The sequence below is a fragment of the Streptomyces sp. HNM0645 genome (assembly GCF_030056615.1).
In the GTDB taxonomy this organism is placed as follows: domain Bacteria; phylum Actinomycetota; class Actinomycetes; order Streptomycetales; family Streptomycetaceae; genus Streptomyces; species Streptomyces marianii.
Map to the genome: position 1 here is coordinate 1 of NZ_JASHLT010000050.1, position 56012 is coordinate 56012.

The window sequence follows — 56012 nt, forward strand, 5'->3', positions numbered from 1 at the left end:
CTCCCCCCGCGCGTCCACATCGATCTTCCGGGTGAGGTCGCCCTGGGCGACGGCCGTGGTGACCTGGGCGATGTTGCGCACCTGGTTGGTCAGGTTGTTCGCCATGGAGTTGACGTTGTCGGTGAGGTCCTTCCACGTGCCGGCGACGTTCGGCACCCGGGCCTGACCGCCGAGCCGGCCCTCGGTGCCCACCTCGCGGGCCACGCGCGTGACCTCGTCCGCGAACGCGGAGAGCGTGTCCACCATGGTGTTGATCACTTCGGCCAGGGCGGCGACCTCGCCCTTGGCCTCGACCGTGATCTTCCGGGACAGGTCGCCGCGGGCCACGGCGGTGGCCACCTGGGCGATGGAACGGACCTGCCCGGTCAGGTTGGAGGCCATGACGTTGACGTTGTCGGTGAGGTCCTTCCAGGTGCCGGAGGCGCCGCGGACCGTCGCCTGGCCGCCGAGGTTGCCCTCGGTGCCCACCTCGCGGGCGACGCGCGTCACTTCGGCGGCGAAGGAGGAGAGCTGGTCGACCATCGTGTTGATGGTCTCCTTCAGCTCCAGGATCTCCCCCCGCGCGTCCACATCGATCTTCTGCGACAGATCACCGCGCGCCACCGCCGTCGCCACCTGGGCGATCGAACGCACCTGGGCCGTGAGGTTGCCGGCCATGAAGTTCACGGAGTCGGTCAGGTCCCGCCAGGTGCCGGAGACGCCCTTGACGTCGGCCTGGCCCCCGAGGATCCCCTCGGTGCCCACCTCACGGGCGACGCGCGTGACCTCGTCCGCGAAGGAGGAGAGCTGGTCGACCATCGTGTTGATGGTCTCCTTCAGCTCCAGGATCTCCCCCCGCGCGTCCACATCGATCTTCTGCGACAGATCACCGCGCGCCACCGCCGTCGCCACCTGGGCGATCGAACGCACCTGGGCCGTGAGGTTGCCGGCCATGAAGTTCACGGAGTCGGTCAGGTCCCGCCAGGTGCCGGAGACGCCCTTGACGTCGGCCTGGCCCCCGAGGATCCCCTCGGTGCCCACCTCACGGGCGACGCGCGTGACCTCGTCCGCGAAGGAGGAGAGCTGGTCGACCATCGTGTTGATGGTCTCCTTCAGCTCCAGGATCTCCCCCCGCGCGTCCACATCGATCTTCTGCGACAGATCACCGCGCGCCACCGCCGTCGCCACCTGGGCGATGGCCCGCACCTGCGTGGTGAGGTTGCCCGCCATCGCGTTCACCGAATCGGTCAGGTCGGCCCACGTTCCCGAGACGCCGGGGACCTCGGCCTGGCCCCCGAGTGTCCCCTCGGTGCCCACCTCGCGGGCGACCCGGGTCACCTCGGAGGTGAACAGCGAGAGTTGGTCGACCATGCCGTTGAACACACCGGCGATCTCGCCGAGGAGACCGTCGGCCTCGTCCGGCAGCCGGGTGCCGAAGTCCCCGTCCCGTACTGCCGTGAGCCCGGCCAGCAGCTGCCGCAGCTCGGGCTCCCTCACGGCGCCCCCGTCGTGCGAACCCGTGCGCTGCACCGGACGCGTCTTACCCACCGTCGCCTCAGCCATGACCACCCTCGTTAGCCTGACCCGCCTCCGCCCGCCGACGACGGGTGGAGCGCTGCGGCCCTCCGGCGGAGGGCGCACCCCCGTACCCCGCCGCACGACCGGTCCGGAAACCGTTGTCGTGCGACAAAATACGAGGCAGCGTACCGTGCCGTGGTCTCTCGTGTGCACCGCGCCCGGCTTGTCGGACGGGGGCCGAGCGGTGGCGGACCGGGGCTCGGGGGGCCGGGGACGTCCTTCCGCCCCGCGGATGACCGGGGCTCGGGGTGGGACGGGAACGTCCTCCCGCCCCCCGGCAACCCGCACGGGCGGGAGGGGCCGCGGTCAGTCCAGCCGCCGTCAGGCGTCCGCGCGGTGGACAGCCGTATACGCCCCCGCGGCTGTCGGTTCGACTCCGGTGGAGGAACGGGAACGGAACGGGCCGCACCGAACGGGCTGGACCGGGTGGCTCCCGGTCGAGACCGACGGAGGGGCGACGACCGATGTGCTCCCCCGTCCGTCTCACGACGGGGACTGCGTGTGGGCGTGCCCGGCTGTGTGACGGTTGCCGTGCCATTCGCAGATCAGGACGGTGGCGTCGTCCTTGAGCTTGCCGTGGTGGTGGTCGAGGACCGCGTGAATGAGCCGCCGCAGGGTTTCCGGCACGGGCAGTCCGTCCGCCTGACGCCTGATGACGAAGTCGACGAAACGGCCGAGTCCGAACTCCTCGCCGTCGGCATCGCGGGCTTCGGTGATGCCGTCCGTGTACAGCACGATCCGGTCACCGGGCTGCAACTGCTCATGGCACACCGTGAGCGGCATTCCCAGTTCGGTGCCCAGCGGATGGCACGGCGGGCACTCCAGATGCGTGACCCAGCGGCCGTCGCGGATGAGTACCGGTGGCAGATGACCGCAGGTGACCCACGCCAGGCGGCCGGTGACCAGATCGAGGTCGGCCAGGAGGGCCGTGGTGTAGCAGGCATGGTCGAACTGCTGGACCAGCAACTGCTCGACCGCCTGGCACACGTCCTCCAGAGAGGCGCCGTGACGCCGCTGGTTGCGGCACACGGCCATCGCCAGGTTCGCGGTCAGGCCTGCCGTCGTGTCGTGCCCCATGGCGTCGAAGACGGCGAGGTGGGCCACATCGGCGGCCAGGGCGTAGTCGAACGCGTCCCCGGCGGTCTCGTACGCCGGTTCCATCTGCGCGGCGATGGTGACCGTGCCGTTGGCGAAGGTCCGGGGCGGCATCAGGGTCCACTGCATCTCGGCCGAGACCGTCATGGGACGCACCCGGGTCAGCCGGGCGAAGGAATCACTGTTGGCACGTTTGGACACCAGCAGCAGACCCACCACCGACGCCAGCGCCTCCATCGTCTCCGCGGCGTCGCCGCCCCCGTCCGGCCGGGCATCGGCGCGCAGCACCCCGAGGCGCTCGGTGCCGTCCAGAACCGGCAGCCAGTGCTGCTCCCGGTCCGCGGTCACGGTGGACAGCGTGTGGGCGGTCATGAACGCCCTGCCCGCCATGGTGGCGTCGATGCGCAGCTCCTGGCCGCCCAGGCCGGCGTCGATGCCACGCCCGGTGACCTCTCTCAGGAAGTCCTGTTGCAGATCGGCGACGAAGACACGGACGTCGCCCAGGCCGGCGCGCCGGGCACCCTCGGACACCAGGGCCGGCAGCTGCTCGAAGGTGGCCAGGTGGGAGGCCTTGAGCAACCCGCTCAGCATGCGGCTGGAGTCGTGCGTCGCCATGACGGACCCATCGGGAGGGGAAGGCTCGCGTCCGCCCGTCGGCCTCGACGTACGAGAGGGCCACAGTCCTGCTGCGCGGCAGACGACGGCGGAGAGCGCGCCTGCGTCTTCAGCCTACGCCGCCCCACGGGGCGGGGACCGGCCTGCCGTCCGGGGGTTCGGCAACGGGCCCGGGGCTCTCCGCGATCGCGCGGCGGCGGCCGTGCCGGGCCCGGAGCTCCTGCCGCGCATCGCCGGCGTCTCTGCCCGGCACTCGGACCGCGAGGTCAGCGCGCCTCGGTGTCCGGGCCGACCGCGCGGTCGGCCTCGTCCGCGACGAGCAGGGAGAGCAGTGCCGCCACCGTGAGCCCGGCCTCGGCCGGATGCCGCAGCACCTTCGCCTGCTCGATGCGGTAGTTGTTCGTGCGCCCCTCACGCGTGTGGGACAGATACCCCGCCTGCTCCAGGTCGGCGATGATCTTCTGAACGGCGCGCTCCGTGAGCCGGCAGTGCGCCGCGATGTCCCGGATGCGCACGCTCGAGTTGTCGGCGATGGCGGCGAGCACACGGGCGTGATTGGTGATGAACGTCCACCCGTTGTGCGGTTCTGGCACTGCACCCATGGCTTGATCCTATGGCCGATGAGGACGCAAGAGAAGACACGAACTGGGTTTCGTGTAACTCTTGACGGGTCACATGCTCGGGAGTGACTTTGGAGGGGGAGGACCGGTGGACTTGGGAGAGGCCGCCATGGCAGAGCACGAGTACGTACACGGATCCGGATCGTGGGGTGCGGCGGCAGCGGCTGCCGCAGCCCCGGCGTCCCCGGCGGCCCCGCCGCCCTTCACGACGGACACCTACCCCGGGAGCGACGGGCGCCTGGTGGTGGTGCTCCGAGGCGAGCTGGACTTCGACACGGCTCCGGCGCTGAGGTTCGCCCTGCGGGAGGCACTGGGACGGTCGCGCACCGGTCTGGAGCTGGACCTTCAGGGTGTTCCCTTCCTGGACTGCTCGGGACTCAACGTGCTCCTGGCGATGCGGGATGACGCACGGGACCGAGGGAGATCCATGACCCTCGGCGCCCGAAGCCCCGCCGTGGCACGGCTCCTCGATCTGAGCGGTACCGCCTCCCTCTTCCCCCCTCCGCGGTAGGGATGGCCCCGAGCCACCGAGGCGTCCCGACGAACGCGCACGGGCGGGCGCGAGCCATGACCGCCGGCGCGGACAGCCCCGGCGGCGAGCCGGAACGTACGCACGGCACGGGGCCCGGACCCGCCGGACGGGCGCCCCGCTCGGCCTCCACGGGCGGCCCCACCGGCGGGGTGGCCGTACTCGCCGCGGCACCGGCACCCCGCGGTCCGCGGCCGGACCAGGCCGCGCCGGACCGCGGCAGGGTCTCCGACGGCGGTGCGCGGCCCGGCAAATGGCCGACCGGATGCTAACCCCCGCCCACCCGAGGGCATACGAACGTGATGACGCGAGACCCCATGGACTCACCGGACGCCGCCCACCGGCGCCCCGAGCACATGAGCGACGAGACCGTGCAAGCGCTTGGATCACTGTCCAAGGCGCTGGAGACCACGGAGCGGGCGCGAGGGCATCTCTACGCCTTCCACCAGTTGACCGGCAGCGCCGACCTGGAGCTGGACAACGCCGTCCGCCTGCTCCGCGAAGCCGGTCATTCCGACCATGCCGACGTGGTCGAGCGGGAGATCCTGGGCCGCAACGTGATTCCGGGGCACTGGACGTTCCAGATCATCGAGGCCTACAACAGGACCTACTACCGGCCCTTCGCCGACGTGGAACGCGACGTGGTGCGCGATCTCGCCGACGGCCGTGACCATCTGTACGAAGCCGAGATGAAGGAAGCCCGCCGGTCCCGCGACCACCCCGACCACACCGCGCGGCCACCGACCACGGGGTGACGGTCCTCGCGCCACCGGCACGGGAATGTCATGAGCAATGGCACGGTTGTGCCTGTCGACTCCGACGGAGACGTTCGGACCGCCGGTCCGAATCGCCAGCCCCGCCGCCGGAGCCCCCGGATCTCCCGCGAGAGGGGAAAGAGATGGCCCGCAACGACAGGCGCCCCGTCGTGACACTCCGGTCGTCGGCCGGCACCGGTCACACCTATGTGACGCGCAAGAGCCGGCTGAACGACCCCGACCGGCTCGTACTGCGCAAGTACGACCCCGCGGCCGGCCGGCACGTGCAGTACCGCGAAGTGCGCTGACGCCGCGCCCCCATGCGAAAGAAGGAAGAGCGATGAAGGTACACGGGTCGCTGCGCGCGCTGAAGGCCAGGCCCGGCGCCCAGGTCGTCAGGCGCCGAGGGACGACGTTCGTCCTCAACAAGAAGGAGCCGCGCTTCAAGGTCCGGCAGGGCTGACAGCGCCTCCGGCACCCGGCCGCCGCGGACGTCGCGGCGGCCGTTCCCGTTGTGTTCCGGAAGGCTCCCCCGTGGGCCACCGGCTCGGGTGACCTCCGCCGGGGAGCCTCCTGGTCAGGCGCCGTCGGGAGTGAGGAGGAGGACGACCTCGACGGTCTTGCCGCCGAGGGCGGGGGTGACCGTGACGCTGCGGCTGAGGCGCTGGACAAGGGGCCAGCCGAAGCCGCCCGGGGTGGTGACGCGGCGGCGCGCCGCGGTGCTGGGCGGCGTGGGCGAGCGGTCGGTCACCCTGATGCGGACGGTGCCGCCGTCGAGCTCCGCGTGGAAGGCCGCGATGCCGCCCCCGTGCCGCAGCGCGTTGGTGACGAGTTCCGAGGTGACCAGCAGGATGTCGCCGACCACCCGCGGCGCCAGAGGCGCCCCGGCGTGTCCGTCGAGGAGCCCGCGTACCCGCTCACGAGCGGCGGCGGCCGTACCGGGGCCCTGCTCGTGCGCGACCGACACGGGCGGGGTGCGGTGTCCGTGGGTGCCGGGCCCCGGTGGGGAAGGGGCTGCACGTGTGCCCCTCGGCGTGCCGGACGGCTGCTCATGGCCGGTGGCGGCCTCGTTCGTCGTGCTTCCCCCTCGCTGCGTCGCCACGTCCGCCGCCTTCTGCTCGCGATGCACCGTGCGCCGCTCCGGTACGCCGTTCACCGGACGTGGTGGCCGTTGCTGCGTGCTCTCCGGATCTCGTCCAGAGCGGCGGTCGTCGTGGGGGCGATGGTGAAGAAGCGGGCCGTGTCGGTCAGGTCCAGCAGCCGCTGGACCGTCGGGTGGGGCTGGGCGAGCACGAACGGGACGCCGGCCGCCGTGTGACACCGGTGCGCCTCGATGAGCGTGTGGAGGAACGCGGAGTCGGCGAAGGTGACCCGGGACAGGTCGGCGACGACGCCGAGGGCGGTGCCGTCGAAGGGTGTGGCGAGCGCCTCAGCCAGCGTCCCGGCCTCGTCCGCGTCGAACTCACCGCCGGCCTGTACGACGCGTGCGCCGTCGACCGAGGTCGCGGTCACTTCAAGGTCTTCGCTCACCAGGGCATTGTCCCAGTTCACGAGCAGCGCGCGCAGAGTGGGGGTGCTTCCCCGGGCCCTCCCGCCGTCTACGTCCCGCCCATGCGGGGCGGGACGGGCGGTGCCGTACCGGCCGTCGCCCTGTGCGTCCGGTTCCCCGGGCGCCAGGGCGACGGCCGCAGTACCGTCGGCTCCGGTGACGTGGTCGACGGTGCCGGTCAGCTCCAGCAGCCGTTCGAGCGCCTCGGGCCGGTGGTCCAGGCGCAGAGGCGTCCCGGCGGCCGCCGCGAGCCGGTGGACCATGAGCAGGGCGGCCGGCCCCATGGAGTCGCACTGGGCCACCTTCCCGCAGTCCAGACGCAGCAGCCCGGAGGACGGTCCGCTTCCGGACGGAGGCGTGCGGCCTCGGTGAGGTCGTCGGACGAATCCCAGTCGAGGTCGCCGTCGATGCGGAGGCACACCTCTCCGATGTCGTCGGCGGTGACCTCGAGTTCGAACGTGCGGCCGGGAAACGCGGTCATGCTTCGGTGCCGGTGCCGGTGATCGTGGGACGCGGGTCCCGTCCGTGGAGAACGGCCGCCCCCTGCATGCAAAGTCCGTCGCGGGCACGGGACAGCAGTGCGGGACGGGCCTGCTCGCCCGCCGCCACGGCGGCGGGGCCGGTTCGACCGACTGCCAGGGCTTCGACAGCTTCAACGGCGCTCCCGGCGGCGACGGTCCGGCCGCCCCCGGCCGTGAGGGCGGCTTCCGCGGTAAGGGCGGCTTCCGCGGTGAGGGCGGCCTTCGCGGCCCCGCCGGCGCGGAGCCGCGCCCCCAATACGGCCGTGCGGCTGGGTTGTTGACGGTGTGCCGGTTGGGAGACTGGGCACATGCGGGGGAGGCACCGTGACCCGGGTCTCGTGGAGCAGGCCGGGTCGTGGTCGCGCGAAGGGGGGTGGTCATGACCGCGGACGACCATACGCGGCCGGCTCAGCCGGATGTCACGGCGGCGGCCGCTCGCGACCATGTGCGGCGCCTGCTGTCATGGGCGCCCGGCAGCGATGCCACGCGCCCGAGTACACAAGCGCACGCATGTGCGGACACGGAACCGGATGCGCCTGCGGGCGCGAGCACGGTTCTGGCGGACGCACTCCTGGTCGCGTCCGAGCTCGTGGCGAACGCCCTGCGGCACGGCGGTGGCGTCGCCTCCTTCACCGCGTCCCTGAGCGGTGACACCCTACGGATCAGCGTCGCCGACCGCACCGTCGAGGCACCCCGCTGCAAACGCTCCGCGGACGAGGTCCTGCCGGGCGGGCACGGGTGGCCGCTCGTCCAGCGGCTCTGCCGCTCCGTCGAGATCACCCCCTCCCCCGGCGGCAAGACCATCCACGCCAGCCTGGGCGTCGTCTGAGACGGGCACGCTGCCGCCACCGAACCCGTGGTTCCGACCAGGTGGTCCCGGGTCGGAGGCCGTCACTCCCGGCGACGGCACCGAGGACCCGTCGTACCGGCGGTGCGCCGCCGTGCCGTCATCGCCCAGCCCGCGCCCCGCGGATCCGCGTGCAGAGCCCGGCCGTGCCGGTCCCTCGCCGGCAGCACCAGGGCCCGGCGGCGCCGAGCCCCGTACGGGCGCCCCGGCCTCAACTCGTCACGGCCGGCTTCGAGGCCCCCTCGTCCCGGTGCAGACATCCGCCAGGTCGCCGGTCGCCGCTTTTACCCAGCCCTTCGGATTGCGTCAAGTCCCGATTGTTCGGAACGAGACCGGGCTCCCTTCGCTCCTGCCTACTTGTGGTGCGGGCCTCACCGGACGGGGAGGCCCAGCACACCGCAGCGGAAACGAAACACGCCGGGATTCCCGGCGATCCTCCGCTCCGGAATTCCTCCCGGACCGACCGGGGAGGCCACTCGTTCTCGGCACAAGAAGGAGTACTTCGATGACCCGTATCGTTCACAACCACAACGAGGAACGTCCCAGGCGACGAGGTTTCCGCCTGGCGGTGATTTTCGCCTCGGCTGCCGCGATTTCCGGTGCCGTGGCCCTCCCCGCGTCCGCCGCGACCCCGGCGACGGCCCATCCCGTGGCGCCCGCGGCGCTGGTCACCGACGGTGGTGCGGGCGGCTCCGGCGGTGCCGGTGGCGACAGCGTCTTCGGCGGCGGAGGTTCCGGCGGCTCCGGCGGTGCCGGCGGTGGCAGCGTCTTCGGTGACGGCGGCGAAGGGGGCACCGGCGGTGACGGTGGTGACAGCGTCTTCGGCGGCGGAGGCGGCGGAGGCGGAGGCGGGGGTGGAGGAGAGAGCGTCTTCGGCGAGGGCGGCGAAGGCGGTGGAGGAGGCGACGGCGGAGACAGCGTCTTCGGTGACGGCGGCGAAGGGGGCGGCGGCGGTGGCGGCGGAGACAGCGTCTTCGGCCCGGCCGGTGACGGCGGTGCGGGCGGCGACGGCGGCATCAGCATCTTCTGATCGCCCTCACCACCCATGGCGACCCGTGGCCGCCGTGCGGGGTGGAGGCCGGCCCGGCCTCCACCCCGGGTGTGACCCGTTGCGCGGAACGGGGGCGGCACCGCTTCTCCTGTTCTGAAATCCCCCACCCTCCCCCGTCTTCACCTGTCTTGGAACGGAGCATCCCCCAATGTCCAGGAAACTCTGGAAACGTTCGATCGTTCTGGCGGTGGCCTCGATGGCTGTCGCGACCGGGACCGCGTGCGCCGCTCAGGCGCCGCAGAGTCCCGTACGGGGCACCAGCCTCTCCGTCGATGCCGCGGCCCTCGGCAGCCGGTCCGCCGAGGACTGCGGCGAGGGCGGGGAGGGCGGCAAGGGAGGCGAGCCCGGCAAGCCTGGTGAGCCGGGCAAGCCCGGCCGGCCCGGCTGTGCGGATCCCGAGGACCTCAAGGACCTCAAGGACCTCAAGGACCTGGAGGATCTCAAGGGCCTGGAAGGCCTCGAGGGCCTGAAGGACCTCAAGGACCTCAAGGACTTCGAGGACTTCGGCGAGCTGCCCGACAAGCCGAAGGACGGGCTTTCGGTGGTGGACAAGGTGCGGATCGTGGTTGCTCTGCTGGTCGACGAGGCTACGACCGCCGAGGTCGCCGAGAAGTACGGCGTCTCGAAGAAGGAGGTCGAATCCTGGAAGGAACAGGTCCTCGACGGTGACTGGGCAGCCCTGATGAAGTAGGCGGCCGTCCTCCGCCCCCTACCGCAGGGCGAGCGGTACCCGGTTCGGGGACCGGAGAGGACGAGCGCGCAAGGCAGGGACGGTTCGGCGCCGCCGGCCCGCCCGGGTCAAGTGGCCCGGGCGGGCCGGCCGTTGTCGTGGAGCCGCACGCACCCCGGTCCTGACCGGACCGGGGCATCCGCGTGCCCGCAAGGGCCGCGCACTCCCGCGCACGCCGGCGATTCGCTTCGACGCCCTGGCACGGCCGCCCCTACCGCCGGTCGAGAAAAGCGTCAAGTTCCGAATTCTCGCGGAGTGACGGCACCGGGCACGGCACGGCCTACTTGATGCACACAACACAGCCGGCCCTTCCGATTCCCTTCGGTTTTCCCTCGCTTCACTCGACGGGGAAAGACCGCGGCACGGAACCGTGTGCGGGATCGAGGGACGGCGCTTCTCCGGAGAAAGGGGATACTCATGCGATTCGAAAGTGTGGGTTCTTGGGCCGGTCGGCTCGGTCTGGTGGTGGCGGCCGGGCTGCTCGGTGCCGGTGTGGTGGCCCCCGCCGCGATGGCTGCACCGGCGGCCCCGCAGTCCGGGGTGCCGACGGCACAACAGGCTGCCGCACGTCTGCCCGCGGGCGACGGTGGCGGTCCCTTCGACATCGAACTGGGCGACGACGGCAATGTCCAGGTCGGCGACCGGGCGTGCGTGGGCAACTGCAACGACCGCGCCAACGGCCCGGAGGGCGAGGACGGTGGGTTCTGCGCGGGTCTGTGCAACGGCAGCGCCAACGGCGGCAACGGCACCACCGGCGACTCCGGCCAGGACGGTGGCGACGGTGGCGACGGTGGCGACGGCGGAATCTGCGCGGGCATCTGCCACGGCAGCGTCACCGGTGGCGACGGCGGGGGCGGAGGCGACGCGGCCGGTGAGGGCGACGGCGGCTCCGGCGGGACGGGGGGCGACGGCGGACTCTGTATCGGCATCGGCTGCGAGGCCAGCGGCGCGGGCGGCCGCGGCGGCGACGGCGGTGAGGGTTGACGTCACGGGCGGGACGTCAACCCGATGCCGCATACGCCCCGCGGAGTCGCGCGGCCTCTCCCCGAGACCGGCCCCGGCCCCGGCCGACGGGCGCTCGGGGCCCCGGAGCCGTCGTGGAGGCGCGCGGACGGCCTTGGCCTGGGCCGTGGCCCTTGGCGGTGTCCTCGGGCCTCCGACTCGGTGGAGGTGCAGGAGCATGACCCCGCCCACCGCTGGAGCGGCGGGCTCCCTGCGTCGGTGGCTGAGCACCGTCGCAGAGGACCAGCCCGGCCCTGGTGAGCACGTTGAGCGCGCCTACGTGGCCAGCGTTCGCGATGAAGCCGCACGCGGTGCACTCGAACTTTGATCGGACGGGCGAGGCACCGGTGCGCCGGTCCCCGTCGGCCCCGGTGGACCGGCGCACCCCGACGGCCGGGACTCTACGGGCGGCGCCTGTGCAGGTAGTAGCCTCCGGCCACGCCGGCGAGCACCAGGGCTGCGACCGCTCCCGCGACCGTGGCGGGGAGTCCGCCGGGGGTCTCGGCGACCGGGGCCGTCCCGGGCGCCGCCGCGCTCCCCGAGGGCGATGAGGCGGCGACCGCCGGCGACTTCTCGTCCGTCGTCCCAGTGCCGGCGCCCGGTGTCGCCCGCCGGTCCTGGGGGGCCGGGGCGCCCGAGGCGCCGGACCCCGTGTCGTCGTCCCGTGCGTCTCCGCCGCCGCCGGAATCGCCGCCGGAATCGCCGCCGGAACGGGCTCCGGTACCGGTGCCGGTCAGGAGCACGTCGGAGCAGGAGTAGTACGTGTCGGGGGTGTCGGAGTTCCGCCAGATCGTATAGAGCACGTGCCGGCCGGTCCGGGTGGCGGGAAGCGAGCCCTCGATACGGTAGGCCCCGTCCCGGAGCACCGGGTCGGTGGCCGTGAGGAACGGTTCGCGCTCCAGGTCGTCCCAGGTCAGCGCCGTACGCGGGTCATAACCCTCCTTGGTGAGGTACACGCTGAAGGTGCCGCGGTGCGGGATCGTGGACGCGTAGGTGAGGGCGAACCGGTCCCCTGTTTCCACACGGGTGACGGGCCAGTCGGCGCGTGAGGCGTCGAGACCCCGGTAGGCCCCGATGCCCGCGCTGCACAGCTTCCCGTCGGGGATCACCCGGCGGTCGTCGCCCGCCACGTCGGCCACGCGGATGTTGTCCCATTCCTCGAGCACCGCGCGCCCGCCCGCGTCCACCGCGGCGGCGCAGGCGGCCGACTCCGTACGGCCGTCCCCGGGGCCGCAGACGACCGCCCGACTGACGGGATCCGTGGGAGCGCCGTGGGCGGCGGCGGGGGCGGCGGCGACCGCGACGAGGACGAGCGGCGCGCCGACGAGAAGCGCGACGGCGGCCGCGGGTGTGCGGTGGATGAAAGGCATCGCTGGGCGGACCTCCCGGGGATCGTGCCCGGGAATACGGTCCCGACGGGCTCGGCGTTCATCTCGGTCCGCGGCGGCGGCCGGCACGCTGTGAGCCGCCGGCGCGCCGTCGAGGTCGGCGGTGCGGCGAGCGCGGGGCTACGCGTCGTCGTCGGCGACGGCCGAGTCCGCGGTGTAGCGCGTGCGGGCCCAGAACGGAAGGACGAACCAGCACAGCAGGTACCAGGCGAGCACGCCGGCCACCAGGTAGGGCACGAAGCCGTCGTGCGTCGCCGTGCGCAGGACCAGGAACAGCGCGGCGATCAGGGTGGCGAGCAGCAGCACGATCCCGGTGAAGGTGAGGCGTGAGGCCCATGTGACGGTCTGCGGCTTGATCCGCCGCCCGGCGACGATGCGGTGGAAGGCGACGGGGGCGACGAGGGCCCCGGTGGCCAGGGATCCGAGGATGACCGTCACGATGTAGATGGTCTTGTCGGTCTGCTCCAGCCGCTGGAAGATCGGGGTGAACACCACGGTCAACAGGAAGCCGAACAGGATCTGGACGCCCGTCTGCACGACGCGTATCTCCTGCACGAGCTCCTGCCACCGGCGGTCAGCCCGTTCGTCCTCCGTCTCCTCCCGGCTGTCGGGCCGCCTGCCCGCATCCGGAACGCGTTCACCGCTCATGGGCCGTCCTCCTCGACGAGGGTGTGACGGATATGTACCCCCGACGGCGGATTCCGCTCGTCGGGGCCTCCACGTCCTCGTGGTGGTGCCTCGCGGTTCCCGGGTCGGTGCCCTGCGGTTCTCGGGCCCTCAGAAACTCAGATCGGTTGACTCGTCAACCGATCTCCCCCGCCGACCCTCCTCAGACGTTCGGCGAGCACGAACGTGACACTGATCAGCAGCGCCCAGGCGCCGAACTTGGTCAGTGCCACCGGCTCCCAGCCGCCGAGCTGGTGCGGGTAGCTCCAGGCGCCCGCGTAGGTCGCGGCGTTCTCGGCGACCCAGAGGAAGAAACCGATCAGGACGAAGGACACGGCGAGGGGCATGCGGTACCGCCGGGGGCCGACGGTGAAACCGACCCAGGTTCCGGCGGTGACGGCGACCATCGCCGTCGCGAGTGGCCAGCGGAAGTCCGGCAGCCAGTGGTGGGAGAAGAAGTTGACGTAGACGGCCGCCGCGACCAGCGCGGTGGCCGTGGCGCGGTAGCCGGTGAAGCGCAGATCGAACAGGCGCCAGGCACGGCAGAGGTAGCTCGCGACGGCCGCGTACATGAACCCGCCGTACAGCGGCACCCCGGCGATCTTGGTGACCGCCGCCTCGGGGTAGCTCCACGAACCCATGCGCACTTTCACCAGTTCGAAGAGCAGACCCACCACATGGCAGGCGACGATCACGAGGGTGTCCCGTCTGCTCTCCCAGCCCAGGCGCCTGGCCACGAAGGTCAGCAGCAGGCCGTAGCCCAGAACCAGGTCGTACCGGGCGACGGGCAGCTCCGGCAGCAACCGGGATGCCGCGATGCCGCCGAGGAGTGCCACGGCGAACGCGCAGCACCTCGCCTGCAGCATCCCGAACCTGAGCAGCTGGTGCATTCCGCCGAAGATCGTGTGCATACCCGCAAGGACGCCGACGGACGGCCTGCGGTTTGCTCCGAGCGGCCGCGAACACGCGGGCACGGCCTGGACTCCCTCCCCTGCCCCGCTCTCACTCACGCTCCGCGTCCGCGGTGTCGCCGTGCGCTCCTGGACCGATCGGCGAGTGCGCGGAGCACGACCGCCGGTGGTGTCAAGCCCCGAATTCCCGTTTCGGGACAGCAGCCGTCCGTTCGGTCTTACTGGAATCAGAGGCGCTCGCACCGGACGACGCGGCGGCCACCGCCTCTGCCTCCGACTCCCCGGACCGCGATGACTGCAGGTGAACGGCTCATGTACACGTCGATGAACTTCCGCACAGAGGTTCGCGTCGGCGGCCCCGGCGTCCCGCGACGGCCCGCCGCGGCCGCCGCGCCGTCGCCCGGAGAGCGCGCAGAGCGCGGACAGCCCGGAAAGCACGGAAAGCCCGCCGCCACGATCGGTGCCCGTGACTCCGCCCGGAACCGCAACTGGCCGTACGCGCTGGGCGGTGCCCTCCTGGTGCTGATGTTCTCCGCCATGTGTGTGCTCGGCGCCCTGATGGCGACGAGCTGCTACGAGCTCATCCGCGAGGGCACGGGCCTGTACGAGCTCTATCTGCAGTCGGCCCTGTTCGCGGGCACGGGCTTCATCGGTCTGTGCCTCCTGCCCGTCATCGCCGAACGCAACTGCGTCGGCCGCTTCATCGCCCGCCGCATCCCGGTGTGAGGCGTCTGCCAGAATCACCATGTGCCGAAGACCCAACTGACGATCAGGGACCTCATCATCGACTGCGCGGACCCCGAACGGCTGGCGGTGTTCTGGGGCGAGCTCCTGGGGAGGCCGGTCGCGGCGAGGACGGGACCTTATGTGTGGCTCGAGCGGGGCGCCGGGCCGGGAGTGGGACTCCAGAGGGTCCCCGAGGCGAAGGCCGTCAAGAACCGCCTCCACTTCGATGTGACGTCACCGGACCCGGCCGCCGAGCAGGCGCGCGTCGAAGCGTTGGGCGGTCGGCTGCTCGAACGGTACGCGTCGGGCGGCTTCCTGGTGATGGCCGATCCGGAGGGGAACGAGTTCTGCATCATTCCGCCCGGCCCGTTCGACGTCGACGACGACGGGCGCGCGGACTACCTCGTCAATCACGGCGCTTCGTGACCGCGGCGCAGGTGCCCGACCCGCACGCGCGCCGGGCACCGTCCGCTCCCAACGAGCGTGCCGCCCCCTCCCGCCGGGCCGGGCGTCGAAGGGCCCGGCGCAGGCGGGACCGGGGCGGCGACGGTCCGGGGCAAGAACAGCCCGTCGGACGGAGGCGACTCACCGGTGAGAGGCGCTCACCGGCGATCGGCGCTCACCGGCCACCAGGACTCAGGACTGCCCCCATATCTCGTCCACCCACTCGGGGTGGTCTATGAACGGGTTCCGATTGTGCTGGAACTCGTCGAACACGGTCTGGTTGCGGTTCTTCTCGAAGTCGTCCGGCGGGTCCTGCTCGTTCCACTGCTTCAGCACCGACAGCCGGCCGATGTGGGGCGCGGAACCGTTGTCGACACTGTCGTTGGGTTCGAGGTCGGGGTCGCCGTCGCCCCCGTCGTAGCGGACGGCCATGTAGAGGATCATGCGGGCGACATCGCCCTTGACCTCGTCGCGCGGTTCGAACGAGTCGCTGTCGACACGGTTGCCGGGGGCCTCCTCGACCTCCTCACCACCGGTGTCGAAGTCCTTGTTGCCGCGGGTGCTGTTGACGGTGACGTCGGTGGGGCGCAGATGGTGGATGTCGGTGCCGGGACCGACGTCCGTGCCGAAGTCGCCGTGGGACTTGGCCCATACGTGCTCCCGGTTCCAGTCGTCGGTTCCGGCTCCGTTGGTGTCCTTGCTCTGCGACCGGCCGCTGTAGAGCAGGATCACGTTCGACGGGTTCTCCGGATCCTCGTCCGTGGCCTTCAGCGCGTCCCAGACCTGGTCGTAGGTGAGCCGGGTCTGGTCGCTGACGATGGCGTGGAGGGCCTCCTTCAGCTCCGGACCGGACTTGCCCAACGCGTCCTTGTAGTACGTGTCGTCGTACGCGCCCACCGCTCCGGCGGTCCGGGCGGGAGTGGAGGCGGGGGGCGGCTGGGTGGCCATCGCGGCCGCGGGAGCGGCGATGGCGGTGGCTGCCGCGGCGACGACGGCAAGCTGCCACGGTTTCCGGCGCTTGAGGCGGTGGGTGGACATGTGGGGGGGGTGTCCTCTCCCTGTTCGGGCGACCGGCGGATCACTCTCGTACACGCCGGCGCAAAGCAACAGTTGTTCGAACACGGAGCTTTCCACGGGATGGCCGTCACCGCGTGGACAGACTGCGTCCATCGTGTGCCGACACCGTGAACACCACGGGGGAGCGCGCCGGCCTGCTGGACACCGGCGGGGTCGACACCTGCCAGGGCGGCTCGGGCGGTCCCATGTTCCGCAAGGACGAGGCCGGGGTCTGGACCCAGGTCGGCATCGTCAGCTGGGGAGAGGGTTGCGCCCGCCCGGGCAAGCCCGGTGTCCACACCGAGGTCAGCACGTTCGCGGCGGACATCGAGACGGCCGCGGAGGGTCTGGGCGGCTGACCCGGCGGGCGGGGCGAGGTGGTCCGCCGGGCTCGCGCGTCTCGCCGCGGACCGGGAGGACGCCTTCGGCGCGCGCCGAAGGAGCGGACCGGCCGCCGCGCGGCCGGCTTCGCGGCCCGTCTGGCCACGCACCCGTGGGTCCCGCGCCGAGCGCCTTCCACTCGGCGCGGGACCCACCGCCACCGGGGTGCTCCACACCGGGTCCCGGAGACGGCCGCGGCGCGGCCGTCTCCGGGACCCGGTGTGTCAACCTCCCCGCAGAAGCGGCGCGTCCGTCCAGCCCAACGGGTACATCGCGCTGTCCGCGGCCGGTGCGCACGGTTCGTGTCCCGCCTCGTTGAAGGCGGTGAGCGCGTCGATCAGGGCGGCGCGCCGGGCAGGGGCCATGCGCGTCACGATCGTCTCGATCTCCCGCCGTCGGCGACCGGTGACGTCCTCGACGAGGACCCGGCCGTCGTCCGTCAGCCGCAGCACCGTCTCGCGCCGGTTCGCCGGGTTCGTACGGCGGTCCGCGAGGCCGGCCGCGATCAGCCGGTCGATCATGCGCATCGCCGTCGAGGGATTGACTCCGAGACGCTCGGCGAGCACGACGAGCTTGGCCGGCCCGTGCATGGACAACACCACCAGCAGTCGGAACTGGGGCAGCGTCACCCGCTCCTCGACCGCCGCCAGGGACTGGGCGGAGACGGCGACGAGCAGCCTGGACGCGGTCAGTACGGCGCGTGTCACCGCCTCGACGTCGTCGAAGCGCTCCGCGGACTCCCCCTTGTCGGCCATACCCCCTTTTCTACCCTGCCCCGTCGGCCCGCCGTACCTCGCCCCGACCGTGACCGTGCGCCGCCCCGGCCACCGCGGTCACGCGCCCGGGCCGCCGGGCCGTGCCCGGTGTGTCGGGCCTCGGGAACTCCCCTCCACTGCAGCGTCCGGCGGAAACCGCGGCGAACGACTGAACGGAACGGAGCCCGTGTCCGTACTGCCGGCTGCGTGCCGTGCCAGCCACCACAAGAGCTCCCGGCGACGTGAACGAGAACGAACACCATGCCGATCCGGAAGGCATCATGAGTCCGAGCCGACGTGCGGCCGAGTCCGGGATCCCCCTGCGGACCGTCGGTGTCGTCGTCGCGGTGTGCGCCGTCATCGCCGCCGTCCTGATCGTGACCCGCGGAGGCGAGGGCGACACGCCGGCCGCGCCGTCCCCCGCCGGGGTCGCGCCTCCGGGCGGATACGGCCAGAACACGGGGGCGGGATACGGGCATTCGTCCGGCGTCGGTGATGCGACCGGCACCTGATCCGCCGCCTTGCACGGCAGGCGAACCAGACGGTCCTGCACCACATGGAGGTCCAGGAGGACACCGGCCTGGTGGACGGAGCCACGCTCGCGGAGGTCGAGAAGTCCGTCGCCCCGCGCCGGTGAGGGCGGCACCCGGGCGGAACAATGCCCTCCAATCGGTTCGCACGGCTCTGGCATTGCGGTTTGTCCTATGCAATGATTCGAGCGAGGAGGGCCCGGCGACGGGCCGGTCCAAGCCTGGGAGCTGGGGCGCTGGCACGGTGCGCAGCTGACCACGGCATCCGGCGCTTCGGCGGAAGCCCTCCTCGCCAGATCTACCGGTGTTCGGGGTTCGGGGAGTCGAAGCGACACCCCGCGTCCCACTCCGTGCGCTGATTGCCGTGCGCGGGAATGCCGCCCGCACGTTTGAGCAGCGCGGCCAGGTGCAGCAGATTCCACGTCATGAACGTGGTGTTGCGATGGGTGAACTCGTTCTCGGGTCCGCCCGAACCGGGGTCGAGATACGAGGGCCCCGGCCCGGCCTCGCCGATCCAGCCCGCGTCGGCCTGCGGCGGGATGGTGTAGCCGAGGTGCTGGAGGCTGTAGAGCACGTTCATGGCGCAGTGCTTGACCCCGTCCTCGTTGCCGGTGATCAGGCAGCCGCCGACCCGTCCGTAATAGGCGTACTGCCCCTTGTCGTTGAGCAGGCTGGAGCAGGCGTACAGCCGCTCGATCACCTGTTTCATGACGGAGCTGTTGTCGCCGAGCCAGATGGGACCGGCCAGGACGAGGATGTCGGACGCCATCACCTGCTCGTAGAGCGCGGGCCAGGCGTCCGTCTCCCAGCCGTGTTCGGTCATGTCCGGCCACACCCCGGTGGCGATGTCGTGGTCGACGGCGCGTACGACGTCGACGCGGACGCCCTGGCGTTCCATCAGGGTGCGGCTTCTCTCGACCAGACCTTGGGTGTTGCTGGTCTCGGGCGAGCGTTTCAGGGTGCAGTTGACGAAGAGGGCGCGCAGGTCGTCGTAGCGAGCGGACGGCGCTTCGGAGCCGGACGGCTGAGTGGTCACGAGGTCCTCCTGTGGGTACTCCGCTGTGGCGTTGACCGGGGTGCGGAGCGTCCATCGTGCTCGCGGGGCCCATCGCCGGGCCGCTGCGGCGCCGCGGTCCGTCCACGATCACTCCGACGGCCGACGACACGTTTCGTCTCCGGCCGGGCCACGGCCGGGGACCTGCCGGTACGAGGCGGCGGGCCGTGTTCCTCGGCGGGCCTCCACACCCGGTGGCGGCGCGAGCCGTACCGGGCCTGCGGAACGGCCGTCGGACGCTCGCGGGCGATGGGCCGCCGGCGCGGACGGCGGGCGGCGTAGCGCGCTTCGTCCGCGTGCCGCAGGGCCGCTTCCGACGTCGGCGACGAGGACCATACGGCGGATGCGGCCGTCCTGACGCACACCTCCGGCCTGCGACGGGTCCTGCTGGGCGCGCAGGCCGTCCGCCCGGGAGAGGGCGTAGGGGCCGATCGGCCGCTGCTGCTCCCGTGCCCGATCACCGTGCGAGGCGGGCCGCCCCTCCCGCGGCCGCGACGGCGGCCCGACTCCCCGCCCTTCATGCCTCACGCACCCGAGTACGAGTCCGGGCGCGGGAAGTCGGGAGCGTCGTCCGGCTGCCCGCACGGCGCGGCACCCGTACCGGCGCACCGGTGGGAACCACCGGCCGCGTCCGGAGCCGAGGCGTCCGGTCAAGTCACCCGTGCGGCGGGAAGAACGGGTGCGGGACGAGGACGGCCGGATGCCTGGTATGCGGGATAACCTTCGGTGGTACGAAGCCGGGGGCCATCCCTTCCCGGCCGACCGAACTCATACACCGAGGGCGAGTTGCGTGAGAACGAGATGGCCGTGTTCGGCGTGTCCGCCGCGGAGGAAGAGCTCTACCGGCACTTTCTGCGCAACCCCGATACCACGATCGAGGACCTGCACGCGCTCGCGCACAAGGACGGGCCGAGCCGGGGGCAGAACCCGGAGCAGTGCCTGGAGCGGCTGCGCCGGCTCGGTCTGATCCACCCCACGGGAGCCGACGGCCGTATCACTCCCGCGGACCCCGAGGTCGCCGTGGCCAGGCTCACGGACGCCCGACTGCACGCGCTGCACCAGGAGTTGCAGCGGGTGACACAGGCCCGGCACGTCATCCAGGGTCTGCGGGCCGAGCAGGGCGAGTGGATGGCGCCGCAGGGCATCGAGCAGTTGCACGGTCTGGACGACATCCGCAACCGCATCGAGGACCTCGCGTTCTTCGCCCGGGACGAGATCCTGTCGGTCGAGCCGTACACCAAACTGTCGGCCGAGAACATCGCCCGGTCGAGGCCACTCGACACGCGCTGTCTGCGCAGAGGGGTGCGCATTCGGAACGTCGTACTCCGAGCCGCGCTCGACAATCCGCCGACCGCGGGCTATCTGCGGGAACTGGTCGCGGAAGGCGCGATGATCAGGGTGGCGGAGAACATAAACGAGCGGATCCTCGTGTACGACGGCCATACGGCGCTGGTGCCCGTCGATCCGCGCAACACGGCTCGGGGTGCGCTGCTGGCCCGGAGCAACGGGTTGGTGGCGAACATCATCGCCCTGTTCGAGAAGATCTGGTCCCAGGCCGAGCAACTGACCGCCGCTGCCGGGCCGGAGGACGCCGGGGAGCGGTTGACCGGTACCGAACGGCGGGTGCTGCTGTCGATGTGCTCGGCGGGCAAGGACGAGGTGGGGGCGCGGGAGCTGGGCGTGTCGGTGCGGACGTATCGGCGCCATGTCGCGGACATCATGCAGAAGCTGAGTGCGGTGAACCGGGCCCACGCGGCGCTGCTCGCGAGGGAGCGCGGCTGGGTGTGACCGCGGAACGCGGCCGGGCGCCTTCGGACCGGCCGACTCCCCCCGGGTCCGGTCGGTGGCGAGGCCCGGCTGCCGGTTCCGTCCGGTCCGGTCCGTCGGCGGGGGTCCAGTTGCGGAGGTCCGGTCCGGGCCCGTTCGGACCGGTCCGTCGCGCCCGTTTCGCCGTCGTGCCCCGGCCCTGTGGTTCAGTCCCGGTCGCAAGACCAGCCGCGCAGCCCCGAGTCCGCCGGGGCCCGGCTGACGGCGCCGCTGACCGCGCGGATCGGTGGCCGTGTCGAGGGCGATCCGCAGCCGGATGCGGTCGGCACGGACCTCTGGCAGGCGCGTCCAGGCCCCCGGCAGGAGGCCCAGCAGCCGGATGACGGTGGTCTCGCCCGCGGGCGTGGAGCGGTCGTCGCGCACGGTGACGACGTCCACGCAGTCCGGCCGGGCGGGGCTCATCGCCGTAGGCCCTCCTGCCCGTCAGGACTGCCGAGCAGACTGCGTGCGGCGGAGGCCATCGCGGTGATGCCGACCGGGAGGGCCGTGCGTACGTCGGGGGCGAACGTGTCCGCGTGGTTGGCCGGCACCGGTTCGCCGCCGTCCCTCGCGGCGCGCCACTGCCGGGCGCCGGTGGCGCCGAGCATCCAGTAGGCGACGGGTACTCCGCCCGCGGCGTAGTGGGGGAAGTCCTCGGTGGCGGTCGAGCCCGGCCAGTCGCTCACCCGGTGCGCCCCGAAGACCTCCTCGTGGGCGCGGCGCACCCGGTGCGCCGTGTCCGCGTGGGCCACGAGCACGGGCGACGCGGCCGTGACCGTGATCTCCGGTTCCCGGTCGCATCCGGAGGCGGCGCACTCTGCGCGTACGACGCGCTGGACGGCGTCGGTCACCCTGGTCAGGGAGGCGTCGCTGAACGCCCTGACGGAGACGGACAGCCGGGCTTCGGAGGGGATCACATTGGCCCGGTCCCCGGCGTGGAGGGAGCCGACGGTGAGCACGACCCGCTCGCCTGGTGCGGTCTCGCGGGACACCACCGTCTGCAGCCGTACGACGACGGACGCGGCGGTCACCACCGGGTCGACCGCGAGGTGCGGGGTGCCCGCGTGTCCGCCGCGGCCGTGGACGACCACGTCGAGGGTGGCGCCGGCGGACATCAGCGGGCCCCGCCCGTGGGCCACCGACCCGGCGGGCAGCGGTGCGCAGTGCTGGGCGAGCACCGCGTCGGGGATACCGAAGCGGTCGTAGAGGCCGTCGTCGAGCATCGCCCTGGCTCCGGCGAGGGTCTCCTCCGCGGGCTGTCCGACGAGTACCAGCGTGCCCCGCCAGGAGCCGCGGTCGGCGCCGAGGAGCGCGGCGGCACCGGCGACCGACGCGGTGTGCAGGTCGTGTCCGCAGGCGTGCATGACGCCGGGAACGGTGCTGGCGTACCTCAGGCCGGTGCGCTCCCGTACCGGCAGCGCGTCCAGTTCGGCGCGGACCGCCACCGTGGGGCCGGGGCCGTTGCGGAGGACGCCGACGACTCCGTGCCCGCCGACGCCACGGGTGACCTCGCAGCCGTGTCGTTCGAGCCGGGCGGCTAGGGCCCCGGCGGTGCGGGCCTCCGCGCCCGACAGCTCCGGATGGGCGTGCAGATCGACGTAGAGAGCGGTGGCGTCCCTCAGGACGTCAAGCGGGACCTCTGGTGCGGTCATCGGATCTCCTTGCCCTTCCGTGCGTTGTCCCTCCGTGCGGCGGTGAGGACCGGAAGGCGGCTCCCCCGCCGGCGTCCCCGCCCCGCACGCCAGATGTCCGGCGTTCCGCTGACACGGGGTGTCAGCGAAGTGTCAGTGACAGCCGAGGCGTGGTGAAAGGGCGTTCGGCTGCAATGGGCCGTACGAGGGACACCGCCGGAACCGCCGGCCTGACCCGCACACCGAGGGAGACCCCCATGACCCCGAAGCCCGAACTCGCCACGCTCGCCGACGAGATCCTGGAGCTGGAGTCCGAGACCTTCGAGATCTCGGACTACTCGGACGCCGCCGAGGTCGTCCTGGCCGGTTCGACGTCGTGTTCCTCCACGTCGACCTGCTCCAGCACCACCAGCACCACGTCCTGCAGCGCCTGACCCCAGGAGCGCCGGCCGTCCGCGGACGGACCACGGCCTCCCGCCCGGCGGGGCACCTCCGCCGGGCGGGAGGCCGCTCGCGTGCGGGGGGACCTGCGCGGCGGGCGGGCCTTGCCCGTACCTCTCGCCCGCCGCCGTCCCCGCACCCGGGAGGTCCCGTTCCCGGCCGTGCCGCAGTGGGTGACGGGCCGTCATGGAAACGGATGGGGAACGGCCTTGACCTCGGTCGCGGGCAGTACGTCCGGGCGCCGCCCGGCGTCACGCAGCCCCGTCCGCAGCCGCGGCATCAGCAGGGCCCGCTGCCGGGACCAGCCGAAGTCGAGCGGCAGGATGCCCGGGACGACCATGGCGACGGTGTTCAGCCCCATCCGGCGCTGCTCCGGTGTCGTCTGGTCCACGACGACGACGTCATGGCCGGCGTCGGTGATCCGCCGGACGAGGAAGCGCACGTCGTCACGGAGGTCGTCGGTCCGCGGCCGCACCGAGGCCGTCCAGTCGCGGAACGCCGCCTCGAGCGGCAGGAGGCCCGAAGGCTCCAGGAACTCCCTTGCGTGGGATGCCATTTCGGGCAGGCCGAACAGCTGGGCGTGGTCCTTGAGGTGGAGCACCTTGGTGTAGTCACGGGCCATTTGGAGCAGTTCGCCGCGACGCTCGGCCACCTGGTGCGGCAGGTGCGGGATGTACGTCAGCACCTCGGAGAGGGCGGATTCCACGGTCTCCTCGGGGTCGAACCCGGCCGCCGCCCCGAAGGACAGGGTCCCGGGACCGCCGTCGCGGCGGACGGCCAGCGCGGTGACCACGGGTACGGCGAGGTCCATGGTGGTGTCGTAGGCGTGGACGTCGTAGCCGTGCAGCGCCGCCCGGTCGATCATGGCCCGGACCGCGGTGCGCCGGCAGGTGCTGAGGTCGATCGCGGTGAGCCGGGCGCGCCCGTACCAGGCCAGCAGGAAGGCGTCCCGTTCGACGAGCTCCAGCAGGGCGAAGAGGATCGCCTCCTCCGGACTGCCGCCGGTCGCACAGCCGTTGGAGCACTCGAAGACGAAGTTGTCGGCGTCCACTCCGGCGCTGTAGTGGGCGAGGCGTGCGGGGACGAGCACCGGCCGGTCGTCGCGCAGCGAATGCCCCCAGACCCAGGGGATCTCCCGGGCCGGGTCGAAGGGGCTGACGAGCGGGTCGCTCGCATAGGTCTCGGGGGCGTAGAGGCCGCGGGCCGCGGGATCGAGGGCTGGGGTGCCCTCGGCGACCAGGGCGTCGTACGAGGCCGTCACGGGGGTGGTGCCGCGGCGGCGGTGGGTGCCCGCGTAGCGTTCCAGGCCCTCCAGGTGCGCCAGTGTGCGGCTGGCGGCGTAGCTGTTGGCCTGGCCGCTCCAGGTGACGTCGTTGAGACCGGCGTAGCCGCGGACGAAGTTGGTGCCGGCGACGGGTGCGGTGGTGGTCGAGGCGGGGTTGATCCAGGTGCGGGCGCCGAGTGCGCCGCAGACGGGGTTGGCGAGCGCCTGTTCGGGGAGCTCGTACGAGGAGGCGGAGCGCAACCGGTAGCGGCCGGGGTCCGGTTTGGCGGCGGACCGCAGCGTGGTCCGGGCGCCGTCCGCGGTCTCGGGGACCGTCGTGACGCAGGACGGGCACAGGGGTTCGGGCAGGAGGGGGAAGGTCACGGTCGCGAGGGTGCCGAGGTCGACGCGGGTCACCTGGCACAGGGCGCGGTCGGCCGGGGCCGTGGCCGGCGGGGTGAGGCGTCCGCCGAGGGCCGCCCGGTAGACGGCCCACACCGCGTCGACGGCGTAGGGGGTGAGCAGCGGCCAGGCGGTGGCTCCGTGCGGCGGTCGGCCACGTTCGAGTGCCTCGCGTTCGGAGCGGCTGCGCAGTCGCTGCCAGCGCATGGCGAGACACTGGCCGCACGCCGGTCCCCGCTCGCCGCCCCACGGCCCGATCAGGGCGGCGCGCGCGGTCAGCTGGACGTTCGCCCGGGGGCGCGTGGCCGCGTACGGGTCGGGGGCTCCCGTACCGAGGACGTCGGCGGCACCGAGCGGCACGACGAGCGGTGCGGGGAGGCCGGTGTCGCCGAGCGCCGCGCGGTGAGCGGCGAGCGCGTCCTGAAGGTGCCCGGTGGCCCGTCCCAGCGGTGGCGCGGCGGGGGCCGCGGCGGTGGTCGTCATGCCTTGTCGCTCCAGCGGAACGTCCTGACGGCGACGGCGCCGAGCACCACGGCGAAACCGGCCAGCACACCGCAGTCGAGGAGGATGCCGCCTGTGCTGCCGCCCGTGAGCGCGCCGGAGACACCGTCGTTGAGGTAGCGCAGGGGCAGCGCCCGGGAGAGGCTCTGCATCCAGTCCGGCATCATGTCCAGCGGGAGGAAGGAACCGGACAGGAACGCCATCGGGATCATCAGGCAGTTGGCGACGGCGGCGACGGCCTCGGGGGTCTTGGCGTAGGAGCCGACGATCACTCCCAGCATCAGGAAGGCCGTGATGCCGAGGACGAGCACGGGCAGCACCAGCGGCCAGCTGCCGGAGACGCCCAGCCCGAAGAACGGCAGCATGGCCACGGCGACGAACAGCACGGCCTGGACGACTCCGACGGCGACCGCCAGCACGTAGCGGGAGGCGATCACCGCGGAGACGGGCGTCGGTGTCATCCGGATGAGGCGCAGGATGTCGTCGCGGCGCCACTGCATCAGAACGAACGCGACCCCGAAGACGGCGGCGTTGCCGACGCCCCAGGCGAGCACGCCGGGGGCGATGTGGTCGATGTACGGGCGGCCGCTCTGCTCGACGTCCTGACCGCTGAAGATCAGGCCGAAGACGACGAGGAACAGCAGGGGGAAGGCGAAGGTGAAGAAGAGCGTGGTCCGGTCCCGGGTGTAGGCCCGGTATCCGGCCGTGGTCAGCGCGGCGTAGGCGCTCATGGCGAAGGTCTCCGTGGTTCGTGGCCGGCGGTCAGCGCCGGCGGGAGGCGATGGCCCGGAGGGGGCTCGGGGTGTGCGGGCGGGGCTACGCTCCGGGGTCGGCCGCGCCGGTCAGCTGGAGGTAGACCTCCTCCAGCCCGGCGGTGCGCGTACGGACGCCCCGGAGTCCGGCGAGGGCGTCGACGGCAGCGAGTACGCTCCCTGCGTCGAGCGTCTCCAGGACCACCGAGTCGCCTTCGAGGGCGGCCCGTTCGACCCCGGGGATGCCCCGGGCGGTCTCCAGGTCCAGCCGTTCGGCGGGAACGAGCAGCCGGGTGGTGGGGCTGCCCTGCTCGATCAACCGGCCGGGGCTGTCCAGAGCGGCGACGCGGCCGTCGACGAGGATCGCCACCCGGTCGCACAACTCCTCGGCCTCGTCGAGGTGATGGGTGGTGTAGATGATGGTGCGGCCGGCGCCCTTGAGGTCGCGCAGCACCTGCCACAGGGCCCTGCGGGCCTGCGGGTCGAGTGCCGCGGTCGGCTCGTCGAGGAAGATCAGCTCGGGTTGGTGGACGAGGGCGGAGGCGATCGCGAGCCGCTGCCGCTGCCCGCCGGAGAGGTCGTCGACGCGGGTGCCGCCCTGCTCGGTGAGTCCGACGGAGGCCAGCGCGCGCTCGGCGGCGGCGTCGTCCCTGCGGTACAGGGCGGCCACGGTGCGCAGATGTTCCCGGGCGGTGAGCCGGACGAAGAACGCGGAGGACTGGGTCTGCACACCGACGCGTGTGAGGAGTGCCGGGTTCCTCGGCCAGGGGCTGTGGCCGAGGACGGCGACGGTGCCCGAGTCGGCGCGGCGCTGGCCCTCCATGATCTCCACGAGGGTGGTCTTTCCCGCGCCGTTGGGCCCGAGCAGTCCGAAGAACTCACCCCGTGGGACGGTCAGGGACACGCCGTCGACGGCCTGCACGGAGCCGTAGCGCTTGTGCACTGCGTCCAGGACGACGGCCGGGCCGTCCTGCGGGCCGGCGGTGGGGGGCATGGAACTCTCCTTCGATGGAAGCGGATCGCGGCCGGGGGCCGTCATGGCGCGTTGGTGAGGTAGTGGTGGGCAACGGCCGAAGCGGCGGCCGCGAGCAGGACGAGGGTGAGTGCGACGGCCGCGGCGTAGACGGCGTAGGCGCGGCGGGCGCGCCGCGGGTAGCGCGCGGCGGCCGGGGAGCGCCGGAGCAGGAGCCCCAGGTACGCGGACGTGGAGGCGGCGAGCCCGGTGGCGCCCAGGAGTTGGGCGGCGATCCTGTACCCGTCGAGGGGAGGCAGCGGAAGGAGCATCGTGAACGCCTGGACGCTGCCCAGCAGGAGGAGGGCACCGACCGCCTGCCGGGTGGTGTGGTCGAGGGGGGCAAGCGCCCAGACGGCGAAGAACGGCAGGAGGAACAGCAGGTTCACCGCGGCGCCCGCGCCGGCGGTGGCGATTCTGCCCCTCCGGCGGGGCAGATGGAGGAAGTCGTCCACGGTGCAGTACATGATGGCCACCGGGAGGCGCCAGCGCAGCCCTATCTCGGACACCCGTCCGCCGTGGTGATGCGCGAGCACTCCGTGGGCGAGTTCGTGCAGCGCGGTGCTGAGCCACAGCAGGGTGGCGACCGCGAGGAGGAGCGCCGGGGCGGTGAACAGGGCGGCGGTGCCGTCGAGCAGTTCACCGAGGCGCAGCAGCAGGGTGGCCTCCATGAGGACGGTCAGTGCCAGTAGCGGCAGCAGCACTGCCGGTGTGAGCAGGTACCGGGTGAGGCGGTGCAGCCGGGCGGCGGTCGCGTCCGCGTCGGCGACGAGGCGGACGCTGCCGCGCAGCGGCCATCGGCCAGCGGGCGGTTCCGCGCCGGGAGCGGTCGCGGCGGCGGCTGGGGCCGGTGACCCGGCGACCGAGGCGGCTGCGGATCCGGTACCGGGAGCGGGATCCCCCGGCGCGTCGGGGGAGCCGGGGCGGCGCGCGAGGAGATCGCGCGTGCCGAGCAGCGACAGCAGGGAACGCCAGTGGGAGTCGCCCAGACGCCGCCCGAACCGTCCGGCGTAGTCGGCCCCGATCTCCTCCAGGGTGCGGGTGCCGTCCATCCGGGAGATCAGGAAGTGCTCCCGGGGACCGACCTTGAAGGACTGCCCGCTCCCGGTGTTCTTGATCAGGTGGACGAGGTCCGGTCCGTGGAGCAGCGGCTCGCTGAGGAGCACCCCGGCACGCAGTGCGGGACGGTAGCGCGCCGGGAGGGAGGGGACGGTCACGGCGTCTCCCCCGTCGCGGGCTCACGCAGGGCGCGGCTGAGGACGTGCGCGAGGTACGCCTCGTCCCTGATGGTGACGTGCAGCCGGTTGTTGGTCATGTGCATGTACGGAGACAGGAGCAGCGGGAGCGCGGCCGCCGGGTCGGTGACCCGCTCGTCGCGTGCGCCGTCCCAGGAGCGGAACACCAGGTCGCCGTCGACGGCCAGCTTCTCCGCACGGGCGCGCAGTTCGGCGCAGTGCTCCGCCCAGCCGGCCAGGAACGACGGCAGCCTGCCCGACGCACCGTCGCGGGTGGCGGAACGCACGCGGGCGAAGTGCGCCGTGAGCGAGGGGGCCATGGCGGCGTAGTTGCGGTCGTACTCCGCGCTGCCGATGAACCCCGTGCCCGGGAAGGCCCGGTGCCAGAAGCTGTAGTAGCTGTCCAGGTACCCGGCGAGTTCGGCGTCCCCGTGGAGGAAGGTGCCGGACATGACCATCATCAGCTGCGCGGAGGTGCCGAGCAGCACCGTGCGCAGATGCAGGTTCTTGGTACGGAAGGCGTCGACGACGAGATCGCTGGAGTGCCGGAAGTGCCATTCGGCGAGGGCGACTCCGGCGGGGCCGCCGTACTTGCCGTACTCGGGCTCGTACGGTTCCGCGCTGCGGGAGTTGTTCGGACGCAGCCGCATACGCCCCTGGGCGTCGGTGTAGTGACCGCGCTCGGCGCCGGGGAACTCGATGTCGAACAGGGTGTTGTAGAAGTCGTTGAGGAAACCTGAGTCGACCTCGTACAGCGCCGGGCGCTCGGCGAGGAAGGCGTCCACGGCCTCCTCGGTGCGGCGCCGCACCTCTGCCGCGGCCCGCGCCGACGAGGGCTTCAGCCTCAGCCGGACGTGCGGTCCCTCCAGCCAGTAGTTGATGAAGAACCAGCCGGATATCAGCCCGTCGGCCTCCAGCTCCGCCACGAGCGGCCGGATGCACTGGAGGAGCATGGGCCGGGGATTGGCGGCGTAGAAGACGTGGGTGGCCTGCCAGTCGTGGGCCTCGGCGGACGCGGGGGACGGGCGAGCGGCGGCCGCCGGGGCTGCGGCGGCCGCGGAGGCGTCGGCGAAGACCGCGCCCGCCGCGGACACCCGGTCCGGCGCCGGGTCGTACCCCGGGCCCGGCACCGGCGCGGAGGCGGAGCCCGTGGCTGAGGGCTCCCGGGAGCCGGGGACGGGCTGCTCGCTGTCGGAGGGGGGCCGGCCGGCGGCGGTCGTGCTCATCGTCGTCCCTTCGGTCGGGTGGGGACGGCCGCGGTCTCCACGGCCAGTTCGGCGACATGACTACCCCGCGCGGACGACACGTGCAGTCCGCCTTCGTCGGGCAGCATCTCGCGGAGGACCACACGGGCCTCCGACGTCCTGAGCATGCCCTCGAACGCGGCCAGCGACAGCGGGCTGTCGAGGTCGACGTACTGCGGCTTGGCCCCGGTCGCGCCGCGCGCCCCGCCGTCGGTGACGGTGGCGAAGACCCGGTCGGGCAGTCCGTGGGCACGCCGGAACGCGTGCCACCCCAGGAACCACTCCTCCTGCGTCACACCCCCGCCCCGCAACGGAAGGGCGGAGGCGGCGGCGCTCCAGCTGCGCCGGCTGAGCACGACGCCACCGTGCCGCACCCGGGGTCTGCGGGTGACACCTCCGACGGGTTCGCTCTCGGGAACGCCGCCCCACACGTCCAGCGGCGACATGGAGCTGGGCGAGAGCAGCAGCAGGGTGCGGGGCAGCTCCGGCAGGGCGAGCGGTACGAGGTAGCCGAGATACACGGGGACGACCTCGCGCCCGAGCCGGGCGGACCGCAGGACGAGCCGGTCCTCGCCCTCGTCGTGCACCAGATGCAGATCGTCGAGGTGGAGACCGTACGGCCCGGGCGGGCCGGCGCTCTCGCCCGGGCAGACGATCTCGTACTCGGTCAGCCGGCCGTGGAGGTTGAGGTTGCTGGTGACCGGGCCGCCGGTGACCTCGGCCAGCACGGCTCCGTCCGGGCGGAGTTCGCCGGCGCGGTGCAGCAGCCGCTCCTCCAGTCCTTCGAAGCAGTGGGCGAAGCGGCTGAACGGGAACGAGACGCCTCCGTAGGAGCGGTTGAGAACCGCCAGGGGCTCACCGCCGCGCGGGACGGCGAGCTGGACGTGATGGCTCAGCGGCATGAACGGCGGGGTGATCGGCTCGAGTTCACCGGCGACATCGGCGAGCAGTGTCTCCCCGACGACGAGGTCGTCATCGCCCTCGTGGTTCTCCCACAGGGCGCGCATCCCCTCGGCGAACGCCTGCCGGGCGGTGTCGAGCGCCTTGAGCTGGGGCAGCCCCAGCCAGTTCTCCTCCGGGACGTACCGTCCCTCGGCATCGAAGGGGGTGCGCCGGGAGGTGAACGAGATGTACTGGTCGAAGAAGTCCTCGTGGAAGTCGTGGACGAGTTTCAGCAGGTCGTCGCAGCGTCCACCGCGGCCGTGGCGGGCGACGAAGAAACCCTTGAAGGTGATGCGCTGCGGCAGGGTGAGGTCGAAGGCGGGCAGCACGCGCTCGACGGCGCCCAGCGCCCCGGCGACGGACCGCGTCCAGACGTCGAGGGGCAGCCGCACGTCGCGGCCCGCGGCGACGTCCTCGTACAGCACCGTCTGCGGCACCCTGCCGTGCGCGGCGCCCAGTTCCGTCTGCACGGTCCGCAGGTCCTCCCTCAGCCCGTCGAGCAGTTCGCGGCGCTCGCGCGGTGCCGCGGCGGCGAAACGGTCCAGGCGGGTCAGCGGTGTGGCGAGACGTCCGGCGAGTTCGGAGGCCCAGTCGCTGCCGAGAGCGCGGAGCGATTCCTGGAAGGCCCGCAGCGGATCGGTGTCGTGGACGCCGGTGCGCAGCCCCGGGACCTGGACCATGCCGATGTCGAGAAGGCCGGTCAGGTACTGCTCCGCCTCGGCGGCGGTGGCGCCGCGGTCGGCGGCCAGCCAGGCGGCGAGTTCGCCGTGGCGGAGGCTGCCGCGGTCCTCGAGCAGCGCGATGAGCCGCTCCAGGGTGCCGCTGCGGCGCAGGAAGAACAGCCGGTCCTGGACGGCGTCGAAGGTGACGGCGGTGTCCTCCTCACCGGAGGTGGTCCAGCGACGGACATAGCGCACCCGGTCACCGACGCGGCCCCAGCCGGGCGCGAGGGCCAGCGGCAGATCCGCGCGCCGGACGGGGTCACCGGTGACCACCTCGGCGAGCCGGCCGAGAGCGGCCACGTTGAGCCGGGCACGGCCGGTCCACTCGTCGTCGACACGGACGGCCAGTGCGTCGTGGGCGCCGGGGAACGGGCCGCCGTCGCCGCGAAGGCCGGAAGCGGCGTCCACTCGCGGGGCCGGACGGTCAGCGGGGGACGCGTCCTCGCCGGAGCGCGGGGCCGTGACCTCGCCGGAACGCCGCGCAGGTTCCCCGCCGCAACCCGGGACCGGATCCTCGCCACCCACCGGAATCCCGACCGGTCCCGTCCCGGCCGCCGTGAACTCCCCCGGCACCACCCCGGTGAACGTGCTGAACGGGCTCGTCTTGCACGCGGTGCGGTACAGGTACGCCAGCAGGGAGCGCTCGATCTTGCGGTCCCGCTTCGCCGGCGCGCGGTCCGGATCGGCGGCCAGCCGCCGCTGCCAGCCGTCGAGTTGCGCGTCCAGTGTGGGGGACGCCAGCAGCAGACCGCCGCGCAGTCGCGGCTCCCCCGCCAACCGCCCGAGGGCTGCCCGGGCGCGGCCCGTCTCCCGGGCGAGCAGAGCGGCGCCCTCGGCCCTGCGGCCGTCGAGAGCCCGGCGGTCGGTGAGCCAGCGTTCCAGCATCCGCGCGGTGGCCGGGTCGTGTGCACGGACCTGCGTGAGCGCGACGTCCGCGTCCCTGGGCAGCCGGTTGTTGAACACCGCACGGCGCACGGCGAGCAGCAGGCGCCGGGACGACTCGTCCTCGTTGTGGCCGATCAGCCCGTGCAGCAGACCGCCGAGACGCGTCCCCTCGACGGCCAGCCGCTCGGTCTCGGTGAGCACGTCGTCGGCCCAGCGGCGGCTCTCCGGGCAGCGGAGCCGGCGCACGCTGTCGACGGACAGCCCGGCGACGCGGAGCATGAACGGCATCGAGGTCTCCACCCTTCCGGTGCTCATCGGTCAGGCGATCTCGTGACGGAAGTCGGCCGGGCCGGGCCGTTCGTTGCCGAGCATCATGATCAGCAGGGGTGCCTCTCCGGTGCGCTCGAGGTCGAGTTCCTCGATGTACGAGATGTTGTCGAAGCCGAGCGCGACGCCGCAGCCGACACCGAGGGCGGAGGCGGCGGTGTAGACGCTCTGTGAGACCGCGCCGACCACCGCGTTGGCGATGCGGTAGCCGCGGTCGCCGACGGCGTCGAGCACGGCACGCGTGCGGACGGTCGGCACCAGGACCGCGCCGGTCTGCTCCAGGTTGTAGTTGGCCAGGAAGTAGTTCTTCTGCAGGAAGGTGCCGGGAGGCCCGGCCTTCAGCAGCCGCAGGGTGTGTGCGGCCGCGTCGTAGGAATAGGCGCCGGGGGCGATTCCCTCGGTGTGGCCGACGAAGGCGTACAGGCCGACGATCGGGGTGGTACCGGTGCCGGTGTCACCGCCGAGGGACGCGCCGGCGGCAGCGGCGGCCAGGCAGGACGCCAGGAGTTCGGCGCTCAGGGGCCTCCCGGCGTCGAAACGGCCGAAGCTGCTGCGGCGGTCGCGCAGCGCGGTGCGCACATCGGCGTCCAGCGGCAGTGGCGCGGGCAGCGGGACCGCCAGCAGCCCGGAGTCGGGGACGGGCGCGGCCGCGGGGGCGAGCGCCCCGGCCGCCGGACGCCGGGCGGCATGCGCCTCCGTGGCTTCCTGCATCCTCGTCACGGCGTCGAAGGCGAGGACGGTGCGCGAGCGTTCGAGGTCGCGGCGGCGGACGGCGGCCGCGGCCGCCGGCGGCGCGGGCCTGGCCCCCGCGCCCCGCCAGCGCAGCGGTACGACGGCGAACACTCCCTCCTCCTCCGTGCGAATCCCCAGCAGCCTGGCGAGCCGCTGCTCGTCGAACCACATCAGCGGCTCGACGGAGAGTCCCTGCGCCCTGGCCCAGATCCGCCATGTCTGCACCACGGTGCCGACGTCCATCGTGACGGCGTGGAAGGAGAAGGAGTTGTACTTGAAGGCGTTCTGCCAGTACTTGACGCCGAGGACGAGGAACTGGTCGGTTTCGGCGGCCCGTTCGGCGGCGGACGCCGGTTCACCGGTCGCGGCGGGCCCGCCGGAAACGGCGGACGACGCGGACCCGGCGAACTCGCCCGGCTCTGCCGGCTCCCCCGACGCCGTGGGCTCCGGTTCGCCGGCTGCCTCGCGCACCTCACCGGAGACATCGCCGGTGAGGAGGCGCTGCATGGCGTGGTGACGAGTGGCGTAGTAGTGCACACCGGGCGGCAGGGGGCCGCTCGGCCCGGACACCCAGTAGATGCTGACGGGGTAGAGCCCGCCGCCGGACGCGGTACCGCGGGACCAGTTGGCGAGCGGGTGGAACGGCAGCGCGCCGAGGTCGGTGTTGGCCTGGACGCCGAGCCGGCGCCCCGTGAGACCGTAGGAGTCCCGCAGCATGCCGGACAGGGTCGGCAGGTCGAAGGCCCGCTCGGGGCCGTCGTGGGCCGGGGCCAGGCCGCGGCCGACCGTCGCTCCGGACGGCACTGTGTGGCCGGGCAGCGGCACGGTGTCGGCGCCCGGATAGAACTTGGTCTTCCGCGGGCCGTCCGCCCAGTCCGGGACGAAGTCCGCCGGCGGCATGGGGACCCTGCCCCTCCGCATGATGGCGGCGGCGTAGTCATGGGCGTACCCCATGGTGTGCCCTGCTTTCTTGGTCGTGGGGGTGCCGGGCCGGGCCCGGTCAGGGGAAGGGATGCGGCGCGGGGTTGAGGTCGGCGGGGGTGAGATCGTGTGCCCGCAGGCCGGCTTCCCGCAGGGCCGTGCGCAGCCGGGGCATGCCGAGGGCACGCTGCCGACTCCAGCCGAAGTCGATGGGCAGCAGGCCGGGTACGAGGACGCTGACGGTGCGCAGTCCGAGTCGGCGCTGCTCGGGCATCGTCTGGTCCACGACGACCACGTCGAACCCGGCTCCGGTGACCGCGTCGAGGCAGCGGACGAGGTCGTCGCGCAGATCGTCGGAGACGGGCGGCACCTGGCCGTGACCGTACAGCTCGTCCATCGGGACCCGGGGCGGACGGGGTTCACCGGGCTCACCGAGGAGGAAGTGGGCGTGGCGTCCCATCTCCGGGATGCCGTAGGCGAGCGGGTGGTCGTGGAGCGCCGCGACCCGGTCGAAGTCCTCGGCCATGGCACGCAGCCGCTGCTCGTCGCGTTCGGTGCGGCCCTGGAGGTTGACGGCGTCGGTGGCGATCTCGCACAGCGCTCCTGCGAGCGCGGCCTCGGGATCGAGCCCGGCGCCCGCGCCGAAGCACATCCGGCCCGGTCCGCCGTCGTGGCGCACGGCGACGCCGGTGACGACGGGCACGGGGAAGGAGATGCGGGTGTCGAAGAACCGGGCCTCGTACCCGTACATCTCCAGCCGCTCCACCATGTGGCGGGTGGCGGGGCGGGCGCTGGTGCGGGGATCGAGTTCCGGGAGGCGCGCCTGCCCGTACCAGGTGAGGAGGAAGGCGTCCCGTTCGACGACCTCCATGAGCCCGAAGTAGACGGCCTCCTCCAGACAGCCGCCGGAGGCGCAGCCGTTGGAGCTCTCCTGGACGAACCGGTTCTCCAGGCCGGGAGCGTGGTAGTACGTCAGTACCTCCGGCACCAGGACGGGGCGTTCGTCGCGCAGCGACCAGCCCCACACCCAGGGGATCTCGCGGTCGGGGGTGAACGGTCTGACCCTCGGGTTGGCCCGGTGGAAGTCCTCGGAGTAGAGCCCGCACACGCGCGGGTCGACGGTGTGGGCACCGCGGGCCCGCAGCCCGTGGAGCGAACCCGTCACGCGGGCGCGCTTGGCACGCGGGCGCATCCCGGCACAGCGCTCCAGACCTTCCAGTACGCCGATGCGGACGCTGTGGCCGAAGCTGTCGGCGTGTCCGCCCCAGAACGTCTCGCGGAGGTACTCGCCGGACCGCATGGAGAAGCAGCCGATGGTGGCTGAGGTGGACGTGGACGACACGTCGTGGACGACGGACGGCCCGAGCGCGCCGCACAGCGGGTTGGCGAACGGCTCGACGGTCAGGCCGTAGTCGCCGATGTCACGGACCCGGAAGCTGCCCGGCCGGACCTTGGGCGCGGGAAGCAGGGTGAGGGCTGCGGCCTCCGGGGTGTCCTCTTCCGGCACCGCACAGCGTGGGCACTCCGGGTCGGGCACCAGCGGATAGTGACGCACCGTCAGGTTCCGTAGGTCCACGAGGTGCACGGGCGGGAAGATGCCGCTACGGGGGCCGGTACCGGCTACGAGGCCCGCGACCAGGGCGGCGAGCGCGTCCGCTGCGAACGGCGTGACGTACGGGAGTCGGCCCGCGGCCCGGGTGCCGGAGCCCAGTTCCAGCGCCTCCCGCAGGGCCACCGACCGCACGGCCTGCCAGCGCCGCTCCAGGCAGTGTGCGCAGGGGCGGCCGGACTCCCCGTCGCGGCCGGGTGCGAGAGGCCCGACGGCGGCGTGGTGACCGTAGATCCGGACGGGCACGGGGGGTTCGGTTTCGGCGGCGCGGAGGTCGCCCGGCCCGGCCACGGCACCGGGGGTGCCGGCCCCGGCCACCGCCCGCGGGCCCTCCGGTCCGGCCGGCGTCCGCACGGCGTCCCGCCCGGCCGCGTCGGCCACGGCCGGGGCGAAGGCGTCGCGCACGCCCAGGGCGGCGATGTCGAGCCGGGGACGGATACCGTGCCGGGCGAGCGCGGGGCCCAGGAGGCACACCAGTTCCTCGCAGGACCGGTCGCGGGCCGTGGCCGGGGCCGGGGACTCCGGCGCAGCGGTCGTGGGCGCGGACGCCGTCGCGGCAGTCGCGGACGCGGTCGTGGTCGTGGTCGGAGGCGGGGCGGCCGGGGACTCCGGCGCAGCGGTCGCGGTGGGTGTGAGCGTCTTCACGGCGGGCGCGGGCGGGTTCGTGTCAGCGGGCATCGGTGCCGTTTCCCCCGCCGCCCCGAGTGAGCAGGACACGCGCGGTGGCGATGCCTCCGGTGGGCAGATCGCACGGGGTGGTCGGGACGTACAGCGCGTCCCGGCCGCTCGCACGCAGCCGGTCGAGGACGGTGTCGAACGTCGTACCGGGGGCGTCGGCCGGTACGGCCGCGGCCGTGGCGGTGAGGGTGCCCGCGGCCAGTTCGGGGACGAGCGGATCGCCGGTGTCGACCGCGTACCCGGAGTCGTCGGCGGTCAACTGGACCGAGCCCAGCAGATCCCGCAGGGCGGCGCAGCACGCCTCCCTGCGGGAGAGACCGGCGGCGACGGCCCAGCGCGCGGCCGGTCCGCCGGCCTCGCGGGCGAGCACGGCGGCGCCGCCGGTGCGTGCGTCCTCGCCGAGGTCGAGCAGGTGCGCCTCGATTCCCAGATTGACCGCGGACTTGAGCAGGAAGACGAGTTCGGGATCGTCGTCGGGTGTCACCGTCGCGGTCCGGGCCGTCCCGCGGAGGGCGCACAGCAGGGCGTCGTGGGCGACGGCCGACAGAAGTCCGCTTCCCGCCGCCTCTCCGTCGGTGCCGCCGGAGCCCGCTCCGGCGGAGGTCGCCAGGACGATCCTCTCGCGGTTGTACGGGCCGAACGGCCGTACGGCGGCGGCCGGCACCTTCACGCGCTCCCCGGTGAGCAGCGACGTGGCCGGAACCCAGGCGGCGACCTCGGACGCCGTTGCGCTGCCGGCCCCGGTGGTGAGTGCGGCCGGTGCCACGGCGGGCAGGTCCGCACCGGCGCCGGCCAGGAGCCGTACCGGAACGACGTGTTCGACGTAGGTCTCGGCCGCCAGGCGCAGCGCCCGCGTCCGGGCCCCGGCGAGATGGTGCACGTCGAAGGCGGCGATCGTGCGGCGTTCTCCCGGCGCGAGGGCCAGTTCGAGACGTGCGGCCTTGAGCGGGGTCTGGGTGAGCGACTCGTCGTCGAAGCGGGCGAAGACCCCGGTGAAGGCACCCACGAGGGCGGTGCTGGTGCGGTTGAGCGCGTCGACGGTGTCCTCGGCGTCACGCGCGGTCTCCACGCTCGCGGTGGTGGGGACGGCGAGCGCGCCGGGCAGCCCGTGCGTCGTCTCCGGCCTGCCGCCGGGCAGGGGGTCGGGCGCGCTCTCCCCGGCGGTCCGGGTGCCGGACCGTGCCCGCCCGGGGCCGCACAGCGAGCAGCGGGGGTGGGGCAGCAGCGGCTCGGCGACGACGTCGAGGGACTGCAGGTTCTGGAGCAGCACCTGCCGGTCCGTCTCGGCCGGCAGGGCTCCGGTGGCGATGCGGAAGACCTCGTAGGCGAGCAGATTCCCCGTCATGGCGGCGACGGGTCCGCCGAGCGGCCCCTCCCCGGCGGGGCGGCCGGGTTCGGCCGCGGCGCCCGCCACCTCGCTCCAGAGCGCGGCGGCCGCGCCGGCGTCGTGGTTGGCCCCGAGCCTCAGCAGGGCGCAGGACCAGCACCCGGTGGAACCTGCGGTGGCGAGCGGGCCGGTGACGGCCAGTTCGCCGAACGTCCACACGGGGATGAGGGTCTTGCCCTCGGGTACGCCGGCGGCCAACAGCCGGTGGACGCGCCGCGCGGCACCCGCCCCGGTGACCACGACCGTGTCGTAGTCGGCGAGTTCCGGCCACTCGGGTTCGGCGGGGAGCAGGTCGGTGCGCACGGGACAGCCGTCGGCGGCGGCTTCCGCCGCTTCTGCGGCCACCTCGGGGAAGTCCGCGGCGAGGGCGATCCCGGCGCAGCCGTTGCGGACCAGGCTCAGGGCGCACCAGCGGGCGACCTCGTCGTCGCCGAGCACTGCGACGGCGGTGTCCCGGAAGCGGCGGAAGCGCTCGGGGGCACGGTCGGTGTAGTGGTCGACGTAGGCGATCTGGGTGGCGTAGCGGCGTGCGGCCGCCTCGCCCGGCCCGCTTCCCGGGTCGTCGTCGGTGAGTGGTACGTCCCGTGCGAAGTCGCGCTCGTAGAGGGTCCGGACCAGCTCGGCCGCCATCCCGCGCTGCGGGGCGCCGAATCCCGAGCAGAGTTCTGCGAGGCTGTGGTCCCCGGTGAGGTGGGGCACCATCAGCGACGCGAACCGGTAGGCGGTACGGCCGGTCAGGTGGAAGCCTCCGTCGGCGTTGTGGAAGAGGACGCCGCCCGGAGTCTCGGTGAACAGCACGTCGCGGCGGATCCGGGGCCGTGTGGCGGCGAGCGCGTCGAACGGTGTCCGGCCCGCGCGGGACTTCTCGGGAACGCAGGCGCCCGCGTCGGCCCCCGTTCCGTCGGACACCCCGGCGCCGTCCGGCGTTCCCGCGCCGCCGGCTGAGCCTGGTCCCCCGGCCGGATCCGCTCCACCCGGTGATCCCGTCGGTTCCACGTTCGCCACCGGGGATGCCCCCTTCTTCGTGGAGCCGGCTTCTCTTGCGTCGTCTGCTTCGATGACGTCGGTGGGCATGGCGTCACACCTTCTGTGTGGGACGGACGGAGGGCGAGTCGTCGCCGCGCGCGTAGAGGCGCAGGAGGTCGTGCATGCGGTACGGGCCTGGCGGCCCCTCTTCGAGCAGTCCGGCGTCCGCCAGCCGTTCGAGGAGGTCCTCGGTCTCGCGCAGGGGCAGACCGAGCAGGGCGGCGCCGTCGCAGGCGTGGAGTCCGCCGGTCGTGTGCGCGCCGATGCGCAGGAAGGCGCGGGCGGCCTCCGCGTCGAGCCGGCCGAGCGCCGCGCCGAGCACCTGACGGAGGGACATGTGCGGCGAGCCGGGCAGGGAGAGCCGGGCCAGCGGATCTCCGGACAGCCACTCCGCGCAGTCGGCGAGCCCCAGCGCCGGACGGGTGAGCAGACGTGCCGTGACGATCCTGAGGGCGAGCGGATGGTGACAGCAGGCGTCGGCCAGGGCGCGGGCGGCATCGGGTTCCGCGCCCACCCGTTCGCCGCCGAGTACGGTCCTCAGCAGGTCGTACGACTCGTCCTCCGCGAGCGGGCCGAGGCGCTGGACCCAGCCGCCGTGCGCGGCGATCAGCCCGGCGAGTCCGCGTCTGCTGGTGACGAGGGCGGCGGCGTCGGGGCGCGCGTGCAGCAGGGGCAGCACCTGGTCGCCGTCGAACACGTCGTCGAGGACGAGCAGGATCCGGCCACGGGCGTGCGGCTCTCCCACCGCGGCCGTGACCTCCGCCGTCACCTCGCGTGCGGTGAGCGGCACGCCGTCGGGGCGGACCATTCGGACGAGGTACCGGCCGCCGGGAAACCGGTTCTCCACGAGGTGGGCCACCCGCCGGGCGAGCGCGGTCTTCCCGATCCCGGGTGCCCCGGACACCACGACGGCCGCCGCCTCATGTCCCTCCCGCCCGGTGAGGCGACCGCTGAGGGCCGCGGTCTCGGAGGCTCGGCCCGTGAACGCCGGAACGGGTGGCACGGGCACGACGAGCAGCGCGTCGTCACCGCACAGCGCGTGGGCGGGGGACGCGCTCCGGGAGGACGGTGGTGAAAGCGGCCGGGCGTCCCCGTCGCCCGGCACCGGACGCCTCACGGCCGGGGTACCGGGGGGCGCGGACGTCCCCGCCGGCACGGACGCCGGAGCCGCCGCCCCGGCGGCGGGCGCCCCGCTGCCGCCGGCGTTACCGGGCACGGGGCGGCCGGCGGATCCGTCGGGGTCAGCCGCGGAAAGCGCCCGCGCGGTCGCCGACGGGCCCGACCCGTCGTCGCCGCCCGGAGCGTCACCGGGCCGCCCCACGGGCGGGACGGCGACGGGGCGCGGCATCACCGGGGCAGGGCGCCGTGAGGCGTCTCCCGGAGCGTCCGCGGTGTCCGGCACCGGAGCGGTGCCGAACACCGCGCCCCGGCCCGGCTCCGCCGGCGGGGGCGGGACCGCCACCGCGGACGGAGAGGGTGGCACGGCCTGCCGCCCGGCCGCGACCGGGAGCGACGGCCGCGACGGGACCGCCGCCGCGAGAGCGGGAACGGCGCGCCCGAGGTCGTCACCGCGCAGGATGGCCAGTTCCAGTTCCCGCAGCGCCGGCGACGGGTCGACGCCCAGTTCGGACCGGAGGTACGCCTTCACCCTCCGGTACTCCGCCAGCGCCTCCGTCTGCCTGCCGCTCCGGTACAGCGCCTCGATCAGCTGCTCGCGGAAGCGCTCGTGGCCCGGATGGGCACGTGTGGCACCCCACAGGGCGACCAGTGCCTCACCGCAGCGTCCCAGGGAGAGTTGCAGGTCGCAGACCCTCTCGACGGTCCGCAGCCGCTCCTCCGCGAGCCTCGGAACCTCGTCCCGACGCAGCACGTCCGAGCGCACGTTCGCGAGCAGCGGCCCCTGCCACAGCGACAGCGCGTCCTCCAGGGTGTGCAGTTCACTTCCCGGGTCGTGGGCGTACGCGGCAGCCAGACCCACCCGCTCCCGGAAGCCGATCAGGTCGAGGGATTCCGGCCCCGCGCAGATGCGGTACCCGCCGGGTACGGCCTCGATCGGGGCACCGGTGACACCGTGCTTCACGAACAGCCGCCGCAGCCGCAGCACACACGTCTGCAGTGCCGCTCTGGCCGTCGCGGGCTGCTGCTCGCCCCACATGGTGCGCTGGAGGTACTCGACCGAGACGACGGTGTTGGCGTGCAGGAGCAGGGAGGCGAGGAGGATGGTCGGTTTGGAGGGCGGGAGGACGACGGTGTCGCAACCGTCGGTGATGCTCAGCGGTCCGAGCAGCTGAAACCGCATAGCGGCGCGCCCGCCTAGTCCCAGCCGTTGACGTGTTTGCAGAAGGCGAGGGCTTCCTCCGGGACGGCACCGTGGCAGACCGCGTGCTCGAGGTGGCTGCAGAGGATCTCGGCCACCGGCCGTTCCGCCGGAATGGGGTCTTCCGGCAGATGCGCGAGCCCGGTCCCGCTCCGGACGGCGACGGTGAGACCGGTGGAATCGGTCGTGGTCGTGACGGGGACGCCCGCCGCGGCGGGGACCGGGGCGGCTGCGGCGGCACCGCCGGTCGTGACGAGGGTGACGGTCGCGAGTCCGGCGACGAGGCCGGTCCGCGTGGCCCGGATCGGTCTCTTCGCAAGTGACATCAGGTACACGTGTGCTCCCTGTTGTGGCTTACGGGTGGGGGATGTTCGCCACGTGCGACCTTGCCAGGGCGGGGGCACCTACAACGGCCGGAAGCCTGTCAGCTTGATGCAGGAGCCACGACAGCTTTGTGTCAACGCAGCAGGACGCGCGTAGTTGTGGTATGGCCCGGCCAAATCCGCTGCCGGTGCCGCGCGTTCGCCGAACGGTGGGCGGACCGGAGGGCCGCATGGCCGGATCCGGCGGACCGACCGCCCCGGGCACGCCTGGCCCCGCGGGACGGCCGGATCGCTCCGCCGTTCGCCCGTCCGGTTCCGTGACCGCGCAGGACGGAGGCAACGACCACCGCGGCCGGGGCCCCTTACACAGCCGCTCCGCGCTCGTGCGGCACCTCGACGGCCCCACCACCTCCACCGTGGCCCGGCTGTTCGACGACCGGGACATCGCCCACCTCCGGATCCGCTCGGTCGGCGGTGCCGTCGACGACACCCCGGCCGCGGCCACGGCCTACGCCCACCGGTTCCAGAACTTCTCCCTGAACGCCGTCGTCCGCGAGCCGCGCGACGAGCGGGCCGACTCACTCCGGGACGGCCTCGGCGAGGGCCTGTACCTCAGCTTCGACACCCGCACCGGGCCCCACGTCCTGGGCAGGGCCTTCCCGCCGACCACGCTCCGGCGACTGCGGAACGTCAAAGCGGCGTACGACCCGGAGAACGCCTTCCGCGACAACTTCCCCACCCCACCCGCGGAGCCGGCCTCCTGATCCGGAACGATCGCGGCCGTGCCATCCTCGACCCGGCACGGTGCCCGCGCCGCCTTCCGTGCAGGAGGATCCGGCGGTGGGACGGTGCGAGCGGAGTGGGACGCCGATCCGCGGTGTCGAAGTGTGCGGGGGCAGTGGCAGTGTGATGCCGGCACGACCGGCAAGGGCTGGGGAGGAGCAACATGCTGGAGGCGGTGGGACTGTCGGCCTCGGAGACCGACGTGTACCGCGCGCTCGTCGCCGCCGTCGCGGCGTCGGCCGACGAGGTGTCCACGACGACGGGCCTCGACGCCGGGACCGCCGGGCGGCTGCTCGTCGCGCTGGAGCACAAGGGCCTGGCGCACGGAGTGGAGGGGGTTCCGGGGCGGTTCGCCGCCAACCCGCCCGACCTCGCCCTGCGCCCCCGGATCGAGCGCCACGCCGACGACCTGGACAAGGCGCGTGCCGCGGTGTCCGAACTCATGGAGGCCTACCGGCGGAACGCCTGGATCCGCGACGCGAGCGACGTGGTCGAGCTCATCACCGGGGCCGGCGGGCTGCGCCAGCGGCTGCAGCAGGTCCAGGACAGCGCCCGCGAGGAGCTGCTGTGGTTCTGCAGGGCCCAGTACGTGGCCGTGCCGTCCGGCACGAACCGGGCCGAGTTCGACGCCCTGGCGCGGGGCGTCGGCTACCGGGTCCTGTACGAGCAGGCGTTCTTCGACGACTCCGGGTCCGTTGACAACGTAGTCAGGGCGGTACGGGCAGGCGAAGCGGCACGCGCCGTACCGGCGTTGCCCCTGCGGATGGCGGTCGCCGACCGGTGTGTGGCGATCTGCCCGCTGGCACCGGCCGGTCCGGCGGGCGACCCGCGCGAGGTGACGGCGGCCGTCGTCCGCGGCAGCAGCCTGGTGGAGGCCCTCGTCGCGCTGTTCGAACGGTACTGGGAGATCGGGGCCCCGCTGCGGGTGACCGCGGAGGGGCAGATCGGCGGGCCGGACCTGGAGGCCGACGCCGACGCGCTGACGGCCGACGACCAGCATCTGCTGTCCCTGATGGTCGCCGGCATCACCGACGAGTCGATCGCCGGGCAGCTGGGCATCAGCAGACGCACCGTGCAGCGCCGCATCCAGCACATGATGCACATCGCCGGGGTGGCGACCCGGATGCAGCTCGGCTGGCAGGCCGCGCGCCGCAACTGGATCTGAGCGGAACGGACGGCGGTGGTGCGGACGGCCGACCCGGCCGGCCGCACCACCCCGGGCGGGGCCGTGATGCCCACCCCCACGGAAGGCGATCACGTCACCCACACCGCCCGGATCCCGGGGCGGCCACGGGCCGGACGGCCCGGCCGCCTCCCCGCACCGCACCAGGGCGGGCAGGCGGTCACCGGCCGCGTCCGGGCCCGGCGGTCAGCCCCGGTGCGTGTAGGCCCGCGTCACGGTCTGCCGCACGCTGTTGGCCGCGGCTTCCCGGGCGCTGACCCGCAGTGTTACGTACGCGTCGCCGCGTACGCCGGAGGGGCGCTTCACACCGGGCTCGGAGGCATTGGCCCCCGGTCGCTCAGCGGGGCCCTGCTCCAGGTGCGGCCGTCGTCGTACGACGCCTCGACCTTCATGACCACGCCCTTCGGCGCGGCGACCCCGTCCCGCGCCCGGACCGCGGGCCGGACGGCGTGGGTACGGCCCGGCCCGCCAGCAGGCGGATTCGTCTCATCCGGCGCAAGCCTTCCTCTCGGAGCGAAAGGGTGTTCACGCGCTGGACAGAATCCGGCGAGCGGGGAATGCCTGTCACCGCACTGCCGTGGCAGGGATGCGACATGTCTCAATGTCGACACGGGCACCGGGCGCGTCCCTCGCGTCGCCGGCCCCTATCAGGTCATGACCCAATACCGAAACACTACTGGCACTCCCGGGGGTACGGCGCTAACTTGCCCCGAGCAGCCCCGACGCCACCCCAGGAGCCTCCCGTGACGTACGACGTCAGTGCGATCCGCGCGCAGTTCCCCGCCCTCGCCGCCGGGACCGCGCACTTCGACGGGCCCGGCGGCACCCAGACGCCGCTGCCCGTCATCGAGGCCGTCACGGACGCGCTCTCGCGCCCGCTGTCGAACCGCGGGCGCCTCCTGGCCGGCGAACGCAACGCGGACGGCATCGTCGTCGGGGCCCGCCGGGCCATGGCGGACCTGCTGGGCGCGGCGCCCTCCGGCATCGTCTTCGGCCGCAGCGCCACCCAGCTCGTCTACGACCTCTCCCGCACGCTCGCCACGGAGTGGTCGCCCGGGGACGAGGTCGTCGTCACCCGCCTCGACCACGACTCCAACATCCGTCCCTGGATCCAGGCCGCCGAGCGGGTCGGCGCCACCGTCCGGTGGGCGGACTTCGACCCGGCGACAGGGGAGCTGTCGCCCGACCACATCCGCGCCGCACTGTCCGACCGCACGCGCCTGGTCGCGGTCACCGCGGCCTCCAACCTGATCGGCACCCGCCCGCCGGTCGCGGAGATCTCGCGGCTCGTGCACGACGCCGGGGCACTGCTCCACGTCGACGGCGTGCACCGCACCGCGCACTCCGCGGTCGACGTGGAACGCCTCGGCGCGGACTTCTTCGTCTGCTCCCCGTACAAGTTCCTCGGCCCCCACCACGGGGTCCTCGCCGCTCGCCCCGAACTGCTGGAGACCTTGCGCCCGGACAAGCTCCTCCCGTCCTCGGACACCGTGCCGGAACGCTTCGAGTACGGCACCCTGCCGTACGAACTGCTCGCGGGAACGCGCGCTGCGGTCGACTTCCTGGCCGGCCTGGACACGGACGCGTCGGGAACCCGCCGTGAGCGCCTGACGGCCTCGTTCGCGGCCATCGAGGAGCACGAGGGGGCTCTGCGCGCCCGGCTCGACGGAGGACTGTCCGCCCTCGGCGGGACCACGGTCCACTCCCGCGCGGCCGACCGCACCCCCACCACGCTTCTGACCTTCCCCGGCCGGAGCACGACGGCCGCGTACCGCTTCCTCGCCGAACGCGGCATTCACGCACCGTCCGGTTCCTTCTACGCGGTGGAGGCCTCCCGCCGGCTGGGCCTCGGGGACACGGGCGGCCTCCGCGTCGGCCTGGCACCGTACAGCGACGGAGAGGACGTGGACCGGCTGCTGACGGGGCTGTCGGAGTTCCTGCGCTCATGAGGGAGGGGAACCGGTCGGTGGGGAGCCGGGGAACCCGGACGATGCGTCATACGGTGTGCAGGGCCGGGCACTGACGCATCACTCCCCACCGGGCGTATGCGGATGATCCGGCAACGCGGCGAGGTGCCGCATCCGGCGTCGTGCGCCCGCCTGGCATACGGGACGGCCCTACGCTGGCCGTCCAGGGCACGTTTCGAAAGTCCCGTCAGGTGAGCCGCACCGGGGCGCGACTTCAGCCGAACCCGTTCGCCCGCACCGCAGATGCACGTTCCAGGGAGGTGCCGGATGGAGACACCCGCGTCGTCGCCCGCGAAGCCGGAAAGTCCGCTTCCCCGGGCTCTGTTCCTGACGCTGACCCTGCTGACGGGGGCCCTGAACGCGATCGGCTTCCTGGCCCTCGGCGGGGTCTTCGTCAGTGTGATGACGGCCAATCTCGCCCTGGTCGGGATCGCGGTCGGTGGCACCGACCCCGACCTGGCGCGGAACTCCGTCGTGGCGCTCGCCGGATACATCACCGGGGTCCTGCTCGGCGCCCGGTACGGCGAGCGTTGCGAACGCCGGAACCGGTCGGGCGTACGCGCGCTGCTCGGCGGCGAGTTGCTGCTGCTGTGCGGGGTCCTGGCGGGCTGGCTCGTGTCGGACGGCAGCCCTGCCGCGCACCTGCGCACCGTCCTCCTGGGGACCGCCGCCCTGGCGATGGGATGTCAGAGCGCGACGATCCGGGCCGCCGCGCCGCCGGGCGTCTCCACCACGTACATGACCGGGCTCCTCACCGCCGTGCTGACCGATCTCCTGGCGCGCCGCCGACCGGACTGGGACAGGGCCGCCCTGCTCGCGGCGATCCCGGCCGGGGCCGCGCTCGGCGCCCTCGTCGTCGGCACCGCGAGGACGGCGGCACCGCTGCTGCCGGTCGTCCTGGTGGCTGCCGCACTGACCCTGTCCGGCGGCGGGCCGGGCGCGCCCGGCCGGGCGGACCCCGGCTGACGCGTGACGAGGCCGTGCTCGAGGAAGCAACGGGGGTCCGGTGCGGTGCGGTCACGCGGAGCCGTGCCGCACCCGCTGGCGCTGACGCGCCGTCCGGCGCTTGAGCGCGCGGCGCTCGTCCTCGCCGAGGCCGCCCCAGACCCCGGAGTCCTGGCCTTGGGCCATGGCCCAGTCCGGGACCGGGTCGGCGGATCGCCGGTCAGCCGCGCCTCGCTCCAGGCCGACCTCGCCAACGCCCAGGCCCTCAGCACCCGCCTGACCGCCCGCATTCAGCAGCTGGAGAAGCGGCTGTCGCAGGCCCTGGGAGCTCAGGCATGGCAGGAGTCAGGGCTCGGAGCCCCAGCGGACATCGACGAACTTCAACGAAAGATCACGAGGCTGGAGCAGCACAACGTTGAACAGACCTCCGCGTTGGAGGAGGCCCGATCCGACCTCGACGCCGCGAGGGAGGCCAACCGGGATCTGACCAGAGCGCTGAACCAACGCGGCTGACGATCCTCGTGAGGCCGTTGTCAGTGCTGGTTGAGAGCATCAGCGGCATGACACCGTTTCTTCTCACCGACATCGAGCGAGCTGTTCGCAGCAGCTGGAGTGCCGACACATGCACGCCCGGGTTCCGGCCGCGCTGGAGCCCAGACAACCCGGCCCGGGACCAGTGCGGTGTCACGGCCATGGTGCTGAATGACCTCTTGGGAGGGGAGCTGATCCGCGGGGAAGTCCACGTGAACGGAGAACGCGTGGACTACCACTGGTGGAACCGCCTGGGCATGGGCGTCGAGATCGACCTCACCCGGGAGCAGTTCCGGCCGGAGGAGATCGTCACCGGAGGCATCGTCATTCCCCGCCCTCCCATCACCGAGTGGCGCAGGCTCCGCGAGGAGTACGAACTCCTCCGCGATCGCGTCATGGAGAAGCTCGATCAAGGACACGAAGCGGTCTCTGTGTCCGCGGCTTGTTGACGGAGCACAGTCCTATCGCCTCGCGCTGCAGAGGCGATAGGAGCGGGTGCCGATCTCGGTGACGCCCCAGACGTCAGGGAGCGAGGCGGTCCAGTTCATCAGCGATCGCCTCGCGCACCGCGTCGTGCTGAGGGCCGAGCACATACTGCTCGTCATGCCACCGCTCACGCGGATACAGCCACACCGGTCGGCCCACAAGATCGGCGGGCTCCCAGTCGAACCGCGGCCACACATGCGCATGCAGGAACGGATCGGTGTTCCCCAGGATCTCCAGATTCACCCGTCGGAAAGCCGGGTCCAGCCGTCTGCAAGCGCGCTCGACGGCCTCACCCAGCTTGTCCATGTCGGAGAGAAACGCCAGGCGCCTGATCTTCGGAAGCTCCGACAGCCGCTCCACCGAGGGATCGTCGACCAGAAGCACCGAGTATCCCGGCAGGAACTGGACGTCCCCGATCACTGCGAATCCCGCTTCCAACTTCCGGAGCACCGCAGGGTTCTCACCCCGAAGGGCACTGCCGATCCGGTCCTTCCGCCAGCCATCACTCATGATCGGCGACCCTACCCAACATCAAGCAGCGCCACATGTGTTGCACACGAGAGGGTCGCTCACACCGGCGCTGAGCTGCATAAAGTGTTCTCCACTCGCCTCGCGTCACACGGTTGCCCCCAGAGAAGACGGCAGACGGCCTTGGCCTCGGCCACCTGGAGCAGGGCCGGTCCGGTGTTGCCGATGGGGAAGAACAGATCGGGATCCTCGTCGCGGCAGGCCGCGTCGTGACGCCAGTTCTCGTGCTCCACTGGGAGCGCCTCCTCCGTTCGGGGATGTTCGTCCTTCCCCAGTCGGGTGGCCGACGATCGGCGGCTGAAACACACGTCGCACGTACCTCCTCGGATCGGGCGGGGCGAAGGACGTCCGAGCGACGTCCCGCCACGCGATCGGCGGCCCGCCCGAACGACGCGGATCCGTCCTGCTCGTCGTGCCGCCCGGGCCCGGCCGGCGGAAACCGCCTCCGCCCGGGTGAGTTCCGTCTCGCGCGACGCGGCCCGTACCAGCCCGCCGGCCNCCCGGGCCCGGCCGGCGGAAACCGCCTCCGCCCGGGTGAGTTCCGTCTCGCGCGACGCGGCCCGTACCAGCCCGCCGGCCCACCTCACCCGTTCGGTGGCGTTTGAGTGGCACCCCGCACGGCCCGGGATTCTCATGGAACCGGACCTCAACGGCGTCCGGGGCGGAGGTGCCCGATGTACAGCATGTGCGCCGAGCGGATAGCGGCCGAGGGCGGCACCACACTCGTGTGGCACGCCCTCGACACCAACGGCGACGCCCTGTGCGCCCGGCCGGTCAGGGGCACGGCGGCGTGGACGCCGGAGGCCGTGAACGGCCTCGACGAGTACTGCCGCGACTGCATGAACGCCGTCGCCATGGCCTTCCGGCCCGCTTCCCGTGCCCCCGGCGACCGCGCCGTCGTCGGAGGCGGATCCGCGGAGCGGCAGGCCGACTCCGCTCCACCGGATCCGGAGCACCTCTCCCATGGGCGGTGACTCGCAGCGGCGGGACCGCTCGCGACCGGGGCTCGTCGCACGCTGGCGCGAATCGGCGGATCAGCATCTGACGCCCACCAAGAGATCGCTGATCGTTACGTGGCTGTCCTTCGGCGTCACCTGGGGCGCGGTCCGGCTCATCACGCACGGCATCCGCGACGGATGGCTGCCCTGGGGGAACATCACCGCCGCCGGCAGGCACTTCCACCACTACAACTTCGGGATCGGGACCCTGGCGGGCGTCGGCCTCGTCGCCGTGCGCGGAGACGAACGCGCGGTGGGCCACCCGGCCGTCGCCGCCGCCTACGGCTCGGGAACGGCCCTGATCGCCGACGAGTTCGCCCTGCTCCTCGATCTGCAGGACGTGTACTGGACCAAGCAGGGGCGCCTGAGCGTGGACGTCTCCCTGGGGATCCTCTCGGCGCTCGGGGCGTACCTGACCGCCGTGCCGTTCTGGCACGAGTGTGCCCGTGTGACACGCCACCACCTGGTGTCCGCGGCCAAGCGCGAAGCGCGATAGGACTCCCGGCGGGCGCGCCGCTCGCCCACCGGCCCCGTGCACGCGCACCAGCTCCGGCCGTCACGTACGGCCGGAGCACGCCCCCTCGGGTCAGCACGCCCTTCCGCCGCGTACCGCCGTGCCGAGTCCGCACGCCCTGCTGAGTATGCGCGGACGCACTCCTAGGTAGACGTACTCAGGGCATGACGACGGGCGTCGACGACAGTGGTGTGCGAACCGAACGAACAGACCGAACGACCAGAGCAGGAGACCGCCGTGCACGTGTCCCGCAGGATCAACCGGCACATCGGCACCACCGGGCGCCGCAGGGGGCGGCGCGTCGTCGCAGCCGCCGCACTCACCGCCGCGGTGGCGGCGGCCGCGCTCACCGGATGCTCCATCAGGGACGACATCTGCAGCGAAGGCGAGTACCCCGTCATCGCGGTGGGCGGCACCGGTTCCGCGTGCGCCCCCGAGGGGGAGCGGCCCCCGAAGGGCTACACGCGGTACCCCGAGGGCAAGGTGCCGCAGAAGGTCGACGACGAGTGGGACGTCTACTGGCGTACGCACACGGTCGACGAGGGCGGCAACATCGTCGACGCCCCTGACCCGGGCTGAGCACCCGAACCCGTGGTTCGACGGCGACGGCGCCGGGCGCTCCATGTTCACGACTCCGGAACCCCGTCCTGCGCACGATGCCGCCCGCCTCGAGCACGTGCGGTGCGAGGACGGACGCCGGGCGCGGTCCCGGCGCCTCCCGGTGACACGCCGAGGGACGGACGCGTCCGGGCGGCGGGTGGTCAGCTGCCACGCAGCAGTTCGCGTTCGGCGACTTCGCGGAAGCTGCGCGGCGGCCGTCCGGTGACGCGCCGGACGGTGTCCGTGGTCCGGTCCTCCGCTCCCGCGGCGATGGCGCGGTCCATACCGGCCAGCAACGCGGCGAACTCCCAGGGCATTCGGGCCGCGAGGCGGTCGCGCAGCTCGTCGTGCGTCAACCGGAGGTGGACCACCGGGCGGCCGGTGACGCGGGCGACGATCGCGGCGACGTCGTCGTGACTGAGCGTTTCCGGTCCGGTCAGGACCAGGTCCGGACCGGGCGCCGGCTCGTCCGTCAGGGCATGCGCGGCGACGGCGGCGATGTCGTCCGCATCGACGAATCCGACTCGGCCGGTCCCGGCCGCCGTCAGGATGGTGCCGTTCTCGCGGATGCCGGCGGCGTGGGGGTGTGTGCCGGTGAAGTTCTGCATGAACCAGGACGGCCGCAGCACCGCCCATTCGTCGAACAGACCGGGCAGGGCCCGGTGTACGGCTCCCGCGGCAGGGCCGCCCTCGGGGGTGGCCGAGGAGCTGAGGAGCACGGCGCGGTGCACACCGGCCTCGCGGGCCTGCCGGAGGAAGGGCAGCATGACCGCGGCCGGATCCGGGTCGCCGACCGGTGGGACGAGATAGACGCGGTCGGCTCCGGCGAGGGCTTCGCGGAAGGTGTCCGGCGCGTACCAGTCGAACCGGACCGGGTCGGTGCCCGGGAGCGCGATGCGCCCGCGGCTTGCGGCCCTGACCCGGTGGCCGGCCGCGACGAGGCGCGCGGTCGTTCGGCTGCCGGTGGTACCGGTCGCGCCGGTGACGAGGACGGTGCGGGTCGCGGTCACCGGGCGCTGCTCCCGGCGAACTCCACGCCGGACTCCTGGACGGCGAGGGGGTTCCAGTAGTCGCGGTAGGAGGTGAAGCGGCCGTCCCGCACGGTCACGACGGCGATGTAGGTCATGTCGAAGGGGCCGCCCGTCGCGACCACACGCCCCACTCCGCGCATCTCGGCCACGATGGTCCCCGGCTCGGTGGTCCGGTGGATCCGGAGGTCGGGGAAGTCGTGCAGGTCGATGTGGTCGGGATAGCCGTGCATATAGGCCGCGACGGCCTGCTTGCCCTCCAGGCGCGCCGGTCGGCCGGGGGGAGCGAAGGGGAACTCCATGACTCCGTACTCGGCCCACAGGTCGACCCAGCCGGGAATGTCCTTGTCCAGCAGGAGTCGAAGGCCGTGGCGGTACAGGTCCGCCGCTGAGGTGTCTGCGGGCATGCGCTTCTCCATCCCTTACGATACGGACCAGCGGTCCGCTTCATTGGAAAGATACGGACCGCCGGTCCGTTTTGCAACTGGAGGAACCGCATGCCCGAGCGCAGGCCACGCAAGGACGCGGCCCGTAACCGGACGGCCGCCCTCGCGGCCGCCGACACGCTCTTCTCCCGCAGCCGGAGCCCCGAGGACGTCACCATGGCCGACATCGCCGCGGCCGCAGGCGTGGGCAAGGCGACGCTCTTCCGGGCCTTCGGCGATCGCACCGGGCTGATCCACGCACTGTGCGAGACACGCCTCGAGGCGATCAGGGCCGCTGTCGAGGAGGGGCCGCCGCCGCTGGGACCGGGAGCGCAGCCGGTCGAGCGGGTACCGGCAGTGCTCGACGCCGTCCTGTGCTTCAAGCTCGACAACCGCCACCTCGCGCTGGCCCTGGAAGGAACCGGCGGCGACAGCCCCTACCGGACGAACCACTACGAGCGCTGGCACGCCCTGCTCAAGGACCTGCTGGAGCAGACCCCCGGCCCGACGGGAGACGCCGACTTCACCGCACACGCACTGCTCGCCGCCACCCGCGCCGACCTCGTCGAGCACCTGACCGGCGAGAAGCGCCTGTCACGAGACGAACTGCGGGGGCGGCTGGCGGCTTTCACCGCCCGAGTCATCGGCGGCCCCGCGCGACCGGAACCGTCCACCGGGAGCCGATGAGACACCGGGCCGGCCGCCCCGGCCGACCCGCAGACGGCGGCAGCGTTCCGGCGGCCGACGACGGGGAGTTCGGCGACACGGGACGGCGTCCGCCGACCGCGTCGAACCGCGCCGGCGGCGGGCCGAGGCGGCGGCCGGACACGGCCGGGCCCCGGGACCACGCGCGCGAGCCATGCGCCGCCCCTCCCCACCCGGGGCCGGCTGCGGCGGACCGGACACGAGCGCCCCGGCCGCCGCCTCCGGGGCCGACCCTCTTCCGGGCACGGCGCGCCGTGACACCCAACGCCCCCACCGAGCGGCCCGCTCCCCGATCACCCCCTGACCGACGTCCGGAAACGATAGAAATGCTCCATGCATCAGATTTTGGGGCGAAAAAGGCGCAGATCGCCGAAGTCGCCTGGGAGTGATCATGCGCGTGGCCGGTGGAGCGCCCGGGAACTACTGGGGCGTCTGCGTTCCCTGCTGACCGTGCGCAGCCTCGCCGGCCAGGTGTTCCTCCTGCAACTGGCGGTCGTGGTGCTGGTCGTCCTCGCCGCGCTGGTGGCCCTCGTCGTACAGGCGCGCCGTGACAGCATGGCGGACGCCCGGCACCGGACGCTCACCGCGGCCCAGACCTTCGCGAAGTCACCGGGGCTGCTCGATGCGTTGGAGAGTCCCGACCCCACCGCCTCGCTGCAGCCGAGCGCAGAGGCGGTCCGCAGAGCGGCCGGCGTCGACGCCATCATCGTCTACCGGCCGGACGGGATCACCCTCACCCACAGCGACCCGAAGCAGATCGGAAAGCACGTCATCGGCCCCTACGCGGAAGCGGCGGCGGGGAAGACGTTCACCCGGACCTTCCAGGGGGCGCTGGGGCTCTCCGTCATCTCCGCCGTCCCCGTCGAGGACACCGGCGGCTCGGTCGTCGCCATCGTCTCGTCCGTCGTCACGGTGGGGAGCGTGCAGGACCGGGTGAACCAGCAGCTGCCGGTCCTGTTCGGGGTCGCGGCCGGGTCGCTCGCCCTCGCCGCGGGCGGGTCGGCGCTGGTGAGCCGTCGCCTCCAGAGACAGACCCACGGCCTGGGGCCGGCCGAGATGACCCGGATGTACGAGCACCACGACGCAGTCCTCCACGCCGTACGGGAAGGGGTGCTGATCGTCGGGGGCGACGGCCGGCTGCTGCTGGCCAACGACGAGGCCCGTCGCCTGCTGGAGCTTCCGGAGGACGCGGAACGCCGCCGTGCGGGCGCGCTGGGGCTGAACGCCGACCTCGCCGAGCTGCTGACGTCCGGCCGCCCCGCCACCGACGAGGTGCACCTGGCGGGTGACCGGCTCCTCGCCGTCAACAAGCGGTTCACCGCCGCCCAGGGACCGGCGAGCAGGGTGGTGACGCTGCGGGACACCACCGAGCTGCAGGCCCTCTCCGGCAGGGCCGAGACCGCCCGCCGGCGGCTGCAACTGCTCTACGACGCCGGGGTGCGGATCGGCACGACCCTGGACGTCACCCGCACCGCCGAGGAACTCGCCGAAGTCGCGGTCCCGCGCTTCGCCGACATCGTCACCGTCGAACTCCTCGACCCCGTGCTGCACGGCGACGAACCCTCCGGCGCGAGCACCGAGATGCGCCGCACCGCCGTCGTGGGACTGGAGGGGGACCACCTCCTCTACCCGGTCGGCAGGCTGATCCGCTTCGTCCCCGCCCACCCCACCGCCGCCGGCGCGGCCGACGGCCGGGCGGTGCTGGTCGAGGACCTGAGCACCTCCGAGGGCTGGCAGGCACAGGACCCCGACCGCGCCCGGCGGGTCCTGGAGCACGGCATCCACTCCCTGATCGTGGTCCCGTTGCGCGCCCGGGGAGTGGTACTCGGAGCGGCCCACTACTGGCGGGCGGACGGCTCCCCGCCGTTCGAGGAGGAGGACGTGTCCTTCGCCGAGGAACTGGGCGCCCGGGCGGCAGTGTGCATCGACAACGCCCGCCGCTACACCCGCGAGCACACCATGGCCGTCACACTGCAGCGCAGCCTGCTGCCCAGCCGGGTGCCGGAACAGTCGGCCCTGGATGTGGCATACCGCTATCTGCCCGCACGCGCAGGTGTGGGCGGGGACTGGTTCGACGTCATCCCACTGTCCGGTGCCCGGGTCGCGCTGGTCGTCGGCGACGTCGTGGGGCACGGTCTGCACGCTGCAGCCACCATGGGCCGACTCCGCACCGCCGTGCACAACTTCTCCGTCCTGGACATCCCGCCGGAGGAACTCCTGGGCCGTGTGGACGAACTGGTGGCCCAGATCGACAGCGACGAGGACGCCGTCGCAGGGGAGGGCCGGGGCATCACTGGTGCGACCTGCCTGTACGCCGTCTACGATCCCACCTCCGGGCAACTCGCGGTCGCCACCGCAGGCCATCCCGGACCGGCCGTGGTCCACCCGGGCGGGACCGTGGACTTCCCCCGGCTGCCGGTGTCCCCGCCGCTGGGCCTCGGGGCCGGGCTGCCCGGCGAGAGCGCCGAACTGACGGTGCCCGAGGGGTCCCGGCTGGTGCTCTTCACCGACGGGCTGATCGAGGACCGGGAACGCGACCTGGACGTCGGCCTGGCCGCGTTGCGCGACGCGCTGGCCGGGCCCGGCCGGTCCCCGGAGGCCACCTGCGCCGCGGTCGTCGACGCGCTGGTCCCCGACCGGCCCAGGGACGACATCGCGCTGCTGGTGGCCCTTACCCACCGGCTCGACCCGACCCGGATCGCCGAGTGGCAGGTACCCCGCGACCCGGCCGCGGTCGCCCCCGTGCGCGCGGCGTGCGTCCGGCGGATCCGGGAATGGGGCCTCGGGCAGATCGACTTCGCCGCCGAACTCGTACTCAGCGAGCTCATCACCAACGCGATCCACTACGGCTCCGAACCCATCACCGTCCGGCTCGTCCGCGACCGGGTCCTGATCTGCGAGGTCTCCGACGGCAGCAGCACCTCGCCACGCCTGCGGCGGGCCGCGGTCACCGACGAGGGCGGCCGCGGGCTCTTCCTGGTGGCCCGGTTCACCGAGCGCTGGGGCACCCGCTACACGCCGACCGGCAAGGTCATCTGGGCCGAGCTCTCCCCCCACGGCCTCCCCGGCCCGTCTATGGAGGGACTCGCCGAGGTCCTGCTCGACGAGGAGGAGCCGCTTTCCGGGGAAGACCGGGAGCAGGACGGCACGGCACAGTGAGGGGCGTCCTGCCGATGCCGTACGGCCGCTCGCCGGTCTGCTCGTTCCCGCGCGTACGTCCCCGCCCGTTCGTCCCCGCCCGTTCGTCCCCGCCCGTTCGTCCCCGTTCGTTCCCGACCCTCGCGTCCTGGAGCAATCGTGACCGTACCCCGTGTCCGAACAGCGGCCACCGCGGCCTGCCTCACCCTCGCGCTGCTGGTCGGTTGCACCGAGACGCCGAAGACCGCGCCCGTCGAGCCGTCGGCCGCCACCTCCGCGCACGAGGCGGGCGGCATGAGCAGGCTGATCGCCGCGGCGAAGAAGGAGGGTGCGCTGAACGCGATCGCGCTTCCGCGCGACTGGGCCAACTACGGCGGACTGATCGACGGCTTCGAGAAGACGTACGGGATCAAGGTCACGGTCGACGATCCCCAGGGCTCCAGTCAGGACGAGATCGACTCCATCAGGAGGAGCGGAAAGCGCGCCAACGCCCCCGACGTCGTCGACGTGGGGGACACGTTCGCCCGGTCGGCGGTCCGCCAGAACCTGTTCGCGCCGTACCGGGTGGCCGCGTACGGCTCGGTACCGGACAACCAGAAGGACGGCGAAGAGGGCCGATGGACCAACAACTACGGCGGATACATCTCCATCGGCTGCGACGCCGCCCGTGTCAGGCCCTGCCCCCGGACCTTCGCCGATCTGCTGGAACCCCGGTACAAGGGGATCGTCTCGCTCGACGGCGACCCCACCCGTTCCAACACCGCCTTCGCGGGGGTCTACGCCGCCGCCCTCGCGAACGGAGGGTCGTTCGACGACATCACTCCCGGCCTGGAGTTCTTCGCCGAACTCCACGATCGCGGCAACTTCAACCCGGTCGAGTCCACCTCGGCCGCGGTCGAGACGGGGAGGACCCCCATCAGCATCGACTGGGACTACGTCAACCTCGACTACGCCGACCGGTTCCGCGGCAAGGGCGTGGACTGGCAGGTCGCGATCCCCTTCGACGGCAGCTTCGCCCAGTACTACGCCCTGGCCGTCAACAGGAACGCCCCCCATCCGGCGGCCGCCCGCCTGTGGCAGGAGTACCTCTTCGGCACGACGGGCCAGAACCTCCGACTCAAGGGCTACGCACGTCCGGTCCTGATGGAGACCATGCGCGAGGACGGCACCCTCGACGAGGCCGCAGCCGCGAGGCTGCCGACGGTTGAGGGCGAGCCCCGGTTCCCCACGGACGCGCAACTG

General features: G+C 72.9%; 50 protein-coding genes and 3 pseudogenes (1 of these 53 running past the window's edge). 25 read left to right on the plus strand and 28 right to left on the minus strand.

Features of this window, described 5'->3' with window-relative positions:
- The 3 genes from QMZ92_RS28725 to QMZ92_RS28735 form a co-directional block, all read right to left on the minus strand.
- A partial coding sequence (locus tag QMZ92_RS28725) for a HAMP domain-containing protein (RefSeq protein WP_283300434.1) occupies positions 1 to 1542 on the minus strand: 1542 nt, incomplete at its 3' end.
- Positions 1543 to 2040: 498 nt separating this feature from the next.
- Positions 2041 to 3243, minus strand: coding sequence for a PP2C family protein-serine/threonine phosphatase (locus QMZ92_RS28730; RefSeq protein ID WP_502962163.1), 1203 nt, complete (start codon positions 3241 to 3243; stop codon positions 2041 to 2043).
- A gap of 290 nt (positions 3244 to 3533) precedes the next feature.
- Positions 3534 to 3869, minus strand: a complete 336-nt coding sequence (locus QMZ92_RS28735) for a helix-turn-helix transcriptional regulator (protein WP_283300436.1) — start codon at positions 3867 to 3869, stop codon at positions 3534 to 3536.
- Positions 3870 to 3996: 127 nt separating this feature from the next.
- Between QMZ92_RS28735 and QMZ92_RS28740 the strand changes: the two genes are divergently transcribed.
- From QMZ92_RS28740 to QMZ92_RS28755, 4 genes are all read left to right on the plus strand, one after another.
- Positions 3997 to 4398: an STAS domain-containing protein gene (locus QMZ92_RS28740; protein ID WP_283300437.1), complete on the plus strand. Its 402-nt coding sequence runs from the start codon at positions 3997 to 3999 to the stop codon at positions 4396 to 4398.
- A 320-nt stretch (positions 4399 to 4718) separates the two neighbouring features.
- Positions 4719 to 5171 (plus strand): hypothetical protein, encoded by a 453-nt coding sequence (locus QMZ92_RS28745; RefSeq protein WP_283300438.1) that lies wholly within the window; start codon positions 4719 to 4721, stop codon positions 5169 to 5171.
- Positions 5172 to 5314: 143 nt separating this feature from the next.
- Positions 5315 to 5479: a 50S ribosomal protein L33 gene (gene rpmG / locus QMZ92_RS28750; RefSeq protein WP_283300439.1), complete on the plus strand. Its 165-nt coding sequence runs from the start codon at positions 5315 to 5317 to the stop codon at positions 5477 to 5479.
- A 32-nt stretch (positions 5480 to 5511) separates the two neighbouring features.
- Entirely contained in the window at positions 5512 to 5634 is a 123-nt protein-coding gene (locus tag QMZ92_RS28755; protein WP_283300440.1) for a ribosomal protein bL36, read from the plus strand.
- A 114-nt stretch (positions 5635 to 5748) separates the two neighbouring features.
- Here QMZ92_RS28755 and QMZ92_RS28760 read toward each other — a convergent pair whose 3' ends face one another.
- Both QMZ92_RS28760 and QMZ92_RS28765 read right to left on the minus strand, forming a co-directional pair.
- Entirely contained in the window at positions 5749 to 6273 is a 525-nt protein-coding gene (locus QMZ92_RS28760) for an ATP-binding protein (protein ID WP_283300441.1), read from the minus strand.
- A gap of 50 nt (positions 6274 to 6323) precedes the next feature.
- Positions 6324 to 7022 carry an STAS domain-containing protein gene (locus tag QMZ92_RS28765; protein WP_283300442.1) on the minus strand — a complete coding sequence of 233 codons (699 nt, stop codon included), beginning with the start codon at positions 7020 to 7022 and terminating at the stop codon, positions 6324 to 6326.
- A gap of 598 nt (positions 7023 to 7620) precedes the next feature.
- Here QMZ92_RS28765 and QMZ92_RS36125 point away from each other — a divergent pair.
- The 4 genes from QMZ92_RS36125 to QMZ92_RS28785 all read left to right on the plus strand — a co-directional run bounded on the left by QMZ92_RS36125 (position 7621) and on the right by QMZ92_RS28785 (position 10853).
- Positions 7621 to 8070: an ATP-binding protein gene (locus tag QMZ92_RS36125; RefSeq protein ID WP_349307774.1), complete on the plus strand. Its 450-nt coding sequence runs from the start codon at positions 7621 to 7623 to the stop codon at positions 8068 to 8070.
- A 523-nt stretch (positions 8071 to 8593) separates the two neighbouring features.
- A complete protein-coding gene (locus QMZ92_RS28775) occupies positions 8594 to 9118 on the plus strand; it encodes a hypothetical protein (RefSeq protein ID WP_283300444.1) in 525 nt (174 codons plus the stop codon).
- 169 nt (positions 9119 to 9287) lie between these two features.
- A complete protein-coding gene (locus tag QMZ92_RS28780; protein ID WP_283300445.1) occupies positions 9288 to 9830 on the plus strand; it encodes a helix-turn-helix domain-containing protein in 543 nt (180 codons plus the stop codon).
- 456 nt (positions 9831 to 10286) lie between these two features.
- Complete coding sequence (locus QMZ92_RS28785; protein ID WP_283300446.1) at positions 10287 to 10853, plus strand: hypothetical protein; 567 nt, start codon at positions 10287 to 10289, stop codon at positions 10851 to 10853.
- A 419-nt stretch (positions 10854 to 11272) separates the two neighbouring features.
- Here QMZ92_RS28785 and QMZ92_RS28790 read toward each other — a convergent pair whose 3' ends face one another.
- The 3 genes from QMZ92_RS28790 to QMZ92_RS28800 all read right to left on the minus strand — a co-directional run bounded on the left by QMZ92_RS28790 (position 11273) and on the right by QMZ92_RS28800 (position 13836).
- Positions 11273 to 12241 (minus strand): lytic polysaccharide monooxygenase, encoded by a 969-nt coding sequence (locus QMZ92_RS28790; protein ID WP_283300447.1) that lies wholly within the window; start codon positions 12239 to 12241, stop codon positions 11273 to 11275.
- Positions 12242 to 12379: 138 nt separating this feature from the next.
- Positions 12380 to 12907: a DUF6328 family protein gene (locus QMZ92_RS28795; protein WP_283300448.1), complete on the minus strand. Its 528-nt coding sequence runs from the start codon at positions 12905 to 12907 to the stop codon at positions 12380 to 12382.
- A 137-nt stretch (positions 12908 to 13044) separates the two neighbouring features.
- Entirely contained in the window at positions 13045 to 13836 is a 792-nt protein-coding gene (locus QMZ92_RS28800) for a DUF817 domain-containing protein (protein WP_283300449.1), read from the minus strand.
- 312 nt (positions 13837 to 14148) lie between these two features.
- Here QMZ92_RS28800 and QMZ92_RS28805 point away from each other — a divergent pair, with 312 nt between their 5' ends.
- Positions 14149 to 14562, plus strand: a complete 414-nt coding sequence (locus QMZ92_RS28805; protein WP_283300450.1) for a hypothetical protein — start codon at positions 14149 to 14151, stop codon at positions 14560 to 14562.
- A 21-nt stretch (positions 14563 to 14583) separates the two neighbouring features.
- Complete coding sequence (locus QMZ92_RS28810) at positions 14584 to 14988, plus strand: VOC family protein (RefSeq protein WP_283300451.1); 405 nt, start codon at positions 14584 to 14586, stop codon at positions 14986 to 14988.
- Between the two features lie 210 nt (positions 14989 to 15198).
- Here the strand turns inward: QMZ92_RS28810 and QMZ92_RS28815 are convergent, their stop codons facing one another.
- Complete coding sequence (locus tag QMZ92_RS28815; protein ID WP_283300452.1) at positions 15199 to 16044, minus strand: endonuclease I family protein; 846 nt, start codon at positions 16042 to 16044, stop codon at positions 15199 to 15201.
- 167 nt (positions 16045 to 16211) lie between these two features.
- On the opposite strand from QMZ92_RS28815, the pseudogene QMZ92_RS28820 reads away from it, so the two are divergent.
- Positions 16212 to 16421: pseudogene (locus QMZ92_RS28820) on the plus strand (trypsin-like serine protease); the annotation flags it as partial.
- A gap of 246 nt (positions 16422 to 16667) precedes the next feature.
- Here the strand turns inward: QMZ92_RS28820 and QMZ92_RS28825 are convergent.
- Complete coding sequence (locus QMZ92_RS28825) at positions 16668 to 17198, minus strand: MarR family winged helix-turn-helix transcriptional regulator (protein WP_283300453.1); 531 nt, start codon at positions 17196 to 17198, stop codon at positions 16668 to 16670.
- Between the two features lie 281 nt (positions 17199 to 17479).
- Here QMZ92_RS28825 and QMZ92_RS28830 point away from each other — a divergent pair, with 281 nt between their 5' ends.
- Positions 17480 to 17710 (plus strand): hypothetical protein, encoded by a 231-nt coding sequence (locus QMZ92_RS28830; RefSeq protein ID WP_283300454.1) that lies wholly within the window; start codon positions 17480 to 17482, stop codon positions 17708 to 17710.
- Between the two features lie 316 nt (positions 17711 to 18026).
- Here the strand turns inward: QMZ92_RS28830 and QMZ92_RS28835 are convergent, their stop codons facing one another.
- Complete coding sequence (locus tag QMZ92_RS28835; protein ID WP_138051718.1) at positions 18027 to 18764, minus strand: flavodoxin family protein; 738 nt, start codon at positions 18762 to 18764, stop codon at positions 18027 to 18029.
- 804 nt (positions 18765 to 19568) lie between these two features.
- On the opposite strand from QMZ92_RS28835, the gene QMZ92_RS28840 reads away from it, so the two are divergent.
- Positions 19569 to 20570 carry a LuxR C-terminal-related transcriptional regulator gene (locus tag QMZ92_RS28840; protein ID WP_502962159.1) on the plus strand — a complete coding sequence of 334 codons (1002 nt, stop codon included), beginning with the start codon at positions 19569 to 19571 and terminating at the stop codon, positions 20568 to 20570.
- A gap of 437 nt (positions 20571 to 21007) precedes the next feature.
- Here QMZ92_RS28840 and QMZ92_RS28850 read toward each other — a convergent pair whose 3' ends face one another.
- On the minus strand, positions 21008 to 22240 hold the full coding sequence (locus QMZ92_RS28850; protein ID WP_283300455.1) for an amidohydrolase: 1233 nt from the start codon (positions 22238 to 22240) through the stop codon (positions 21008 to 21010).
- Positions 22241 to 22476: 236 nt separating this feature from the next.
- On the opposite strand from QMZ92_RS28850, the gene QMZ92_RS28855 reads away from it, so the two are divergent.
- Complete coding sequence (locus QMZ92_RS28855; protein ID WP_017948544.1) at positions 22477 to 22653, plus strand: thiazolylpeptide-type bacteriocin; 177 nt, start codon at positions 22477 to 22479, stop codon at positions 22651 to 22653.
- Between the two features lie 191 nt (positions 22654 to 22844).
- On the opposite strand, the gene QMZ92_RS28860 is transcribed toward QMZ92_RS28855, so the two are convergent.
- The 11 genes from QMZ92_RS28860 to QMZ92_RS28910 all read right to left on the minus strand — a co-directional run bounded on the left by QMZ92_RS28860 (position 22845) and on the right by QMZ92_RS28910 (position 40942).
- Positions 22845 to 24809 carry a TOMM precursor leader peptide-binding protein gene (locus QMZ92_RS28860; protein ID WP_283300456.1) on the minus strand — a complete coding sequence of 655 codons (1965 nt, stop codon included), beginning with the start codon at positions 24807 to 24809 and terminating at the stop codon, positions 22845 to 22847.
- Positions 24806 to 25558: an ABC transporter permease gene (locus QMZ92_RS28865; protein WP_283300457.1), complete on the minus strand. Its 753-nt coding sequence runs from the start codon at positions 25556 to 25558 to the stop codon at positions 24806 to 24808. The genes QMZ92_RS28860 and QMZ92_RS28865 overlap by 4 nt, the downstream gene beginning before the upstream one ends.
- An 85-nt stretch (positions 25559 to 25643) precedes the next feature.
- Positions 25644 to 26573: an ABC transporter ATP-binding protein gene (locus QMZ92_RS28870; protein ID WP_283300458.1), complete on the minus strand. Its 930-nt coding sequence runs from the start codon at positions 26571 to 26573 to the stop codon at positions 25644 to 25646.
- Positions 26574 to 26614: 41 nt separating this feature from the next.
- Positions 26615 to 27808: a M50 family metallopeptidase gene (locus QMZ92_RS28875; RefSeq protein ID WP_283300459.1), complete on the minus strand. Its 1194-nt coding sequence runs from the start codon at positions 27806 to 27808 to the stop codon at positions 26615 to 26617.
- Positions 27805 to 29052: a lantibiotic dehydratase C-terminal domain-containing protein gene (locus tag QMZ92_RS28880; protein WP_502962160.1), complete on the minus strand. Its 1248-nt coding sequence runs from the start codon at positions 29050 to 29052 to the stop codon at positions 27805 to 27807. Before QMZ92_RS28880 ends, QMZ92_RS28875 begins: the two co-directional genes overlap by 4 nt.
- Entirely contained in the window at positions 29049 to 31934 is a 2886-nt protein-coding gene (locus QMZ92_RS28885; protein WP_283300460.1) for a lantibiotic dehydratase, read from the minus strand. Before QMZ92_RS28885 ends, QMZ92_RS28880 begins: the two co-directional genes overlap by 4 nt.
- Positions 31935 to 31937: 3 nt before the next feature.
- A complete protein-coding gene (locus QMZ92_RS28890) occupies positions 31938 to 33632 on the minus strand; it encodes a nitroreductase family protein (RefSeq protein WP_283300461.1) in 1695 nt (564 codons plus the stop codon).
- Positions 33633 to 33678: 46 nt separating this feature from the next.
- Entirely contained in the window at positions 33679 to 35886 is a 2208-nt protein-coding gene (locus QMZ92_RS28895; protein WP_283300462.1) for a TOMM precursor leader peptide-binding protein, read from the minus strand.
- On the minus strand, positions 35876 to 38182 hold the full coding sequence (locus QMZ92_RS28900) for a TOMM precursor leader peptide-binding protein (RefSeq protein ID WP_502962161.1): 2307 nt from the start codon (positions 38180 to 38182) through the stop codon (positions 35876 to 35878). Before QMZ92_RS28900 ends, QMZ92_RS28895 begins: the two co-directional genes overlap by 11 nt.
- Before the next feature lie 169 nt (positions 38183 to 38351).
- Entirely contained in the window at positions 38352 to 40598 is a 2247-nt protein-coding gene (locus tag QMZ92_RS28905; RefSeq protein ID WP_283300464.1) for an AfsR/SARP family transcriptional regulator, read from the minus strand.
- Between the two features lie 14 nt (positions 40599 to 40612).
- Positions 40613 to 40942, minus strand: a complete 330-nt coding sequence (locus tag QMZ92_RS28910; RefSeq protein WP_283300465.1) for a hypothetical protein — start codon at positions 40940 to 40942, stop codon at positions 40613 to 40615.
- A gap of 380 nt (positions 40943 to 41322) precedes the next feature.
- On the opposite strand from QMZ92_RS28910, the gene QMZ92_RS28915 reads away from it, so the two are divergent.
- The 4 genes from QMZ92_RS28915 to QMZ92_RS28930 all read left to right on the plus strand — a co-directional run bounded on the left by QMZ92_RS28915 (position 41323) and on the right by QMZ92_RS28930 (position 45838).
- Positions 41323 to 41703 carry a BBE domain-containing protein gene (locus QMZ92_RS28915; protein WP_283300466.1) on the plus strand — a complete coding sequence of 127 codons (381 nt, stop codon included), beginning with the start codon at positions 41323 to 41325 and terminating at the stop codon, positions 41701 to 41703.
- A gap of 182 nt (positions 41704 to 41885) precedes the next feature.
- Positions 41886 to 42887 (plus strand): helix-turn-helix domain-containing protein, encoded by a 1002-nt coding sequence (locus QMZ92_RS28920; RefSeq protein ID WP_283300468.1) that lies wholly within the window; start codon positions 41886 to 41888, stop codon positions 42885 to 42887.
- A gap of 761 nt (positions 42888 to 43648) precedes the next feature.
- Positions 43649 to 44854 (plus strand): cysteine desulfurase-like protein, encoded by a 1206-nt coding sequence (locus tag QMZ92_RS28925; RefSeq protein ID WP_283300470.1) that lies wholly within the window; start codon positions 43649 to 43651, stop codon positions 44852 to 44854.
- Between the two features lie 285 nt (positions 44855 to 45139).
- Complete coding sequence (locus tag QMZ92_RS28930) at positions 45140 to 45838, plus strand: YoaK family protein (RefSeq protein ID WP_283300473.1); 699 nt, start codon at positions 45140 to 45142, stop codon at positions 45836 to 45838.
- Between the two features lie 51 nt (positions 45839 to 45889).
- On the opposite strand, the pseudogene QMZ92_RS28935 reads toward QMZ92_RS28930, so the two are convergent.
- Positions 45890 to 46009 (minus strand): annotated as a pseudogene (locus QMZ92_RS28935) (WhiB family transcriptional regulator); the annotation flags it as partial.
- 368 nt (positions 46010 to 46377) lie between these two features.
- Here QMZ92_RS28935 and QMZ92_RS28940 point away from each other — a divergent pair.
- A complete protein-coding gene (locus tag QMZ92_RS28940) occupies positions 46378 to 46797 on the plus strand; it encodes a YunG family protein (RefSeq protein WP_283300475.1) in 420 nt (139 codons plus the stop codon).
- Positions 46798 to 46870: 73 nt separating this feature from the next.
- Here the strand turns inward: QMZ92_RS28940 and QMZ92_RS28945 are convergent, their stop codons facing one another.
- Both QMZ92_RS28945 and QMZ92_RS28950 read right to left on the minus strand, forming a co-directional pair.
- Entirely contained in the window at positions 46871 to 47344 is a 474-nt protein-coding gene (locus QMZ92_RS28945) for an HIT family protein (protein WP_283300476.1), read from the minus strand.
- Positions 47345 to 47472: 128 nt separating this feature from the next.
- Positions 47473 to 47595 (minus strand): annotated as a pseudogene (locus tag QMZ92_RS28950) (WhiB family transcriptional regulator); the annotation flags it as partial.
- 441 nt (positions 47596 to 48036) lie between these two features.
- Between QMZ92_RS28950 and QMZ92_RS28955 the strand changes: the two are divergent.
- The 3 genes from QMZ92_RS28955 to QMZ92_RS28965 all read left to right on the plus strand — a co-directional run bounded on the left by QMZ92_RS28955 (position 48037) and on the right by QMZ92_RS28965 (position 49453).
- Complete coding sequence (locus QMZ92_RS28955) at positions 48037 to 48336, plus strand: hypothetical protein (protein WP_283300478.1); 300 nt, start codon at positions 48037 to 48039, stop codon at positions 48334 to 48336.
- Positions 48326 to 48856, plus strand: a complete 531-nt coding sequence (locus QMZ92_RS28960; RefSeq protein ID WP_283300480.1) for a hypothetical protein — start codon at positions 48326 to 48328, stop codon at positions 48854 to 48856. The genes QMZ92_RS28955 and QMZ92_RS28960 overlap by 11 nt, the downstream gene beginning before the upstream one ends.
- 261 nt (positions 48857 to 49117) lie before the next feature.
- Positions 49118 to 49453, plus strand: coding sequence for an SCO0607 family lipoprotein (locus QMZ92_RS28965; protein ID WP_502962164.1), 336 nt, complete (start codon positions 49118 to 49120; stop codon positions 49451 to 49453).
- A gap of 182 nt (positions 49454 to 49635) precedes the next feature.
- Here the strand turns inward: QMZ92_RS28965 and QMZ92_RS28970 are convergent, their stop codons facing one another.
- Complete coding sequence (locus QMZ92_RS28970; RefSeq protein ID WP_283300482.1) at positions 49636 to 50484, minus strand: NAD(P)H-binding protein; 849 nt, start codon at positions 50482 to 50484, stop codon at positions 49636 to 49638.
- Positions 50481 to 50909: a nuclear transport factor 2 family protein gene (locus QMZ92_RS28975; protein WP_283300484.1), complete on the minus strand. Its 429-nt coding sequence runs from the start codon at positions 50907 to 50909 to the stop codon at positions 50481 to 50483. The genes QMZ92_RS28970 and QMZ92_RS28975 overlap by 4 nt, the downstream gene beginning before the upstream one ends.
- Before the next feature lie 90 nt (positions 50910 to 50999).
- Between QMZ92_RS28975 and QMZ92_RS28980 the strand changes: the two genes are divergently transcribed.
- The 3 genes from QMZ92_RS28980 to QMZ92_RS28990 form a co-directional block, all read left to right on the plus strand.
- The gene (locus QMZ92_RS28980) at positions 51000 to 51614 is read left to right on the plus strand and encodes a TetR/AcrR family transcriptional regulator (protein WP_283300486.1); all 615 of its coding nucleotides are present in this window, start codon (positions 51000 to 51002) and stop codon (positions 51612 to 51614) included.
- Between the two features lie 351 nt (positions 51615 to 51965).
- The gene (locus QMZ92_RS28985) at positions 51966 to 54791 is read left to right on the plus strand and encodes a SpoIIE family protein phosphatase (protein ID WP_283300488.1); all 2826 of its coding nucleotides are present in this window, start codon (positions 51966 to 51968) and stop codon (positions 54789 to 54791) included.
- Positions 54792 to 54929: 138 nt separating this feature from the next.
- Positions 54930 to 56012 carry the 5' portion of an ABC transporter substrate-binding protein gene (locus QMZ92_RS28990; RefSeq protein WP_502962162.1) on the plus strand. The gene runs 54 nt beyond the window's last position, so the window shows 1083 of its 1137 coding nt (coding positions 1-1083); its start codon is at positions 54930 to 54932; its stop codon lies off the right edge, out of view.

Bases quoted from the DNA above. Each gene is read 5' to 3' on its own strand.
- QMZ92_RS28730 (WP_502962163.1), bottom strand. From the start codon at position 3,243: ATGCTGAGCGGGTTGCTCAAGGCCTCCCACCTGGCCACCTTCGAGCAG.
- QMZ92_RS28735 (WP_283300436.1), bottom strand. From the start codon at position 3,869: ATGGGTGCAGTGCCAGAACCGCACAACGGGTGGACGTTCATCACCAAT.
- QMZ92_RS28740 (WP_283300437.1), top strand. From the start codon at position 3,997: ATGGCAGAGCACGAGTACGTACACGGATCCGGATCGTGGGGTGCGGCG.
- QMZ92_RS28745 (WP_283300438.1), top strand. From the start codon at position 4,719: ATGACGCGAGACCCCATGGACTCACCGGACGCCGCCCACCGGCGCCCC.
- rpmG (WP_283300439.1), top strand. From the start codon at position 5,315: ATGGCCCGCAACGACAGGCGCCCCGTCGTGACACTCCGGTCGTCGGCC.
- QMZ92_RS28755 (WP_283300440.1), top strand. From the start codon at position 5,512: ATGAAGGTACACGGGTCGCTGCGCGCGCTGAAGGCCAGGCCCGGCGCC.
- QMZ92_RS36125 (WP_349307774.1), top strand. From the start codon at position 7,621: ATGACCGCGGACGACCATACGCGGCCGGCTCAGCCGGATGTCACGGCG.
- QMZ92_RS28775 (WP_283300444.1), top strand. From the start codon at position 8,594: ATGACCCGTATCGTTCACAACCACAACGAGGAACGTCCCAGGCGACGA.
- QMZ92_RS28780 (WP_283300445.1), top strand. From the start codon at position 9,288: ATGTCCAGGAAACTCTGGAAACGTTCGATCGTTCTGGCGGTGGCCTCG.
- QMZ92_RS28785 (WP_283300446.1), top strand. From the start codon at position 10,287: ATGCGATTCGAAAGTGTGGGTTCTTGGGCCGGTCGGCTCGGTCTGGTG.
- QMZ92_RS28790 (WP_283300447.1), bottom strand. From the start codon at position 12,241: ATGCCTTTCATCCACCGCACACCCGCGGCCGCCGTCGCGCTTCTCGTC.
- QMZ92_RS28795 (WP_283300448.1), bottom strand. From the start codon at position 12,907: ATGAGCGGTGAACGCGTTCCGGATGCGGGCAGGCGGCCCGACAGCCGG.
- QMZ92_RS28800 (WP_283300449.1), bottom strand. From the start codon at position 13,836: ATGCACACGATCTTCGGCGGAATGCACCAGCTGCTCAGGTTCGGGATG.
- QMZ92_RS28805 (WP_283300450.1), top strand. From the start codon at position 14,149: ATGTACACGTCGATGAACTTCCGCACAGAGGTTCGCGTCGGCGGCCCC.
- QMZ92_RS28815 (WP_283300452.1), bottom strand. From the start codon at position 16,044: ATGTCCACCCACCGCCTCAAGCGCCGGAAACCGTGGCAGCTTGCCGTC.
- QMZ92_RS28825 (WP_283300453.1), bottom strand. From the start codon at position 17,198: ATGGCCGACAAGGGGGAGTCCGCGGAGCGCTTCGACGACGTCGAGGCG.
- QMZ92_RS28830 (WP_283300454.1), top strand. From the start codon at position 17,480: ATGAGTCCGAGCCGACGTGCGGCCGAGTCCGGGATCCCCCTGCGGACC.
- QMZ92_RS28850 (WP_283300455.1), bottom strand. From the start codon at position 22,240: ATGACCGCACCAGAGGTCCCGCTTGACGTCCTGAGGGACGCCACCGCT.
- QMZ92_RS28855 (WP_017948544.1), top strand. From the start codon at position 22,477: ATGACCCCGAAGCCCGAACTCGCCACGCTCGCCGACGAGATCCTGGAG.
- QMZ92_RS28860 (WP_283300456.1), bottom strand. From the start codon at position 24,809: ATGACGACCACCGCCGCGGCCCCCGCCGCGCCACCGCTGGGACGGGCC.
- QMZ92_RS28865 (WP_283300457.1), bottom strand. From the start codon at position 25,558: ATGAGCGCCTACGCCGCGCTGACCACGGCCGGATACCGGGCCTACACC.
- QMZ92_RS28870 (WP_283300458.1), bottom strand. From the start codon at position 26,573: ATGCCCCCCACCGCCGGCCCGCAGGACGGCCCGGCCGTCGTCCTGGAC.
- QMZ92_RS28880 (WP_502962160.1), bottom strand. From the start codon at position 29,052: ATGAGCACGACCGCCGCCGGCCGGCCCCCCTCCGACAGCGAGCAGCCC.
- QMZ92_RS28885 (WP_283300460.1), bottom strand. From the start codon at position 31,934: ATGAGCACCGGAAGGGTGGAGACCTCGATGCCGTTCATGCTCCGCGTC.
- QMZ92_RS28890 (WP_283300461.1), bottom strand. From the start codon at position 33,632: ATGGGGTACGCCCATGACTACGCCGCCGCCATCATGCGGAGGGGCAGG.
- QMZ92_RS28895 (WP_283300462.1), bottom strand. From the start codon at position 35,886: ATGCCCGCTGACACGAACCCGCCCGCGCCCGCCGTGAAGACGCTCACA.
- QMZ92_RS28905 (WP_283300464.1), bottom strand. From the start codon at position 40,598: ATGCGGTTTCAGCTGCTCGGACCGCTGAGCATCACCGACGGTTGCGAC.
- QMZ92_RS28910 (WP_283300465.1), bottom strand. From the start codon at position 40,942: ATGTCACTTGCGAAGAGACCGATCCGGGCCACGCGGACCGGCCTCGTC.
- QMZ92_RS28920 (WP_283300468.1), top strand. From the start codon at position 41,886: ATGCTGGAGGCGGTGGGACTGTCGGCCTCGGAGACCGACGTGTACCGC.
- QMZ92_RS28930 (WP_283300473.1), top strand. From the start codon at position 45,140: ATGGAGACACCCGCGTCGTCGCCCGCGAAGCCGGAAAGTCCGCTTCCC.
- QMZ92_RS28940 (WP_283300475.1), top strand. From the start codon at position 46,378: ATGACACCGTTTCTTCTCACCGACATCGAGCGAGCTGTTCGCAGCAGC.
- QMZ92_RS28945 (WP_283300476.1), bottom strand. From the start codon at position 47,344: ATGAGTGATGGCTGGCGGAAGGACCGGATCGGCAGTGCCCTTCGGGGT.
- QMZ92_RS28955 (WP_283300478.1), top strand. From the start codon at position 48,037: ATGTACAGCATGTGCGCCGAGCGGATAGCGGCCGAGGGCGGCACCACA.
- QMZ92_RS28960 (WP_283300480.1), top strand. From the start codon at position 48,326: ATGGGCGGTGACTCGCAGCGGCGGGACCGCTCGCGACCGGGGCTCGTC.
- QMZ92_RS28975 (WP_283300484.1), bottom strand. From the start codon at position 50,909: ATGCCCGCAGACACCTCAGCGGCGGACCTGTACCGCCACGGCCTTCGA.
- QMZ92_RS28980 (WP_283300486.1), top strand. From the start codon at position 51,000: ATGCCCGAGCGCAGGCCACGCAAGGACGCGGCCCGTAACCGGACGGCC.
- QMZ92_RS28985 (WP_283300488.1), top strand. From the start codon at position 51,966: ATGCATCAGATTTTGGGGCGAAAAAGGCGCAGATCGCCGAAGTCGCCT.